This window comes from Pedobacter sp. GSP4 (assembly GCF_051857575.1).
GTDB lineage: Bacteria > Bacteroidota > Bacteroidia > Sphingobacteriales > Sphingobacteriaceae > Pedobacter.
In genome coordinates, this window is record NZ_JBPZIR010000007.1 from 1 (window position 1) to 57,671 (window position 57,671).

General features: G+C 40.5%; 36 protein-coding genes (1 of these 36 running past the window's edge). 19 read left to right on the forward strand and 17 right to left on the reverse strand.

Annotated elements, in window-relative coordinates:
- Window positions 1-256: 256 nt before the first annotated feature.
- On the reverse strand, window positions 257-706 hold the full coding sequence (locus ACS5PU_RS17455; protein WP_439460443.1) for a GNAT family N-acetyltransferase: 450 nt from the start codon (window positions 704-706) through the stop codon (window positions 257-259).
- 369 nt (window positions 707-1,075) lie between these two features.
- Here ACS5PU_RS17455 and ACS5PU_RS17460 point away from each other — a divergent pair, with 369 nt between their 5' ends.
- The 14 genes from ACS5PU_RS17460 (at window position 1,076) to ACS5PU_RS17525 (ending at window position 19,862) form a co-directional block, all read left to right on the forward strand.
- On the forward strand, window positions 1,076-1,681 hold the full coding sequence (locus ACS5PU_RS17460; protein ID WP_439460444.1) for a TetR/AcrR family transcriptional regulator: 606 nt from the start codon (window positions 1,076-1,078) through the stop codon (window positions 1,679-1,681).
- A gap of 71 nt (window positions 1,682-1,752) precedes the next feature.
- Window positions 1,753-2,955 carry an efflux RND transporter periplasmic adaptor subunit gene (locus ACS5PU_RS17465; protein ID WP_439460445.1) on the forward strand — a complete coding sequence of 401 codons (1,203 nt, stop codon included), beginning with the start codon at window positions 1,753-1,755 and terminating at the stop codon, window positions 2,953-2,955.
- Window positions 2,956-2,976: 21 nt separating this feature from the next.
- On the forward strand, window positions 2,977-6,171 hold the full coding sequence (locus ACS5PU_RS17470; RefSeq protein ID WP_439460446.1) for an efflux RND transporter permease subunit: 3,195 nt from the start codon (window positions 2,977-2,979) through the stop codon (window positions 6,169-6,171).
- Window positions 6,158-7,564, forward strand: coding sequence for a TolC family protein (locus tag ACS5PU_RS17475; protein WP_439460447.1), 1,407 nt, complete (start codon window positions 6,158-6,160; stop codon window positions 7,562-7,564). The genes ACS5PU_RS17470 and ACS5PU_RS17475 overlap by 14 nt, the downstream gene beginning before the upstream one ends.
- Window positions 7,565-9,476: 1,912 nt before the next feature.
- A complete protein-coding gene (locus ACS5PU_RS17480) occupies window positions 9,477-10,295 on the forward strand; it encodes a hypothetical protein (RefSeq protein WP_439460448.1) in 819 nt (272 codons plus the stop codon).
- Window positions 10,296-10,878: 583 nt separating this feature from the next.
- Window positions 10,879-11,409: a hypothetical protein gene (locus ACS5PU_RS17485; protein ID WP_439460449.1), complete on the forward strand. Its 531-nt coding sequence runs from the start codon at window positions 10,879-10,881 to the stop codon at window positions 11,407-11,409.
- Window positions 11,409-12,581, forward strand: coding sequence for a PD-(D/E)XK nuclease family protein (locus tag ACS5PU_RS17490; RefSeq protein WP_439460450.1), 1,173 nt, complete (start codon window positions 11,409-11,411; stop codon window positions 12,579-12,581). The genes ACS5PU_RS17485 and ACS5PU_RS17490 overlap by 1 nt, the downstream gene beginning before the upstream one ends.
- Window positions 12,582-12,658: 77 nt before the next feature.
- Window positions 12,659-12,982, forward strand: coding sequence for a nucleotide pyrophosphohydrolase (locus ACS5PU_RS17495; protein ID WP_439460451.1), 324 nt, complete (start codon window positions 12,659-12,661; stop codon window positions 12,980-12,982).
- Window positions 12,979-15,174, forward strand: coding sequence for a DNA/RNA helicase domain-containing protein (locus tag ACS5PU_RS17500; protein ID WP_439460452.1), 2,196 nt, complete (start codon window positions 12,979-12,981; stop codon window positions 15,172-15,174). The genes ACS5PU_RS17495 and ACS5PU_RS17500 overlap by 4 nt, the downstream gene beginning before the upstream one ends.
- A 79-nt stretch (window positions 15,175-15,253) precedes the next feature.
- Entirely contained in the window at window positions 15,254-15,463 is a 210-nt protein-coding gene (locus ACS5PU_RS17505; RefSeq protein WP_439460453.1) for a hypothetical protein, read from the forward strand.
- Window positions 15,464-15,669: 206 nt separating this feature from the next.
- A complete protein-coding gene (locus ACS5PU_RS17510; protein ID WP_439460454.1) occupies window positions 15,670-16,572 on the forward strand; it encodes a BRCT domain-containing protein in 903 nt (300 codons plus the stop codon).
- Window positions 16,573-16,598: 26 nt separating this feature from the next.
- On the forward strand, window positions 16,599-17,876 hold the full coding sequence (locus tag ACS5PU_RS17515) for an SIR2 family protein (RefSeq protein ID WP_439460455.1): 1,278 nt from the start codon (window positions 16,599-16,601) through the stop codon (window positions 17,874-17,876).
- Complete coding sequence (locus ACS5PU_RS17520; RefSeq protein WP_439460456.1) at window positions 17,863-19,644, forward strand: ATP-binding protein; 1,782 nt, start codon at window positions 17,863-17,865, stop codon at window positions 19,642-19,644. Before ACS5PU_RS17515 ends, ACS5PU_RS17520 begins: the two co-directional genes overlap by 14 nt.
- Window positions 19,641-19,862 (forward strand): KTSC domain-containing protein, encoded by a 222-nt coding sequence (locus ACS5PU_RS17525; RefSeq protein ID WP_439460457.1) that lies wholly within the window; start codon window positions 19,641-19,643, stop codon window positions 19,860-19,862. The genes ACS5PU_RS17520 and ACS5PU_RS17525 overlap by 4 nt, the downstream gene beginning before the upstream one ends.
- Window positions 19,863-20,018: 156 nt before the next feature.
- Here ACS5PU_RS17525 and nhaA read toward each other — a convergent pair whose 3' ends face one another.
- The 4 genes from nhaA to ACS5PU_RS17545 all read right to left on the reverse strand — a co-directional run bounded on the left by nhaA (window position 20,019) and on the right by ACS5PU_RS17545 (window position 33,690).
- Window positions 20,019-21,173 carry a Na+/H+ antiporter NhaA gene (nhaA, locus tag ACS5PU_RS17530; RefSeq protein WP_439460458.1) on the reverse strand — a complete coding sequence of 385 codons (1,155 nt, stop codon included), beginning with the start codon at window positions 21,171-21,173 and terminating at the stop codon, window positions 20,019-20,021.
- Between the two features lie 2,180 nt (window positions 21,174-23,353).
- A complete protein-coding gene (locus tag ACS5PU_RS17535) occupies window positions 23,354-24,274 on the reverse strand; it encodes a PorP/SprF family type IX secretion system membrane protein (protein WP_439460459.1) in 921 nt (306 codons plus the stop codon).
- A gap of 8 nt (window positions 24,275-24,282) precedes the next feature.
- A complete protein-coding gene (locus tag ACS5PU_RS17540; RefSeq protein WP_439460460.1) occupies window positions 24,283-30,564 on the reverse strand; it encodes a lamin tail domain-containing protein in 6,282 nt (2,093 codons plus the stop codon).
- Window positions 30,565-33,069: 2,505 nt separating this feature from the next.
- Window positions 33,070-33,690 carry an L-threonylcarbamoyladenylate synthase gene (locus ACS5PU_RS17545; RefSeq protein WP_439460461.1) on the reverse strand — a complete coding sequence of 207 codons (621 nt, stop codon included), beginning with the start codon at window positions 33,688-33,690 and terminating at the stop codon, window positions 33,070-33,072.
- Between the two features lie 83 nt (window positions 33,691-33,773).
- Here ACS5PU_RS17545 and ACS5PU_RS17550 point away from each other — a divergent pair, with 83 nt between their 5' ends.
- Window positions 33,774-35,435, forward strand: a complete 1,662-nt coding sequence (locus ACS5PU_RS17550; RefSeq protein ID WP_439460462.1) for an FMN-binding glutamate synthase family protein — start codon at window positions 33,774-33,776, stop codon at window positions 35,433-35,435.
- A gap of 214 nt (window positions 35,436-35,649) precedes the next feature.
- Here ACS5PU_RS17550 and asnS read toward each other — a convergent pair whose 3' ends face one another.
- From asnS to lpdA, 9 genes are all read right to left on the reverse strand, one after another.
- On the reverse strand, window positions 35,650-37,098 hold the full coding sequence (gene asnS / locus ACS5PU_RS17555; RefSeq protein WP_439460463.1) for an asparagine--tRNA ligase: 1,449 nt from the start codon (window positions 37,096-37,098) through the stop codon (window positions 35,650-35,652).
- A gap of 127 nt (window positions 37,099-37,225) precedes the next feature.
- Window positions 37,226-38,215, reverse strand: a complete 990-nt coding sequence (locus ACS5PU_RS17560; protein ID WP_439460464.1) for a transglutaminase family protein — start codon at window positions 38,213-38,215, stop codon at window positions 37,226-37,228.
- Window positions 38,216-38,266: 51 nt separating this feature from the next.
- Entirely contained in the window at window positions 38,267-39,202 is a 936-nt protein-coding gene (locus tag ACS5PU_RS17565; protein ID WP_439460465.1) for an alpha-E domain-containing protein, read from the reverse strand.
- Between the two features lie 9 nt (window positions 39,203-39,211).
- Window positions 39,212-40,660 (reverse strand): circularly permuted type 2 ATP-grasp protein, encoded by a 1,449-nt coding sequence (locus tag ACS5PU_RS17570; protein ID WP_439460466.1) that lies wholly within the window; start codon window positions 40,658-40,660, stop codon window positions 39,212-39,214.
- 732 nt (window positions 40,661-41,392) lie between these two features.
- A complete protein-coding gene (locus tag ACS5PU_RS17575; RefSeq protein ID WP_439460467.1) occupies window positions 41,393-41,920 on the reverse strand; it encodes a ferritin in 528 nt (175 codons plus the stop codon).
- A gap of 760 nt (window positions 41,921-42,680) precedes the next feature.
- On the reverse strand, window positions 42,681-43,040 hold the full coding sequence (locus tag ACS5PU_RS17580; RefSeq protein WP_439460468.1) for a hypothetical protein: 360 nt from the start codon (window positions 43,038-43,040) through the stop codon (window positions 42,681-42,683).
- 184 nt (window positions 43,041-43,224) lie between these two features.
- The gene (locus tag ACS5PU_RS17585; RefSeq protein WP_439460469.1) at window positions 43,225-43,797 is read right to left on the reverse strand and encodes a GNAT family N-acetyltransferase; all 573 of its coding nucleotides are present in this window, start codon (window positions 43,795-43,797) and stop codon (window positions 43,225-43,227) included.
- Complete coding sequence (locus ACS5PU_RS17590; protein ID WP_439460470.1) at window positions 43,798-44,637, reverse strand: MBL fold metallo-hydrolase; 840 nt, start codon at window positions 44,635-44,637, stop codon at window positions 43,798-43,800.
- A 112-nt stretch (window positions 44,638-44,749) separates the two neighbouring features.
- Window positions 44,750-46,138 (reverse strand): dihydrolipoyl dehydrogenase, encoded by a 1,389-nt coding sequence (lpdA, locus tag ACS5PU_RS17595; RefSeq protein ID WP_439460471.1) that lies wholly within the window; start codon window positions 46,136-46,138, stop codon window positions 44,750-44,752.
- A gap of 722 nt (window positions 46,139-46,860) precedes the next feature.
- On the opposite strand from lpdA, the gene ACS5PU_RS17600 reads away from it, so the two are divergent.
- Together ACS5PU_RS17600 and ACS5PU_RS17605 are read left to right on the forward strand one after the other, a co-directional pair.
- Window positions 46,861-50,019 (forward strand): TonB-dependent receptor, encoded by a 3,159-nt coding sequence (locus ACS5PU_RS17600; protein ID WP_439460472.1) that lies wholly within the window; start codon window positions 46,861-46,863, stop codon window positions 50,017-50,019.
- Between the two features lie 357 nt (window positions 50,020-50,376).
- Window positions 50,377-51,588, forward strand: a complete 1,212-nt coding sequence (locus ACS5PU_RS17605; protein ID WP_439460473.1) for a M57 family metalloprotease — start codon at window positions 50,377-50,379, stop codon at window positions 51,586-51,588.
- Window positions 51,589-51,677: 89 nt separating this feature from the next.
- Here ACS5PU_RS17605 and ACS5PU_RS17610 read toward each other — a convergent pair whose 3' ends face one another.
- A complete protein-coding gene (locus ACS5PU_RS17610) occupies window positions 51,678-52,331 on the reverse strand; it encodes an acetyltransferase (RefSeq protein ID WP_439460474.1) in 654 nt (217 codons plus the stop codon).
- A gap of 87 nt (window positions 52,332-52,418) precedes the next feature.
- Here ACS5PU_RS17610 and ACS5PU_RS17615 point away from each other — a divergent pair, with 87 nt between their 5' ends.
- Window positions 52,419-52,616, forward strand: coding sequence for a DUF3884 family protein (locus ACS5PU_RS17615; RefSeq protein WP_439460475.1), 198 nt, complete (start codon window positions 52,419-52,421; stop codon window positions 52,614-52,616).
- Between the two features lie 27 nt (window positions 52,617-52,643).
- Here ACS5PU_RS17615 and ACS5PU_RS17620 read toward each other — a convergent pair whose 3' ends face one another.
- Complete coding sequence (locus tag ACS5PU_RS17620; RefSeq protein WP_439460476.1) at window positions 52,644-53,825, reverse strand: AIR synthase related protein; 1,182 nt, start codon at window positions 53,823-53,825, stop codon at window positions 52,644-52,646.
- A gap of 876 nt (window positions 53,826-54,701) precedes the next feature.
- Entirely contained in the window at window positions 54,702-56,876 is a 2,175-nt protein-coding gene (locus ACS5PU_RS17625) for a glutamine synthetase III family protein (RefSeq protein ID WP_439460477.1), read from the reverse strand.
- Between the two features lie 203 nt (window positions 56,877-57,079).
- On the opposite strand from ACS5PU_RS17625, the gene ACS5PU_RS17630 reads away from it, so the two are divergent.
- A protein-coding gene (locus ACS5PU_RS17630; protein ID WP_439460478.1) for an energy transducer TonB crosses the window boundary here: on the forward strand, window positions 57,080-57,671 show its 5' portion. 260 nt of this gene lie beyond the right edge of the window; only the first 592 of its 852 coding nucleotides appear in the window; it begins with the start codon at window positions 57,080-57,082; its stop codon lies beyond the right edge, outside the window.

Here is a 57,671-nt window from a genome sequence, read left to right on the forward strand (position 1 = left end):
CATAAAAACCTTGACGACATTTTAATGTGCCGCTACCGCTTTAGGTAATCTGATTAATAATTTAAGCAAATTAAATATTTGTAATCCTTAAAATAAAAGACCAATACAAATCTAAAGGACGGTTATTTCAGGGATCGATCATCCTGAACGTGTTTTATTAGCAGTTCCTGCTGTTTTTATTTGTCTAATAGTTGCTTCGCGGTCAGCGCTTCCTTGTAATGGTAAATATTGTGCCTTAATGTCTTTGGGGTAATATTTAATTGGTAGTGGCCACCCAGTCCGCATAAGTCATTTCGAATTTTACTTCCCCTTTATTTACCATGCCTACATTTTTCCAGCCTTGTTTGGTGTAAAATGTTGCTGCGCGGGTATTGGGTGCGGTGCCCAGCCATACCAACTGGTGCGTTTGATCGAAATACCAATCCATCATTAAGCGGTGCAGTTCTTTGCCAATTCCTTTGCCTTCAAACTCAGGTCTGATAAATAAGGCCCAAATGTTATGCGCCTGTAAATCGACAATGGCAAAACCAACCAGTTCACCTTCCACTTCGCAAACCCAGTCTTTGCCACGGCGGGTAACAAATTCTTCGCAATCTTTGTCAGTAACGAGTGCTGGATCTGACAAAGTGTTCTCTTTTACGGTATGTCTGACAATCTGCATGGCAGGTACGTCGGCCGTTTTTGCGCTGCGGAATATCATTTGCATGTTTTTTATTCTGTATTTGATTAATAATATGCCTATAAAGATCTTTTGGAGCAATTTTTAGCTCAAGTCGTCACCCTGAATTTAGTTCAGGGTCTGCCCAGCAGGAAAGATGCTGAAACAAGTTCAGCATGACGATTGCATAAAACAAAAGACACCAAAAACGATGACAACATATAAATGTTAATTGAACTGAAGTTTTTAGAAATTTAATTTATGTTTTAAAAATGCCTTTTAAAATAGTTTAAACGCTGATTATCAACTGTAAAACTAATCAATAAAATGTTTATGACAAATGAATGATTGTGAATTATAGAATTGGTTCTACATTTGCTTAACGGTGTTAGATTATTTAACCCTACATTCCAGGTTATGGGAAGCAAAGAGAGAATACTACGATTGAAAGATGAAACCAGAACAAAAATTCTGGATGCTGCCTTGAACATTGTTCAAACAGAGGGTTGGCAGGCATTGAGTATGCGTAAAATTGCTGATCAGATTGAATATACCGCCCCGATTATTTACGAATACTTTTCGAATAAGGAAGGCATTTTAATGGAGCTCACCAAAAGAGGCTATCAACTGCTGGCAAAAGATATCAGGCTTGCCAGAGATAGCCAGGAAAGTGCTGCAGATAAAATGGAAGCCATGTGGGTGGCCTATTGGGACTTCGCCTTTAAACACCAGGAGTTTTACAAGTTAATGTACGGTGTGGGTACGGTTTGCTGCGAACTGCAGAAAAACATGGAAGAATCGGAGAAAGTAGGCGATATGCTGGCAGAAGTTATCGAATCACTTTACACCCAGAAACCGGTTAACGAGGATGAGATCTGTAAGAAGTATTATACCTATTGGTCAATCATCCACGGGTTAATTTCAATCAACATGGTTCAGCCGGGTGGCCGCACAACTGATGAACTTAACCATCAAATTTTAAAAGATGCTATAAAAGGTATTACCCTATCTATCAATAGTTAATTTTTTTTACCCTTCTATTTAACAGTGTTAAATAGTTTATACATATTAAATCCATAATAATTAAAATTCATATGAAATCTCTACATCCCCTGTTTCTAATGCTTAACACTGTTAAACAGTTTAATGCGGTTAAGTATGCCTTTGCAGTCGTCTTTGCCACTATGATATTGATCGGCTGTAAATCAGCTCCTGAACAATCGGCTGCTGCGGCACCGCCACCGGCCTTACCGGTAAGCGCAATCAACTCCAGTTCTGAAACTACCTTTATCGAATATCCTGCATCTATTCAGGGCGCTGTTGATATTGATGTACGCCCTCAGGTAAGTGGTTACCTACAAAGTGTACTGGTTAATGAAGGCGCTTATGTAACTGCCGGACAAACCTTGTTCAAAATTAACGAAAACCCTTTCCGCGAGGCGCTTAACAATGCCAAAGCAAGTTTACACGCTGCAGAAGCGGCTATTTTAAATGCCCAGTTGGAGGTAGATAAATTAACCCCGCTGGTACAGAATAAAGTCGTATCTGATTTTCAGTTGAAAACGGCTAAAACTGCTTATAAAATTGCACAGGCCAATGCCGAGCAAGCCCGAGCCAATGTAGCTTCGGCGCAGATTAACCTGGGTTATACCAATGTAAAGGCTACTGTAAGCGGTTATATTGGCCGCATCCCGAAAAAGCAGGGAAGTTTGGTTTCTCCAACTGATCAGACTGCTTTAACACAATTATCAGATATACACGAAGTACATGTATACTTCTCGTTAGGTGAAACTGATTTCAACAATTTCAATGTAAACTATCCTGGTAAAACCCCTGCTGACAGGATTAAACATTTACCGGCAGTTGAGCTTTTACTGGCTGATAATTCTACTTATCCGATTAAAGGGAAAATTGATATGATTGATGGCCAGTTTGATAAAAATACCGGTGCCATTACTTTGAGGGCAAGTTTCCCAAATGCCAGTGGTATTCTCCGCTCTGGTAATACGGGTAAAATCCGTTTGGGTTTACTGCATGATAACGCCATTCTGGTACCTCAATCGGCAACTGTAGAAATGCAGGATAAGGTATTTGTATTTACCGTAGGCGATAGCAGCAAGGTGAAAAAACAGGCCATTACGATTGTGGGTAAAGCCGGAGAAAATTATCTGGTAAACACCGGCGTAAAGGTTGGCGACCAGATTGTACTCAGCGGCATTGATAAATTACAGGAGGGAATGGTTATCCAGCCTCAAAAAGCAGCAGACAAAGTAGCTGTTGCCAAAACAAAAAATTAACAACAATAAACGCTAAAAATCATGTTTCAGAAATTTATAGACAGGCCTGTACTTTCGACTGTTATTTCCATCTTATTGGTAATAGTTGGTATACTGGGTTTAACAAAGTTGCCCTTAGAGCGCTTTCCAAATATCGCACCTCCGTCGGTATTGGTAACCGCCGTGTACCCTGGGGCCAATGCCGAAACGATTTTACGTTCGGTGACGCCTTCACTGGAAGAAGCGATTAACGGTGTGGAAAACATGACCTACATGACCTCCAGCGCCAGTAACGATGGTACCTTGGCCATTACGGTTTACTTTCAACAGGGTACCAACCCCGATCAGGCTGCTGTTAACGTGCAAAACCGGGTTTCGCAGGCTACCAGCCAATTGCCTGCAGAGGTTGTGCAATATGGTATAACTACTACCAAACAACAAAATAGTTTTATTGGTGCTATCGGTGTTTACTCGGAAGATCCCAAAAAATACGATGCTGTTTTTGTAAACAACTATGCGCAGATCAATATCATTCCTGAACTTAAACGTATCCCGGGTGTAGGTTCTGCCGCTGTATTTGGTGGTATTAAAGATTATTCAATGCGTATTTGGTTAAATCCAAGTCAATTGGCTACCTACAAAATTACACCCAACGAAGTGATCACAGCCATTCAGGACAAAAACCTGGAAGCGGCACCTGGTAGGTTTGGGGAAAGAAGTAATGAGGCTTTTGAATATATCGTTAAATATAAGGGTAAGCTTACCAAGCCTGAAGAATATCAAAATATAGCAATCCGTTCTAATTCGGATGGTTCTATATTGCGTTTAAAAGATGTGGCCCGTGTGGAGTTGGGTGCTTATAGTTATGGTAGTGTAAACCGTTTAAATGGACACGATGGTATTACGATTGGTGTAATCCAGTTATCGGGATCAAATGCCAACGAAATACAGATTGCCATTGATAAACTATTGGCGAAACTATCGAAAGATTTTCCATCGGGTATTAAATACAATCAGTTTTACCGTACCAAAACCGATCTTGATGAATCCATCAACCAGGTTGAACACACTTTGATAGAAGCCTTTTTACTGGTATTTATCGTTGTATTTATCTTCCTTCAGGATTTCAGGTCTACCTTGATTCCGGCCATTGCAGTTCCGGTGGCGATTATCGGTACTTTCTTTTTCATGCAGCTGTTCGGTTTCTCTGTAAACCTTTTAACGCTGTTTGCATTGGTACTGGCCATTGGTATTGTGGTAGATGATGCAATTGTGGTGGTGGAAGCGGTACACGCCAAAATGGAAGAAAACCCTTCGCTGAGTCCGAGGGCGGCAACTACCGAGGCGATGAATGAAATTACCGGGGCCATTATATCGATTACGCTGGTAATGGCGGCAGTATTTTTACCGGTTGGTTTTATGACTGGTTCAACAGGTATTTTCTACAAACAGTTCGCCTTAACCATGGCCATCGCCATTATTATATCGGCTGTTAACGCCTTAACTTTAAGCCCTGCATTAGCGGCCTTGTTTTTAAAGAACAAACATGCGGAAGGTGGTCATCATGCGCCTAAAAAAGGTTTTGTAGAAAAGTTTTATGCAGGTTTTAACGGTGGTTTCAATTATATGACCAACCGTTATGTTGGTGGCTTAAAAGTGCTAATCCGCCATAAATGGATCAGCATGGCCGGGCTTGCCTTAATCGTTCTTCTTACTGTTTTTCTGGTAGGCAGAACAAAAACAGGTTTTATCCCTACAGAGGATCAGGGTTTTGTGGCCATCGCTGTTGCCAGCCCATCGGGAACATCATTGGCCAATACGAATAAAATATTAAAACAGGCTGAAGCTGAGTTGAGGGCCATGCCATCGGCAAGATTCGTAATGTCGTTGGCCGGTTATAACTTTTTAACGGCATCCAACAGTCCTTCGGCTGGCCAGATTTTCTTATTGTTAAAACCTAATGAGGAAAGGGGAGCGGTAAAAAATATCGACGAAATACAGAACATTGTAAGGGCTAAAATGGCAGCCATATCTGCAGGTACCTTCTTTGTATTCAGTTTCCCTACCGTGCCAGGCTTTAGTAACGTGGAAGCCATGAACGTAATGTTACAGGATAAAACCAATGGCAGGCTGGATAAGTTTAGCGGTGTAGCAAACAACTTTATTGGGAAGCTAATGGCGAAACCGGCTATTGCTTATGCTTTTACTTCATACAAAGCAGATTATCCGCAATTACAGCTTGATGTTAACGATGAAAAGGCGGATCAGCTGGGGGTAAGTAAAAAAGATATCTTACAAACGATGCAGACTTATTTTGGTACTGCGCAGGCATCAGATTTTAACCGTTTTGGTAAATACTACCGTGTAGTGGTTCAGGCTGATATTGCCGACAGAACCGACCCTGCTAGTATTGACCGTGTGTTTGTTAAAAACAAGGCGGGAGAAAGTGTGCCCATCAATACCTTAGTTAAACTGACCCGTGTTTATGGTTCGGAAACGGCTTCGCGTTATAACCTGTTTAACTCTATCGAGGTGAATGCGATCCCTAAACCAGGCTACAGTTCTGGTGATGCGATTAAGGCGATAGAGGAAACGGCCAGAGAACAATTGCCAACGGGATATGCTTACGAATTCTCGGGTCAGACCCGCGAGGAAATTTCTTCGGGAGGACAATCAACGGTGATCTTCCTGCTTTGTTTGGTATTTGTTTACTTCTTGTTATCGGCACAGTACGAGAGTTATATCCTACCATTGGCGGTAATCTTATCTATCCCTACTGGTGTATTCGGTGTGTTTGTGGTATTGGGCTTAACTGGTATCGAAAACAACATTTACGTACAGGTAGCACTGATTATGCTTATCGGCTTGCTGGCCAAAAATGCCATCCTGATTGTGGAGTTTGCGGTGCAGCGACGAAAGGCAGGGCTGAGTTTGGTGAATGCAGCCATTGAAGCGGCACGTTTAAGGATCAGGCCGATCATTATGACCTCGCTTGCCTTTGTGTTCGGTTTATTCCCGATGAGTATTGCAACAGGTCCGTCGGCACAGGGTAACCACTCTATCAGTATTGGTGCGGCAGGGGGTATGGTATCTGGCGTAGTTTTAGGTTTGTTTATCATTCCGGTACTTTTCGTCATCTTCCAGGCTTTACAGGAAAAAATATCAAGAAAATCAAAAGAGGTTGTTCAACATCATGAACAACCTGTAAATAATCATGCAGTTTATGAAACGGTTTAATATAGTTACCATCCTGCTCCTTGCTTTAGTTTGGAGCGGATGTTCGGTTTCGAAAGATACGGCGCTGCCCAATATTGCGCCTGGTTTATTCAGAAATTCAGCACCACAAGATTCTTCGAGCATTGGCACTATGCCCTTAAAGAGTTTTATCAACGACCTCACTGTTCAACATTTAATTGATACGGCTTTGGTTAAAAATTACGATATGCAGATCGCCTTGAAGAATATCGATGCGGCTGAGGTATTGTTCAAACAATCGAAATTGGGTTATCTGCCCGAACTGAAGTTACAGGTTGCGGCGAGTTCGAGCCGCCCCAGTGATAACAGTTTGAACGGTTTGAGCCTTAACCAGTTTACGGGTTCTACGCACATTGAAGATTACAGCGCTAATTTGGGTGTGTTTTGGGAGGCCGATATCTGGGGGAAGATCCGCAGTCAGAAAGCTGGTGCTTTAGCCAGTTTTCTGCAAACTGAAGAGGCGCGCAAGGCTGTTCAAACCCGTTTGGTAGCCAATGTTGCACAGGGTTATTACAACCTGTTGATGCTTGATGCGCAATTGGAGATTGCCAAAAAAAACTTAAAACTTAACGATAGTACTTTAAGGATTATCAATTTACAGTTCGATGCTGGCCAGGTTACTTCGCTGGCCATACAGCAGGCCCAGGCGCAGCAATTAAATGCGGCGCAACTGATTCCGCGTTTGGAGCAAAATGTTACCCTGCAGGAAAATGCGTTGAGTGTACTGATCGGCACTTTGCCGAAAGCGATTAACCGTGAAAGCCGTTTGGATAAAATGACGATTCCGCAGGAGCTGAATGCGGGTTTCCCATCGGCGATGTTGAGTCGCAGGCCTGATATTAAAAGTGCCGAGCTGGCTTTAAATGTAGCGAATGCAAAGGTTGGTGTGGCTAAAGCGAGTTTATATCCATCGTTGGTGATTACGGCGAGCGGCGGGGTAAATTCGTTTAAGGCGAGCAATTGGTTTAATGTGCCTGCATCGTTATTCGGCCTGGTTTCGGGCGGGATTACGCAGCCTATTTTTCAAAGGGGGCAGTTAAAAACGAATCTGGAACTGGCTAAGATCGACCGCGAAAAAACGGTGATCCAGTTCCGCCAATCGGTATTGAATGCGGTGGGTGAGGTTTCTGATGAGTTAACGAAGGTAGAGAAGTTGAAATTGCAGTACAGCATTGCTGAAAAACGTGCGCAAACTCTACAACAGGCTTCTAAAAATGCGAGCTTACTGTTTAAAAGCGGTATGGCGAATTATTTGGAGGTGATTACTGCACAGGGCAATCTGCTACAGAGCGAACTGGAGTTAACGACCATTAAAACGGAACAGTTAAATGCTGTTGTGGGTTTGTACCGCTCTTTGGGTGGGGGATGGCAGTAGGTTTAGCACCTTCCGGGCTAAAATATTATTAATATGGTTTTTTACCACTAAGACACGAAGACACCAAGGATGTAATGTTCTTGGTGTTTTTTTTATGATTATTTGTCATCCTGGATCTTTTATACAAAATCGTCATTGCGAGAAGGCTTTTTCAGCCGACAGCCTGCCCCGATTTTCGGGGAAGCAATCTTTTTTCTTGGCTAGCTCATCGAAGGATCTTTTTGCAAAAGCTTCATTGAACCATTCCATTACACCACCCCGTCATTCCCGCGCAGGCGGGAACCTTAAAGCGTTGGTTATGTTTTGCCCAGCGCTCAGTCTTTCACAACTCACCGCCATTGGGGCTCTTACCTTTTTCTTGATAAAAAGGTAACCAAACCTGAGCGCAGCGAAAGCATGCTTACCTATAAAAACAGTAACTAAAAAAGCATAAATCAAGGCTTGGATCTGATGTCGGATAAATTCGTTAAAGCTTTTAAGGACGGCAGCGCAAGCCCTCCCGAATAATCTTCGGGACAGGCTGATGAAAAATCTGGGAGGACGCGCTGCCTTGTTTGTGGTAAATACAAAGTGATTCTAAAAGCTTTAACGTTTTCTCCTTCCATCATATCCTAGGCCGGTAGCAGGGCGCAGATAGCAGGGTGCAGAAACTGCTTTTCCATTATTTGTCATCCTGGTCCGATAGCTATCGGACGCAGCGAAGGATCTCTTTGCAAGCAGTAAATTGAACCATTCCATTACATCACCCCGTCATTCCCGCGCAGGCGGGAATCTTAATGCAATAGCTATTTTTCCCCTTGCTCAGTCTTTCCCAACTCACCGCCGTTGGGGCTCTTTCTTTTCTCTTGATAGAAAAGAAACAAAAGATCAAGGCTTGGATCTGATGTCGGATAAATTCGTTAAAGCTTTTAAGGACGGCATCGCAAGCCCCAGATGAAAAATCTGGGAGGACGCGCTGCCTTGTTTGTGGTAAATACAAAGTGATTCTAAAAGCTTTAACGTTTTCTCCTTCCATCATATCCTAGGCCGGTAGCAGGGTGCAGATAGCAGTGTGCAGAAACTGCTTTTCCATTATTTGTCATCCTGGTCCGATAGCTATCGGACGCAGAGAAGGATCTTTTTGCAAGAAATTCATTGAACCATTCCATTACACCAACCCGTCATTCCGAGCGGAGAGTAGCGTAGTCGAGAACCACGAAGTGCTCAGCGAAGCTAAATCTTTCTCGATATAGATCTCTCTCCCGAATATTCGGGACGTTTCAGGACAGTGGGGTAATGAAAGGAAGGGTAAAGATTTCCGTGCTTTTTCCGGCGAAAATCTCCTATGCCAGTAGCAGGGTGTAGACAAACCCAATCCGTCATGCTGAATTTATTTCAGCATCTATCATGCTAAACAGCAGTAGGTAGGATATTTGAAGATCTTTTTGCAAGGAATTCATTGAACCATTCCATTACACCAACCCGTCATTCCGAGCGGAGCCGAGGAATCTATTTTAAAAGTTTAGTATTGTAAAATCTTTAAAATCCTAAGTCTACGTGTCTTTCTTGCGTCTTCTTTTATCAGAGGAAAGATGCCGCTCAGTAGATAGCGGCTCTAGCTGTCGTGCAGGCTTGCTGCAGCTTAGTCCATTATTGCTTAACCTTTTATTTACCTTTCTTTAACCCGGCCAGCAAAAGCTTTAGAGAGACAAGGCTTGGGCAAATGCAATTAGCACTTCATTTTTATTGGTGTATCAGCAAAGCAGCCTGCTAATAAGTCTGAAGCTGTACCCAAGCAAACCTGGCTAAAAGGTAGCCTTAACGTGGCGTAAATGTGGAATAAAGGTGGGGTTGCAGGATATTTTTGGGATTCTTAATCGGATTGACTAAATTGAGGCATCATCCCTTTTGTTTAACCGAATATACTAAAATTATGGCTATCCAAAATGGAATTATTAAAATTAATGGACAACTGGGCGACCTCGTTTTTTACAAACGTGGAAATAAGGATGTTGTTCGGCAAAAAGCTGTTTACAAACAGCAGAGCGAAGCCAGTAAGAAAAGCAGTGCTGATTTTGGCTCGGCTACCCGCAATGCGGCTTACATCAGAAGGGCTTTTGCACCGCTGGTAATGCTTTATGCCTATGGCGATCTGGTGAACCGCCTGAACAAGCGTTTTATTGAAATCTTTAAATCTATTCCACCTGAACACGCAGGCCATAAAAAGCTGATCGATGGAAATCTGGCCTTGCTCGCGGGTTTTGAATTTAATGCCAGTAAGCCTTTAAAGCAGTTATGGACCTGCGAAACTGTTTTAAGTCTGGAACCGGATGGATTAGTAAAACTTATTTTGCCTAAAGGTGAACTTAAATCGCTATTGAAATCTTATCCTAAAGCCACCGAGGTCCGCTTGCAGGTAATGGGCTTTCATTTCGAACTGGGCGAAAATGGTAGCTACGAAATTATCGATGTAAATGATCTTGTTGTGCCTGTAAACCTACCTCACTTCCCAAAAACAACCTTAAGCCTCCACTTAAAACACCAGGGTGATAAGGCTTTGGTTGTGGCCATGGGTATTTCTTTTTTTGTGGGTGCGGATCGCTTTGCCGACCGGCGCTATTATGCCTGTAAAATTATTCATGCGCTGCATTTAAGGGATGGGGTGGTGGTTAATTTTGTGGGGCAACCCAAGGCTGAAAGGGTGGTAGTGGAGCAGGGGAATAGGTTAAGCTGGGAGGTGGAGGAAGGTTGAGGTAATATATTTATTTACACGCTTTAAGCTGTTTTTGATCTACCTACGGTTAACAGTATAATATTATGCATTGCTTTAAATAGGTTTGGTGTTGTTAAATTTTAAAACCCAATTTTATGGCCAATTACAGATTAAACCTGAACCAGCAAAACAATGGTGATTATGAGGTTCACAAGGATGATTGCCGGTATTATCCTAAACAAAATTACGATGACCTAGGAACATTTAGCTCTTGTGAGCCGGCAGTAGCTGAGGCGAAAAGGAAATATCCTTTTTTAAGTCGGATTAATGGTTGTTATTGGTGTTCATTACCATGCCATACCACCTAATTGGTTAATTGTTGTAATAGGTGCAGTAACTAAAAGGTTGCTGCGCTTAAATTATCTGAAAAAACAAATTGAAATTTAAATAATTATTACAACTTTTGGCACATCTCAATTTTAAATTAACGCAATAAATGATTTCTCAGATATTCCCTGATTCTTTCCGAGAATCTGCAACACCGCATTCTTTGCAGTCTATTTTTAAGTTGAATGATAAAAAATAGAAAATAATTCAGCTATCTAGTTCTCAATTAATCCCGATGAAAAATGAATTTATAGAAAATGAGCTTTGGTACTTAAGTATCTCTGGCGCTTTTCAACGTAACAATGTTTACGAAGAAAATATTGATGATAAAAACGGCAATAAAAAAGATGCATTTAAAAAGCAGCTTAGAGCGTGTATTGTTGATATCACACAGCGATACCATGTGTTTGTTTCGGATGTGGAGCATGTTGGCCATATATCGGCGCTTATTGCAAGCAATAAGGATGAAATACTTAATCGTGGCAAATTAACTTTTGGTACAGCACAAAAATTATTGAATCTGTACCTGAAATATATGTGGTGTACAGACCGGCTAGCGCATATACCTCCACATTGCCCTATTGATAGTATTATATTAAAAAATTCTAAACAGTATAAATATAAAAGTTGGACACAACTGGATTGCGAGGATGAGTATATGCGCTACATTACTGATTTAAGAGAACAGGCAAGTGGAAAGAATTTACATTTAGCGGAATGGGAGCTGGGTGTGTTTAACAGAAGAGCAGAAAAAAAGATTATTTAATGGATATAGACCCTCGCGAATTCCAAAATTTATTTGGACAAGTAAATTCGCTCATTTCAAAATATGAGAAAGTTAATGAGCTAACTGGCGAAAATTTTAATGTTTTTAAAATTCTAAAATTAGAATCCTCTGAAGTACGTATGCACTCGGCATTTATTGCAGAGTTGTTAAATCCAAAGGGCAGTCATGGACAAAAGGATACGTTTTTGAAGCTTTTTATAAAAGCATTCTGTTTTAAAGGGGCGGATATTGATACTATAAACTGCAATGTTGAAATAGAAAAGCATGCAGGTTTTATTAATGATGATAGAACTGAAGGCGGAAGGATTGATATTTTTATCAGCGACGGGCACAATAACCATATTATCATTGAAAATAAAATTTATGCCGGAGATCAACACAATCAATTGGTGCGGTATCATAAACATTCCGAACATGCAGATATTTTATACCTTACTTTAAATGGTGGCGAACCCAATAAAAATAGTTATGGAACATTGATAGATGGAGAACATTTTAAATGTATTTCATATAAAAATAATATCCTGGATTGGTTAGAAGAGTGCCGCAAGGAATGTGCAATACTTCCGATTATCCGCGAATCCATAACCCAATACATCAATTTAATAAAGTATTTAACCAATCAAACGCTTAATCATACCATGGAAGAGGAACTTTCAGAAATCATTAAAGATAATTTAGAAGCATCTATTGCTATAGCTGCTAACATTAATAAAGCCCTTGATAAGGTTTCTCTAGCATTTGGCAGGGAATTAGAACTGGAGTTCCAAGCTAAAAACTTGAATTGTTTTTACCGTGTAGATTTTAAGGAACGTTACACCGGTATATGGATTTCTAAACCGGAATGGAAATTCATGAATATTGGCTTTCAATTTCAGTCGTACGATAAAGATATGATTTTTGGTTTCTGTTGTAAAGAACACCCAAGGTACCACCCAATTCCAGACGAATTAAGAAAGCAGCTTAAAGCATTACCTTACAATAGTAAAAAGAATAATGATTGGTGGGCCTGGTTTAATGATGTGGAGCCAGCTTTTAAAAATTGGCACGAATACAATACCTGGAAAAAAGTAACTGATGGACGAATGAAAAAGATGATTGTGGAGAAGACGGAATTCTTGCTGAACTTAGCGGAAGGAATAGCGCTTTAATATTTAAAACATTTTAATTTTGGTGTTCACATTTCCCAAATCAACACTATATTCTTAAATTGGGCCTAATTAGCCATATGACCGAAGAGATAACAGCCGCATTATTAAAGTTTAGGGACGAACGCGATTGGGCCCAGTTTCATAATCCCAAAGATTTAGCCCTTGCCTTGAATATTGAAGCAGCTGAATTGCTTGAATTATTTTTATGGAAAAATGCGGAAGATGCCAATGTTGAGAAGATCAAAGAAGAACTTGCTGATGTTTTTTCTTATGCATTGTTATTGGCCGACAAATACAAGCTGGATGTTAAGCAGATTATCCTTGATAAGATTAAACTTAATGATACAAAATATCCGGTAGCTAAGGCAAAAGGTACTGCTAAAAAATATGATGAGCTATGAGCATGTCTTTCGAGCTCTCTATAGATGTTTCTGAGCCTTACGATTTCAATAAACAAAACTTAAGCAAGATTCAACAAAACCCATGGGTAAAGAATCAGTGGCCATTGGTTTATTTTATCCAGAATGAGGCAATTGCTGAGGCCTATGTTGGTGAGTCGACCAATGCTTACAGCCGTATTTCGAATCATCTGGCCAATCCTGTAAAATCATCTGTTTTTAATAAAATTTCGATTATCGGGAGCGATAAATTCAATAAATCGGCTACGCTCGATATTGAATCAAATCTGATCCAATATATTGCAGCAGAAGGTACTTATAAGTTACAGAACGGTAATTCGGGTTTAGTTAACCACAATTATTATCAGCAGGATTTGTATAAGGATCTGTTCAAAGAAATTTGGAAGAAACTGATTGATAAAAAAGTTGTAAGCAAATCGTTAAAGGAGATAGAAAATTCTGAGTTATTCAAATATTCTCCATACAAATCTTTAAATGAGGATCAATATCATTCGGTATTGGAGATTTTGGCGGGTTTAACCCAAAATAATAGCAATAGCATTTTTGTAAGGGGAAGTGCAGGTACTGGTAAAACTGTAGTGGCCACTTATCTCTTAAAATTATTGGCTACCAATATCCTCAATACGGATGTAGCAGAATTTAATGATGATGAACTTAGGGAAGTAAATTATATCCGGAATTTTCAGCTAAAATACCCCAATGCTAAAATCGGTTTGGTAGTGGCAATGACCTCCCTGCGGGAATCGCTACAGCAGGTTTTTAAACAGGTACCTGGTTTAAAATCTTCGATGGTGGTTAGCCCATCGGATACCTTTAAAAGTAAAGAGAAATACGATCTACTTATTGTAGATGAAGCACACCGTTTGCGCCAATATAAAAACATTAGTTGGATGGGAGCATTTCGAAAGAATAACCAAAAACTTGGTTTAGGTGATACTGGGAATGAACTCGACTGGATTATGGCTAACAGCAGAAATCAAATTTTCTTTTATGATGAAGCGCAGTCCGTAAAACCTTCTGATATAGCTGGCATGCATTTTACAACACTTTTAGAAGATGAACGCACAATTAAATTACAGCTTAATTCTCAGATGCGTGTTCAGGGTGGTGAAAATTATATCAAATTTATAGATGATCTGCTGAACCTAAACCGTAAAGATGATGGCGTGTATCACTCTTCAAATTATGAACTACGCTATTTCGATTCATTAGCAGATTTATATACTGAGCTAGGCAAAAAGGAACAACATTATGGTTTGTGCAGAATGGTGGCCGGCTATAGCTGGCCATGGCAATCGAAAAACGATAAAACAGCAATTGATATTGAAATCGACAACTTATCTTTTCAATGGAACCAAACTGATAAAGACTGGGTAAACTCGCCTAATGCTTTTAACGAAATTGGCTGCATACATACTACCCAAGGTTATGATCTTAACTATACTGGCGTTATTTTTGGTAAGGAAATAGATTATAACAAACAAACTGATCAAATTGAGATAGACCCTAAGCAATACTTTGATATTAACGGTAAAAAAGGAATAGCTCAACCAAAAGATTTAAAAGCATATATTATCAATATTTACAAAACGATTCTTTATCGCGGAATAAAAGGCTGTTTTATTTATGCCTGCAATCCGAATTTGGCAGCATATCTCAAGAAACACATTCCCCGGTATGATAAAAAGCCAGCTATAAGAATCCTACAATTTAACCAGGTAAAGCCATTTGTAAATGCAGTCCCTTTGATAGATATTACAGCTGCTGCGGGTAATTTTAGCGATTTGCAGATTCACAGTGACTTTGAATGGGTAGAATTGCCTTTTAATATCGCTATCAAAAAAGATTATTTTGTTTGTAAGGTTATTGGCGAATCAATGAATAAACGGATTCCAAATGGAGCCTATTGCTTATTTAGGCAAGATGTTGGTGGAAGCAGGAATGGCAAAATTGTTTTAGTACAAAGTACTGCCATACAAGATGCAGAGTTTGGTTCTGGTTATACTGTAAAAGAATACCACAGCGAAAAGCTTTCGACTGATGAGGGCTGGCAACATAGTAGAATAAGTTTAAAACCGTTATCTGATGAATTGGATTACCAAATAATTGAATTGGTAGAAGATGAGTTAACAGATTTTAAAGTTGTTGGGGTTTTTGAACAGATACTGGCTTAAAAGGCTAATTAAAAAACAATCTTCTATTCGTTACGGAAATCCGTAAAGTTTAGCTCTTATCGCGCACTATCTTAGTGCTATGAAAAGATTTTATTATATCCTGTTTTTAAGTATTGGTATGCTGGCCTGTAGCAAACAAAATGAAGTAGGTACAGATACAGAAACTTATACCCCATGCGGTACGTATAAAAGCGGTCAGAAATTATATCAGGGCTCAAAGGGAGGTTGCTTTTATTATAATAGTAAAGGTAATAAGGAATATGTAGAGCGGAGTGCGTGTAAGTGTTAAGCTTTTTAATTTTTTTGCAGCAAAATTTTATTTATTTGTTAATCTCAAGGTCTTCATTTATATTGCGATATCTAAATAATTCTAGCTCCATTCTATTCGTTTTTTTCTCTCAAATCAATTTATTATAACCGTATTGTAACACTTAATCGCACAACTCAAATTGTTGTTTGCATTGAGCTGTTGTATTTATTCTTGAATGTAATTATATGAAACAACCAGACCAACTGATTTTAGATATCTACACATCTAAAGCGCAAGCAGATAAAGCAATTAGTTCATTAAAAGGAATTTTGCTTGGGATAAACTTAGATGGGGAAGTAAACCAACAGGAAATTAGCGAGCTACAAAAATGGGCAAATGCACATGATGTTTTAATAGGTAGAAATCCTTTTAATGAATTCATGAATATTATAGCGGAGGCTGCTAGCCAACAAATCCCATCCAAAGAAACTATAGAAGACTTGTATTGGCTATGTCAAAAGTATGAGAACGACAGCGTCTATTATAATCCTATAACTTCTGACCTACAAACATTACAAGGACTTTGCCATGGAATTCTGGCTGATGGAGTAATCAAAGATCAGGAAATTATTGATCTCGGCAAGTGGTTGGAAGGAAATGAACATTTAAACACATATTATCCCTACGATGAGATAAGGAGTTTAATATTATCTGTTCTTTCAGATAATAAAATTGATGAAGAAGAACGATTGGTTTTAAAAGCTTATTTCAAAGAGTTTGTAAAACTCCAAGATGAAGACATAAATGAACAGATTCGAAAAGAAACAGAGCATATTAACATCTCTGGTTTATGTACTAGTGAGCCTAATGTTACTTTTGAGGGCAAAACCTTCTGCATTACTGGAATATTACAGAGAATAAGTAGAGAAGGATTGAAGAAAAAAATCTTAAGTCTTGGAGGCATACCCACTGACAGTATTACGCTAAAAACAGATTATTTAATAGTTGGCGATAATGGAAATCCTGCATGGGCTTTTTCTTGCTACGGACGTAAAGTTGAAAAGGCGATAAATATGAGAAAGGATGGGCATGTAATTATGTTAATCCATGAATTTGATTTTGCTGATATTATGGATGATTTGAATTAGTGAAGGATAAATAACAAATAAATATAATGAACCAATCAAAACACGATCCATCTGAATACATAAGGGGAATACAGCAAATTCTGATTTCTGATAAAAAGAAAATTGGTTTTTTATTTGGTGCTGGGAGTTCTTTAGCTTCTAAAAATGATAAATCTCTTACAGTTCCTGCAATAGGAAAAATGACATCTGAAATTGTGGATGAAGTAGGGAAAGTAAATCCTAAATTTAAAACAGCTTTAAATGAAGTAAAAGAAGAACTTGAACCAGATAATTTCAATATTGAGACACTTTTATCAAAGCTTGAATTAAAGCTTGATGTAATTGGTAAATCAACATTAAATTCATTAACAAAAGAAGAATTTATAACTCTCATTTCGTTAATAAAGAAATGTGTCCGCGAAAAAGTTAGCGTTCATTCAGACAAAGGTCAAATCGTAAAAAAAGATATAGTTTCAGAGTTGGTTCAAACTGATTTTGCTAATTGGATAGGACAAGCTGAAAGAAAATTTCCGATTGAAATATTTACTACGAATTATGACTTTCTATTTGAACTTGGATTAGAACACAAAGAAGTACCTTATTATGACGGCTTTTGTGGAAGTCTAAGGGCATTTTTCAATCCAGAATCTGTAGAAGATTTTAGATTTTTGCCATTACAAACAAAATTGTGGAAAATGCATGGTTCCTTGGGATGGCACTTTGATAAGGACACAGAAAAAATATTACGAGTTAGTCCCGATGATGAAGATATCTTAATATACCCTTCTACTTTAAAGTACAAAGATTCTAAGAAGCAACCTTATGAAAGTTTATTAGATAGGTTGTCTAATTTTTTAAAACAGGACGATGCAATATTAATAACTTGTGGCTACTCTTGGGGAGACGAGCATATTAATTCACGTTTAATTTCTGCATTAAAAACAAACACTACCTCCCATGTGATAGGGCTATTTTTTGATAAATTCGACAGGATTAATGAAGATTCAAAGATCTCAAAGATAGGATTAGATAATCCAAAAATATCTATATATGCTTCACGTAATGCCGTAATAGGATGCAGTTTCGGAGATTGGAAATTGAAGTCTGAGCCTTCAAAAGAAGATTCAGTGAATATAGATTTATACTTTGATGAGGATGCCGCTATTGATCCGAAAGATGAGAAAAAAACAGAAGCCAAAGGAGAGGAGATATGGACGGGAATGGGAGAATTTATACTTCCAGATTTTAGTAAGCTTGTAAAGTTTCTGAATGCTATGGTAAGCGATAACGAGATTAAAAAATTAGGAGCAAATGTCAAAAAGTAAAATAACTGAAATCGGTGAAATAGATAGTATCAGCGGAAATAGTATTTCTGTGAAGCTTTTTGATAATATCAAATCCAACATGCCGATTATTGATGGAGTGGTTTACCGAGTTGGACAAATCGGTTCCTTTGTTAGGATTCCATTGGGATATGCTAATCTATACGGTATCGTTACACAAATCGGCTCTGCTGCAATTCCTGAAAGCCTAAGAGAGGCTGTTGCAAAAGATTATGAACATTTAAAAAATACCAGATGGATAAATATTGTTTTAGCGGGGGAACAGGTTGGGAAACGATTTGAACGGGGTGTAACTCAATATCCTACAACAGGTGATAAAGTTCATCTTGTAACGATAAATGATTTGGATGTAATTTATGGAGGATATGAAGATGCTAATTCGATTACTGTAGGAAATATTAGCGTATCAGAAAGCTTAGATGCTAAGATTGACTTGAATAAACTAATATCCAGACATTGTGCTATTGTCGGCTCAACTGGTAGTGGTAAATCAAATTCTGTTTCCGTATTACTCCAATCTATCGCTGCGAGAGAGTTTCCAAGTTCGAGAATTTTGGTGATCGATCCTCACGGGGAATATAATGATGCACTTTCAAAATATTCTAAAGTAATAGAAGTTAACTCCTTACAAGATGAAAATAAATTACACATACCTTTTTGGGCATTATCTTTTAACGAGCTAATTAATATATTTTCTGGAACTCTTACTGATCCAAACAGAGAATATATAAGGGAAAAAGTTGTTGAAGCAAAAATTAAAAGTGCTGAAGAAAATAAAATAGAGGTTGCTAAAGAATCTATTACGGCTGACTCACCAATTCCATTTAGCATAAAAAGATTGTGGTTTGAGTTGGATGATGTTGAAAGAAAGACATTTCGAGCGGACAGAATAACAGTTACAGATAAGATTATAGAAGGTGATATAGAAAAACTTAAATCCAATGAATATCCAATAGCTGGTTTAGGAAATAGTGCTCCGTTCTTAAACCAAAAGGCAAAAGGTTTACTGAGTTTTTTGGATAGTATGCGCAACAAACTAAACGATATTAGCTATAGCTTTTTATTTTCTCCGGGGAAATTGACACCAGATCAAAATGGAATAATAGAAGAAGATCTAGATACAATGCTCTTGAATTGGCTAGGAAACAAGCTACCAATAACAATTTTAGATTTATCTGGCATTCCAAGTGAAATAATGTCTTCTATTTCAGGAACGCTTTTAAAAATTATTTATGATGGATTGTTTTGGGGAGTTAATACTAAAGTGGGAGGAAAGAACCAACCCTTGCTAATTGTTTTAGAAGAGGCTCATAGTTATTTAAAATCTGGAGAACATTCAATTTCATCAAGAACAGTGCAAATGATAGCAAAAGAAGGTCGGAAATATGGCGTAGGATTATTGCTTGTTACTCAAAGACCTTCAGAATTGGATGAAACGGTATTAAGTCAATGTGGAACTATGATTGCTCTTAGGATGAATAACTCTAGAGATAGAAGTCATATACGTTCAGCGGTTCAGGATGAATTGCAAAGTATGGTTGATTTGTTGCCAAGCTTGAGAACTGGCGAGGCTTTAATATCTGGCGAAGCAGTAAAAATACCTTCTCGGGTTAAATTCTTTAAAATTGCGAATGCACCTAAAAGTTCAGACCCCAAAGCTTCTGAAAAATGGTTGGAAACCATTGATAATACAGAAAATGAATATAAAAAACTATTAAAATCTTGGCGTAATAAAAATTATAAAATATGAGCTCAACAGAAATGACCCCAGTCACTTCATCTAACATTGATAGTATTGGTTATGATGAACCAAATCAAATTGTCTATGTTAGATTTTTAAACGGAAGCCTTTACATCTATAAGGGCGTTCCTCAACATGAATTCCAAAATCTATTGGAGGCACCTTCTCATGGCTCTTACCTAAATAGGAATTTTAAAAATGTGTTTCCTTATGAAAGGATTGAATAAATCTATTTTTAATTGTGTAAAAAGTAAAAGCCCAATCACCTCTGATCGGGCTTTTACTTTTATAGCTACTTTTCTATTTATTTTTCAATATCTCTACTTTCTCTCTTAGCTAAACCAATTCAATAACTGTTTTTTTGCGCCCTTCGGTTAAACATTCTACTGAGTTTTCACCGCCTTCAAAAACACAAACCCAGCTATACCCGATAAAACCGAAGCGGTTAAAATCGCAAACTTGGCTTCTGCAACATGCGTAGCCTCGCTAAAAGAAAGCAGGGCAATAAAAATAGACATGGTAAAACCGATCCCAGCCAGCATTCCTAAACCTAAAATGTGTTTCCAGCCCGCGCCAGAAGGTAAGTTGGCCCATTTCAGTTTCACGGCCAACCAGCTGAAGAGGCTAACGCCAATGGTTTTCCCGGCAAATAAGCCCAGTACAATGCCTAAGCCTAAGGGTGAAACCAAGCCTGCCAGCATGCTTTTTTGAAAGGTGATATTGGTATTGGCCAGAGCAAAAACCGGCATGATGATGTAATTTACAGGGGTGGTAAGCACGTGCTCGAGTTTCTCTAAAGGAGATTCGACAGCGGTTTCGTTGGTTGGGATGGTAAAAGCCAGCAATACGCCTGCAATGGTAGCATGTATGCCCGAATGGTGGATGAAATACCAGAGGAATAGTCCGGGGATGAGGTAAAATACGAGTTTCTTTACGCCGAAGTAGTTCATTAAGGTCAATAACACCAATATACCACCGGCCATGGCGAGGTATTGGAAATGAATTTGGTTGGTGTAAAAAACAGCAATGACGAGAATTGCACCGAGATCGTCGACGATGGCGAGTGCGGCCAAAAAGATTTTTAAGCTCGCGGGTACGTTTTTGCCCAGCATGGCGATGATGGCGAGGGCAAAGGCAATGTCGGTAGCCATGGGGATTCCCCAGCCTGCGGCAGCGGTTCCGTTGTGGTTAAAGAGGGTGTAAAGGCATGCGGGTACGAGCATGCCGCCCAAGGCCGCAATTACGGGCAGAGCGGCGCTTTTGAGTGAAGATAATTCGCCTTCTACTAATTCGCGTTTAATTTCTAGGCCTACCAAGAGGAAGAAAACGGCCATGAGGGCATCGTTTATCCAGGCCAGTATGCTGTAGTTTATAGCGCCGAAGCCCAATTGGGTATTTAACAGGTTAATGAAAGTGTCTTTTGCAGAGCTATTGGCGATGATGAGGGAGATGGCGACGCAAATGAGTAATAGGAATCCGCCTATCTGTTCTGAACGGAAAAATCTTTTGAAAGGTTCTAGGTTGATCAGTTTTGGCATGGGGTAAAAGTAGGGAATTTTATGAGGTTATCTGTTATTATTTGTCATGCTGGTCCGATAGCTATCTGAGGTAGTCGAAGGATCTCTTTTAGAAAGTTATTAAGTCATATTGGTACGGCTCATTGCCGCCGGGGCTAGTCCTTTTTCCTTGATGAAAAAGGGACCAAAAAATCAAGGCTTGGATCTGATGTCGGATAAATTGGTTAAAGCTTTTAGGGCGGCAGCGCAAGCCCTCCCGAATAATCTTTGGGACAGGCTGATGAAAAATCGGGGAGGACGCGCGGCCTTGTTTGTGGTAAATACGAGTGGTTCTAAAAGCTTTAACGTCCTGAGCGTAGTCGAAGGATCTCCTTCCATCATATAGTAGGCCGGTAGCAGGGTGCAGATAGCAAGCTGTAGAGGAGGGTACGCTTTATTTTATTACTGTCGTCATGCTGAATTTATTTCAGCATCTATCATGCTAAACAGCAGTAGCGAAGGATCTTTTTTTAAGGAATTAATTGAACCATTCTACTACACTAATCCGTCATTCCCGCGTAGGGGGGGACTTTAAAGCGTTAGTATGTTTTTTCCAGCGCTCTTAGCTTGCCTCGGTTAGCCACCGAAGGGCTCTTTCTTTTCTCTTGATAGAAAAGAAACAAAAGATCAAGGCTTGGATCTTTTCTTGTAAAAACCTACGAAAACCTTAATTGCGGCAGTTCCTAGGCGCTCCCTCTGCTCGTTTCCTTCCGCATGCGCTTGATCCTGCCTTGGACAGTAAGGGCATGAAAGTCAGTGCAAAGGTTGTCGTGCTTTTTCCGGCGAAAATCTCCTATGCCGGTAGCAGGGTGCAGATAGCATTGAGCTGAAAGCTGCTTGCATAAACTCCTGCCATAACTTGTCATCCTGAGCGCCGCGAAGGATCTTATTGAAAGGGTTAATTAAACTACTCCATTACACTAACCCGTCATTCCCGCGTAGGCGGGAATCTTAAAGCGTTGTTATGCTTTGCCCAACGCTCAAGCTTGCCTCGGCTACCGATGAAAAATCGGTACAGGTCTACCGCCGCCGAAGGGGCTCTTACTTTTTTTCAGATGTGTTTATGTTTTTACAGGTCTTCAAGCTTGCTTCGCAGGTTGGCTTGGCCCAAAAGTAACAAACTTGAGCGCAGCGAAAGCATGCCTACCTATAAAACAACTACAGAGAAGGCATAACTAAAAGGCTTGGATCTGATGTCGGATAAATTCGTTAAGGCTTTTAAGGACGGCAGCGCAAGCCCTCCCGAATAATCTTTGGGACAGGCTGATGAAAAATCGGGGAGAGCGCGCTGCCTTGTTTGTGGTAAATACGAGTGATTCTAAAAGCTTTAACGTCCTGAGCGTCGTCGAAGGATCTCCTTCCATCATATGGTAGGCCGGTAGCAGGGTGCAGATAGTATGGAGCCGATAGCAGTGTGCAGAAACTAACCTACCGTTATCTGTCATCCTGAGCGAAGTCGAAGGATCTTTTATACAAAATCGTCATTGCGAGGACCTGTTCCGATTCATCGGAAAGGCTTTTTCAGCCGACAGCCTGCCCCGATTTTCGGGGAAGCAATCTTTCTAGGAATGATCGATTAGCATAAAAGATTGCTTCGTCGTTCCTCCTCGCAATGACGATTAATGGAATAAAAACCTACGGAAATCTTTATAGCGGCAGTTTCTAGGCGCTTCCTTTCGCGCATTCCTGCGCACGCACTTGATCCTGCCTTGGACAGTGGGGAATGAAAGGTAGGGTGAAGATTTCCGTGCTTTTTCCGGCGAAAATCTGCTAGGCCGGTAGCAGGGTGCAAATAGCATAGCGTAGAGAGGGGGTACGCTTTGTTTTATTACTGTCGTCATGCTGAATTTATTTCAGCATCTATCATGCTATATCGGATCGAGATGGCGTCTGGATTTTTATGCGCATTGTAGATAAATTGGTAGGCTACAGTCGAGATGGCGATCGTTGTAATAGATTTTTCTAACCCACATTGCAAGCAGCATTAATCTCTATAATAATCCCTTCTCTTTTAGGGGAAAGGTGCCGATAGGCGGATTGGGGTTAAAGTGGAGGTCAGCTCTATAAAATACCAAAGCCACAGATTTTGCAGTCTGTGGCTTTGGGTTTGTTTTTCCGTTTGTTAGATGCTGAAACAAGTTCAGCATGACGTAAAAAGGTAATTATGGTTTCTTGCCAATATTTACACGGATGTTTACTTCAAAATCGCCGTCGGTATAACCACTGATGGCCGAAGTTGCGGTGTTGTAATAGGCCATGAAATACAGGGTCGATTTATAGTTCATGCCGAAGCCGAAGGTGGCATTCTGGGTATTGTGGTACATCGCCATTAGGTATAATTTATCGTTGGCAAAATTGGCATTTACACCGGCATCCCATAGGTTATCGTAGTTTTTAATGCCCCTAAAAACGCCTTTTGGCTCCAGGCTGATCCCGTTGATGCCGGATCCTAAAGCGAATTTATAACTCACAGCCGAATAAAACGTGGGCTTATCGGCAAAGTTTAGGTCGTCTTTCCTGAAAACGGAACGCATGTTCGGGATGGCCCCTTCAACGGTTAAGCCTTTTGAGGTGTATGATAGACCAAAATCTCCATCCAGGTAATAACCCCTGTCGTTAAAGCGGGCAATAGAGGGGTCGTTGATGTCGCTGTTCCTTACGCTGCCTAGATCGAGCTTATCCTGGCTTGCGCCAAAAGAGATCCCGAAGTTTAATTTTTGATCTTCGCTGTTCAGCGGCAGGTGGTAGGCAAAGGTACCAACAGCTTTGGTGCGCTGTATACCGCCCGATTTTTCGTTGTAGATATTTACACCCCAGCCTACTTTGTTTACCTGCTGATCGAGCGTTACGCTCTGGGTAATTGGCGCGCCCGGAATGTTGGACCATTGCTTGCGGAAACTTCCGTTGATGTTAAAACCCTGATCGATACCGGCCATGGAAGGGTTAACCAGGTAACGGTTCTGGAAGTACTGCGCGTTAAGCGGAAGGATCTGCGCCTTTGCGGACCTGAAAAATAAGGTGCCTATTGCAAATAGAAACGTTACGCGACCCATTTGCTTTATGTTTTTTGTAATTGCTTTCATGTCTGTAATTAGTCTCTAATAATGTTGATAAAACCTTTAAATGTGCCAATGCCATTTCCTAAATCGATGATGTAGTAATAGGTTCCTTCGCTGAGCGGACTTCCGTTGATGGTACCGTCCCAATCGTTGGCATAGGTTTGTTTGGTATAGAGCACGCGCCCGGCCTTATCGAATATTTTTAAGGTGTTGTTGGGATAATAATCGATGTTCTTAATGATGAATTTATCATTGTAACCATCACCGTTAGGGGTAACCACGGTACTGGCCTCCAACTTATAATCTTCGGCTACGGTAACAGCAATGGTTTGATCGCTGGTACAACCGTTGGCATTGGTAACGGTTACTTTATAGTTGCCGCTCTGTTTTGGCCTGATGGTTACTGCAGCTGCATTTTGCCCATTGATGATTTCGGCACCCGACCAGCTGTACTGCGTACCGCCGGTAGCGGTTAGGATAATGGCATCGCCTTTTGAAATTGAAAGGCCTTTATTGCTGCTGATGGAAATTACGGGTAAGGCATTTACGGTTACCGTAGCTGTACCACTCTGCAACTGATTGGCATAAGCATCGGCTACACTTACCAAAGTATAGGTGAAGGTACCGGTAGCGCCTGTAGGTGCGCTGATGGTTGCCGTAGTGGAGTTGGTGGTCAGCGTACGGTTGCTGCCTCCGTTTAGGGTATAGGTAAAGGTATATGGCGCTGTTCCGACCGAACCGGTGAAAGTAATGGTTGGCTGCGCCGCCAAATTACATACTGATGTAGTGCCAGAAATGGTTGCCACTGGCAGTGGACGGATCAGCACGGTTGCCGAACCAGTCTGGGCCTGGCTGCAGTTTACATCCGCTACGCTTACGAGGTTGTAAACAAAAGTACCCACTGTTGTGGTCGGTACTGCAACGGTGGCCGTGTTCCCTGTAGCGGTAACGGTTCGGTTGGTGCCACCATTAATGTTGTAGGTGAAGGTATAAGGCGCAGTTCCGTTGGCACCGGTAAAGGTGATGTTTGGTGCAGCAGCCAGGTTTGGAACGGCTGTTGAACCTGAAATGCTTGCCGTAGCCAATGTTCTAACGGTTATGGTAGCGGTACCGGTTTGTGGCTGACCGCAGTTTGCATCTTTCACATTTACCAGGTTGTAGGCAAAGGTACCCGCTACGTTAGCCGGAGCGCTTACCGTTACCGATGCGCTTGCTGCGGTTGTGCTTAGGGTTTGGTTGGCACCGCCGTTAATGTTATAGGTAAAGGTATAAGGCGCGGTACCATTTGCACCGGTAAAGGTAATGGTTTGGGCTGCGCCGTTTAAGCATACTGCCGATGTACCTGTAATGGTTGCGGTAGCAGTTGCGGTAACGGTTAATTTGAAGGTTTTGGTGATTTTGTTTACTCCGCCAAAATCTGTCCCGCCGTTATCGGTTACGGTAAGGCTGATGTTGGCCACACCGCTTACATTGTTTTTTAAGTGGTAGGTAATGGTTCCTTTATCGGCTCCGTTTGCGGCAACGGTTAACACATCGAACAGCGCCGCATTATCAGCGCTAATGGAAAGAGTTGTGGTTTGCGCAGTTTCGGGGCCGGCAGAAATTCCGGTAAGGGCAATAGACTGGTTTGCTGATGTATAACAAACAGCCTGATCTGCAACTGCATCAACTGTTGGTGCACCATTTCCGAACAGGTACCTGGTTTTGATCGGATAGTGATCTGTTGTGGTTGAACTGTAATTGGTTACCAGGTTTTTAACGGCATCCAGAACCTCGGCCGAAGCAGGGATATAGTTGAGGTTAAGGCTTTTGGTAATGATCACATTATCGATTACGGTGTTAAAACCTGCGGTTGACTGTTTCCCGGCCAGACTTAAAGGAAGGGTAACGGGGAAATACTTTTCTGTATCCTGTGTGAAATCGGAGTAGGATGTTCCGGTGCCTGCAGGCATTGGAGCGATGGTTTTATCGGCATCGAGCACATCGTTAAAATCGCCCAGGATTATCACTTTCTTTCCTGCCAGGTTATTGTCGAGCCAGGTTTTGAGCTGTTTGTTGCCCTGTTTCCTACGGTTGTAAGAGTCGATCTGATCGGCTGTGGTACCAGTGTTGGCCTTGGCGTGGATTTCGACAAAATAAACGGTATCGAGCTTGTTGTTAATTTTTACCTGCGCCTGCATCATGTAAGGGAAACGGCCTGATGACCAGTTTTTGTAAGCCGTTCCATCTGCACTTGTGGCAGGAACAGCCGGATTATAGGTATCCCGTAAAATCCCCAGGGTAGAAATCGGCTTGATTAGATCGGTACGGTACATAAAAGCCAGTTTCTGAGCCAGCGGATAGTCGGCATCGGCTTTGTCATCGGCGTAAGAACCGAATTCGCTGAACACTACATTGTATCCGGCAGGTAAAACGGTATTTCTGAAAAGGGTGGTATCTACAACTTCTGCAAAGCCATAAATATCGGCATTGATGTTGTTTACCACTGTTTTAACATTGGCTGCCTGTAATACATCGTTTGATGGATCTTGTGCAGGGCTACCAAACCATTCGATGTTCCAGTTTACTACTTCGAGGGTATTGGCAATATCGAACGTGTTACCGGTAAGGGCTACGGTTTTGTTGGCCGAGCCTGAAGTAGAAATGCTTACGTTGCCGGCATAACTGGTGTTAACCGCCGTTGGCGAAAATTTAGCGTAAACGGTTGGCGAGGTATTGTTGATATCGGCTTTGGCATAGGTTAAAGAACTGCTGAAGGTGCCGGTGCTTGTTTTTGAAAGTGTAAAATTAGCAGGAGCGGTAAGGGTTACGTCGCCTGTTAAGTTACCTGCCGAGAAGCCAAATGTACTTGCTGCGGATGTGGTATTGGCAGCCTGGAAACCAAAGCTGATGCTTGATGGTGAGGTGGTGATATCGACTGCTGGTGGCGTGTTCGAATTGGTTACCGCAAAATCATCAACCGTCCAACGGCTGGCCGATGAGGTGGTAGAATTATACACGATGGCTACATAAACGGGTGTTGCTTTGTATGCGGATAAATCTATATTATCGGATTTAGTCCATTTATCGGTACCCGTTTCAGGGAACTTGCCGTCTAAGCTGGTCCATGTGGCCAATGCAGGATTGCCCGAACCGCTATAATTGGTCGAGATTTTTAACTGCAACTTATCTCCGGCAAAGGCAGACCTTGTCCAGAATGATAAAATGGCATAGTTAAATGAAGAGATATTCAACGCCGGCGAAATTAACCAGTCTTCGTTGAGGATATTGCCGCTCGAATAACCGTTGATCTGAAGGGCGTTGCCCGCACTGCCTGCGCCTGTTGCATCGTTTGCATCGTGGCCAAAGGTAGTGGTACATCCCCAGGTCTGCGGGCCTGTTACGCTGTACTGGTAAAATCCATCGGATAGGGCTGCACTGCCCACTGTGGTACAGTTTTCAAAATTGAAAGCCGTTTGGTTGGGATCGACTGCAGGGCCGGTTAATGCAAGTGAAACCGAAGTTGCACCTGCACTTGCATGCAGCACAGCACCTGTTGAATTGCCTACCACTGTAGGACTGAATTTTACATACACGGTTTGGTTGCTGGCCAGTTCGGCTGTGGTGTAGCTTATTGCAGTAGAAAAAGTAACATTATCTTTTGAAATGCTATAAGGCGCTGCGGTGCTCAGGGTAGTGGTGTTGGTCAGGTTTCCACCGGTTAATACATAGCTTTTTGAAGCAGATGCGGTATTCACGGCCTGGTTACTGAAAGCCAGTGTTTTTGGTGCGGTACTTAGGTATGGGCCGGTTGTAGAGGCTGGCTCGGTTACCGAAGTGTTCTGCGGATTGGGTACCCTGGTAATAAAATCTGCGGCATTGTCATCGCTATCGTAGCCGTTGCCTGCAAACTCTTCAGTACCGCCAATGCCCATTGTTGTGGCATCGGAAGTGGCACTCGCTTTTCTTTCAATAGATGAGGTATTGGTGGTGGCCGGTGCTGGTGCAGTGCCTTCGAAACCATTGGCGGTACCAAAGCCTACTTTATCGATAATGTTGGCGCTTACGGGATTGGCTCCGGTTTGCAGTACGGTAGAATTGCTCAACAGTACTTTGCCAGTGGTGCCCGATAAATTCAGGGTACCGATCTTATCCGGGGTTGGCAGATCTACCGTGCCTCCGGTACCTGCAGCCTGTTGGATGAGGTAAAAACCTTTGGGTGCAATGGAACCTGATAAATTGGTTGCGGCCCAGCTTCCTGTACCTGTGGCACTGGCATACTGTACGCTCCATCCGGTTAAGTCAACCGCCGTTAAGGTAGGGTTGTAAAGTTCGATGAAATCATTTTTATAGGTAGCGCCACTGTTGCCGCCACCGCCATAAACTTCAGAAATAACCACATGGTTAGCGCCTACTGGTTCTTTTACCACCGTGTTCTGCGGGTTTGGTGCGGTAACCACAAAATCGGTACTGTTGTTATCGGTATCGTAACCGTTACCGTTAAATTCTTCGGCACCGCCAACAGCCAGCGTAGCTGCGGTTGAAGTGGCACTGGCTTTACGCTCGATGGAAGTAGTGTTGGAGATTAGCGGGGTAGGCGCAGTTTCGAAACCTGTAGCGGTTGGACCGAATCCTACCTTATCTACCACAACTGCCGTTGATGGGTTAGCACCTGTTAGCAGTACGTTTGAACTGCTCAAGATTACTTTTCCGGTTGTGCCTGAAAGGGCTAACGTCCCGGTAGCATCGGGAGTGGGCAGGTTAACGGTTCCGCCAGCGCCAATAGCCTCCTGAACGAGGTAGAAGCTTTTGGCCGGTATGCTGCCTGTTAAATCGGTTTTGGCCCAGGTTCCTGTTCCGGTGGCGTTTAGGTACTGTACGCTCCAGCCGGTCAGGTCGACAGGGGTATTGCCCGGGTTATAAAGTTCGATAAAGTCATTTTTATAAGTTGCCCCGCTGTTACCGCCACCTCCATAAATTTCGGAGATGACAATGTGGGTTGGCGGCGGTGGAGGCGTGGTGCCAACACCTGTTAAGGCAATGCTCTGTGTGGTTGCGCCTGTACTCGAAATGGTGATGCTGCCCGATGCTGCTGTAGCGGTTGTTGGGCTAAAGCGTGCCGAAACCGTTTTACTGCTGGCCAGCTCTGCGGCGGTATACACCAGGGAAGTGCTGTAGGTAAGGTTATCTTTCGAAATGTAAAATGGTGCCGCAGTAGTGATATTCACTACATCGGTTAATCCTGTAGCACTCAGGTTAAAAGTTTGTGCGGTGGTATTGGTACCTGTATTCTGAGAGCCGAAATCGAAACTGGTCTGATCTACAGTAAGGGAAGTAGCCTGTCCCACACCTGTTAAGGATATGGTTGGTGGACTAGTGGCACCGCCGCCTGCTGTAGTAATGCTGCCCGCCAATGTGCCTGCAGCTGTGGGAGTGAAGCGTACGTAAACGGTATTGCTGCCCGTAGCCAGTTCGGCATTGGTGTAGGTAAGCGAATTGCTAAAACCTGCGCCACTTGTTTTTGACAGGGCATATGGGGCAGCGGTAGTTAGGGTAACATTGCTGCCGTTGAGATTGGAAGAGCTTAGTACATAGGTTTGCTCTGCCGAGGTTGTATTGGTGAGCTGTGTGCCGAAATCCAATGTGGTTTTGCTGTTTGATAAGGCTGGTATAAGTGCCGTAGTAGCGGTAATGCTCAGGTCATCTATCGAAACTTTTGGCCTAGAGCCTGTGGTGCCCCCGGTGCCATTGTGGTAATAAAACCTGATGGTTGCACTGGCTGCATTATTCAGTGCTGCTGGCAGGATAATATTGATGTTGCCAGAGCTGGTTACGTTATTGGTGAAATTGAGTACCTGGGCAGCGGTGAGTTCGGTAAAGGTTGCACCATCGGTAGAGGTGTATACCCTTAGCGAGCCGTTGCGGTTACCGGTTGAGTTGGCAACCTGCTCCCATTTAAAACTGAGGCTGCCTGCATTTACACCGGTAAAGTTGACCAGAAAATCGATGGCTGCAGATGAGCTATTATCGGTTGCTCCAGTGCTTAACAGCAGGATATTCTGTGTTCCTTTTTGAACGCCACCACTTGTTCCGCTCGCAAATGTAGCGGTTGAAGTGCTGATCCTTATACCGTCGGGTATGGTGCCCGAAGCATTAACAGGTACTGCTTTAAAAGCTGCAGCCCCAGCGCCGCTGGCGAAACCATTGGTCCAATTGGCAATATCTGAAAAATTTTCGGTGTAAGTGTTGCCTGGCTGGCTGGCCATTGGCACAGGCGTTTGTGCGCGGACTATTTGGCAAGCTAGCAAAAATGTAACGAGTAAAAGTCTTTTCATATAATATTGTTAGTTTACAGCAAATGTATATGCAAAAGCCTTATTATCAGATTAATTTAATGTTAATTCGGCCGATTGTGGAAAAATAAATATAACGCGGAATAATTTTTTGGCTGTATGGGCGTTGGGTTGGTTTTTTGTAGGGTTTTGTAAGGGTAGTGAATGAGCCCGTCATTCCCGCGTAGGTGGGAACCTTAAAGCGTTGGTTATGCTTTGCCCAGCGCTCTTAGCTTGTTTCGGCTACCGATGAAAAATCGGTACAGGTCCACCGCCGCCGAAGGGCTCTTACTTTTTTCAGGTGTGTTTATGTTTTTAAAGGTCTTCAAGCTTGCTTCGCAGGTTGGCTTGGCCCAAAAGTAACAAAAACCCAAGGCTTGCATCGTTTCTTGTAAAAACCTACGGAAATCTTTATAGCGGCAGTTTCTAGGCGCTTTCTTTCGCACATTCCTGCGCACGCACTTGATCCTGCCTTGAACAGTGGGGAAATGAAAGGAAGGGTAAAGATTTCCGTGCTTTTTCCGGCGAAAATCTGCTAGGCCGGTAGCAGGGTGCAGATAGCAAGGCGCTGAAAGAGTGTACGCGTTATTTTATCGCTGTCGTCATGCTGAATTTATTTCAGCATCTCTTAATTATTTTTTCCGCTCACCGCCGCGGGGGCTCTTTCTTTTCTCTTGATAGAAAAGAAACAAAAGATCAAGGCTTGCATCTTTTCTTGTAAAAACCTACGGAAATCTTTATAGCGGCAGTTTCTAGGCGCTTCCTTTCGCTCATTCCTGCGCACGCACTTGATCCTGCCTTGAACAGTGGGGGAATGAAAGGAAGGGTAAAGATTTCCGTGCTTTTTCCGGCGAAAATCTGCTAGGCCGGTAGCAGGGTGCAGATAGCATGGAGCCGATAGCAGGATGCAAATAGTACAATGCCAATTGTAAAGTGAAAAGGCTTTCTTTCCATCGTTTGTCATCCTGAGCGCAGCGAAGGATCTATTTAAAGAGATTAATTGAACCATTCCATCACACCACCCCGTCATTCCCGCGTAGGTGGGAACCTTCAAGCGTTGGTTATGCTTTGCCCAACGCTCAGGCTTGCCTCGGCTACCGATGAAAAATCGGTACGGGTCCACCGCCGCCGAAGGGACTCTTACTTTTCTCTTGATAGAAAAGAAACAAACTTGAGCGCAGCGAAAGCATGCCTACCTATAAAACAACTACAGAGAAGGCATAACTAAAAGGCTTGGATCCGTTTTTTATGTGATTATGTTATTTTTAGAGGTATAAAAGATTGCTGCGCAATTCTTGTAAAAACCTACGAAAACCTTAATTGCGGCAGTTCCTAGGCGCTCCCTCTGCTCGTTTCCTTCCGCATGCGCTTGATCCTGCCTTGGACAGTGGGGGATGAAAGGGAGGGTAAAGATTTCCGTGCTTTTTCCGGCGAAAATCTGCTAGGCCGGTAGCAGGGTGCAGATAGCAAGGCGCTGAAAGAGTGTACGCGTTATTTTATCGCTGTCGTCATGCTGAATTTATTTCAGCATCTCTTAATTATTTTTTCCGCTCACCGCCGCGGGGGCTCTTTCTTTTCTCTTGATAGAAAAGAAAGAAACTTGAGCGCAGCGAAAGCATGCCTACCTATAAAACAACTACAGAGAAGGCATAACTAAAAGGCTTGGATCTGTTTTTTACGTGATTATGTTATTTGTAGAGGTATAAAAGATTGCTGCGCAATTCTTGTAAAAACCTACGGAAATCTTTATAGCGGCAGTTTCTAGGCGCTTTCTTTCGCACATTCCTGCGCACGCACTTGATCCTGCCTTGGACAGTGGGGGATGAAAGGGAGGGTAAAGATTTCCGTGCTTTTTCTGGCGAAAATCTGCTAGGCCGGTAGCAGGGTGCAGATAGCAAGGCGCTGAAAGAGTGTACGCGTTATTTTATCGCTGTCGTCATGCTGAATTTATTTCAGCATCTCTTAATTATTTTTTCCGCTCACCGCCGCGGGGGCTCTTTCTTTTCTCTTGATAGAAAAGAAACAAAAGATCAAGGCTTGCATCTTTTCTTGTAAAAACCTACGGAAATCTTTATAGCGGCAGTTTCTAGGCGCTTCCTTTCGCGCATTCCTGCGCACGCGCTTGATCCTGCCTTGGACAGTGGGGGATGAAAGGGAGGGTAAAGATTTCCGTGCTTTTTCCGGCGAAAATCTCCTATGCCGGATAGCAGGGAGCAGACAAACCCAATCCGTCATGCTGAATTTATTTCAGCATCTCTCCATTGCACACCCGGAGGGGCTCTTACTTTTTTCTTGATAAAAAGGTAACCAAACCTGAGCGCAGCGAAAGCATGCTTGCCTATAAAAACAGTAACTCAAAAGGCATAAATCAAGGCCTGGAGCGGGGCGGGCTGTCTTTTCCTCTTCGCAATGACGATTAGTGAAATGCAGTGGACAAAACTAAGCGCATTGGCATTGTGAACAACTACGAGGAGAGATTTCTTTCTTCAGGAGGCGCTGGAGAGGGGCTTACAAAAACTCGGTAATATCTCCTTTTCCTTCACGGATAATCTCAAACTCACCGGTGGTACAATCTACAACCGTAGAGGCTTCATTATCGCCGTAACCACCATCAATTACCAGATCAACCAGGTCTTGGTATTTCTCGTGTATCAATTCGGGATCGGTAGAATATTCAATTACATCATCATCGTCTTTTATGGAAGTAGAGAGGATGGGGTTACCCAGCTCTTTTACAATACAGCGGGCAATGTTGTTATCGGGCACACGTATACCAACGGTTTTTTTGTTGGAGCTAAGTAGCTTGGGTACGTTGTTGTTGGCGTTAAAAATAAAGGTGAAAGGTCCTGGAAGGGCCTTTTTTAATACCCTAAAAGTCGTATTGTCAATCGGTTTAATATAATCGGATATGTGTTTTAAATCGTGACAGATGAACGAGAAATTAGCTTTTTCTGGTTTGATTCCACGGATACGGCATATTTTTTCGATCGCCTTTGGATTGGTAATATCGCAGCCCAAACCGTAAATGGTATCTGTTGGGTAGATGATTAGTCCACCTTTTTTTAGCACTTCTACCACCTGCTCAATGGCTTTTTCGTTGGGGTTTTCTGGATATATCTTAATAAGCATAGCGTAAAAATAACAATTTAATGGTGTCAGTTGTTTAATAATCCTAATCTTTGTAAGAACAAAACATCCGCTAATCTAATTTTATGAGAAAAGCTTTCGTCGCAATTGCCGCATTTTTAATTGCCCTAACCATTATGCTGGGCCTTTATCATCCGTTTTTATGGTGGACATTCATTTTTACAGGTCCATTTGTTATTCTCGGTATTTACGATTTATACCAACCCAAGCATAGTATTGTGCGAAACTACCCTGTATTTGGTAGGTTGAGGTATTTTATGGAAGAGTTGAGGCCAAAGGTTTACCAGTATTTTGTAGAGAGCGATACCAATGGTACGCCATATAACCGTTTAAACCGCTCCTTGATTTATCAGCGCGCCAAAACCGATAATGATACTATTCCTTTTGGTACGCAGTTGAATGTTTACGAAAATGGTTACGAGTGGTTAAGCCACAGTATTGCGGCCATTTCGCATCACGAACTGAATTTAGATCCAAGGGTTTTGGTTGGCGGACCGGATTGTAAAAAGCCTTATTCGGCCAGTATTTATAATATTTCGGCCATGAGTTTTGGTTCGCTGAGTCAAAATGCCATTTTGGCCTTAAATGGTGGCGCTAAGCTGGGCAATTTTGCGCATAATACGGGAGAGGGTGGGATAAGTGATTACCACCGTCAGCCTGGTGGCGATTTAATCTGGCAGATTGGTACCGGTTATTTTGGTTGCCGCAATGCAGATGGAACGTTTAATTATGATGCGTATGCGGAACGTGCAAAAACGGATCAGGTAAAAATGATCGAAATTAAACTTTCGCAAGGGGCTAAACCGGGGCATGGGGGGATGTTGCCCGCTAAAAAGGTAACTCCCGAAGTCGCCAGGATCCGTTTGGTGCCTGAGGGTAAGGATGTATTGTCGCCGCCGGCACATTCTGCTTTTAACACGCCTATCGGACTATTGGAGTTTGTGAAAAAACTGCGCGATTTATCTGATGGTAAACCGGTTGGTTTTAAGTTATGTATTGGCCGTAAAAGCGAATTTTATGCCATTTGTAAGGCAATGATCGAAACTAAAATCTACCCTGATTTTATTACGGTAGATGGCGGTGAAGGCGGAACTGGTGCTGCACCTCAAGAGTTTTCGAATTCGGTAGGTATGCCGTTGCGCGAGGGGGTGGCTTTTGTTTATGATGTGCTTAATGGCTTTGATTTAAAGAAACACATTAAAATTATTGCTTCGGGCAAAGTGGCCACAGGTTTCGATCTGGTTAAAAATATTGCCCTTGGCGCGGATATGTGTAATGCTGCCCGCGGTATGATGTTCGCCCTTGGCTGTATTCAGGCCTTAGAGTGCAATAGCAATACCTGTCCAACGGGTGTGGCCACACAAGATCCGAGTTTAATGAAAGGACTCGTAGTGGAGGATAAAAAGGTTCGGGTTAAAAATTTCCATAACCTAACGGTAGCCAGTGCTGTAGAGTTATTGGGCGCAGCAGGTTTAAGGGAAACGCATCAGTTAAGCCGCGCTTACATTAACAGAAGGGTTAGTCCTAGTGTAATGCAGAGCTATTTGGAAAGTTTTCCATATATCCCTGCTGGTAGTTTGCTCCAAACGCCGTATCCAACGCGTTATGAGCTAGGCATGGCTTTAAGTACTTCGCAAAGTTTTGCACCAACCGATTACAAAGTTTCGGCAGTAGATTATGCACATGCAAATCCTTATGGCGATACGATGCATGATGATGGAAGGTAATGTGTTGAGCACCAAACGTTCCTACGGAACGAAAAAACGCCAATTTTGCAATTGGCTACCCAGCAATCGTCCCGCTGGGACGGCATGTGAACATAAAAAAAAGGAGTCAAGTTTTTAAAACTTGACTCCTTTGGTTTAACGGTTTGTTTTTTCCTTAAACCTTAAACCTTAAACCTTAAACCTTAAACCATACACCAAACAACAGATGCCTTCCTTAAAACTCTGCGTTTTTCGGGAATCTTGGGAAAGCAATTACATCGCGGATGTTGGTCATTCCGGTAACGAACAGTACCAAGCGCTCGAAACCTAAGCCAAATCCAGCGTGTGGGGCTGAACCGAAACGGCGGGTATCTAAGTACCACCAAAGTTCATCTTGCGGAATGTTTAAATCTTCCATACGTTTGGTTAAGCGGTCTAAACGTTCTTCACGCTGCGAACCACCGATCATTTCTCCAATGCCTGGGAATAAAATATCCATGGCAGCAACAGTTTGTCTGCCTTCGGCGTCTGGTTCGTTCTGGCGCATATAGAATGATTTAATATCAGCAGGATAATCGGTTAAGATTACCGGTTTTTTAAAGTGTTTTTCTACCAGGTAGCGTTCGTGTTCGCTCTGTAAGTCGGCTCCCCATTCATCAATCAGGTATTTAAACTGTTTCTTCTGGTTCGGTTTAGAAGATTTTAAAATCCTGATGGCTTCTGTATAGGTTAAGCGCTCAAAATCGTTGGCCAAGCAGAAATCCAGTTTTTCTAACAAGGTAAACTCGCTTCGTTCGTTTTGCGGTTTTTGTTTGTCTTCTTCAGCCAAACGGGTATTTAAAAATTCTAATTCATCCTTGCAGTTATCTAAAGCATATTTAATTACATACTTCATCATATCTTCTGCAAGCTGCATGTTATCTTCTAAATCAGCGAAAGCTACTTCGGGTTCAATCATCCAAAACTCAGCCAGGTGGCGTGTCGTATTCGAGTTTTCAGCTCTAAAAGTAGGGCCAAACGTGTAAATCTGTCCGAAAGCCATTGCTGCCAATTCGCCTTCCAATTGTCCTGATACGGTTAGGTTGGTTGCACGGGCAAAGAAATCCTGTGAAAAATCTACTTTACCGTCTTCAGTACGTGGGGTGTTATCGAAATCTAACGTAGTAACCTTAAACATTTCGCCGGCACCTTCTGCATCACTTGCGGTAATAACAGGGGTATGCATGTACACAAAACCACGCTCGTTGTAAAATTGGTGAATGGCAAAAGCCAATGCATGGCGAACCTTAAAAACAGCGTTAAAGGTATTGGTACGGAAACGCAGGTGTGCAATTTCGCGTAAAAACTCTAAGCTGTGTTTTTTTGGCTGTAAAGGGAATTTTTCGGGATCGCTATCACCCAAAATTTCTACCGTTGTGGCTTTAATCTCAACCGATTGACCTTTACCTAGCGATTCGATCAATTTACCGGTTGCAGAAATTGCTGCGCCTGTAGTGATTCTTTTCAACAGCTCATCGGGTAAATTATTAAAATCGATCACAACTTGGATATTGCTCATGCAAGACCCATCATTTAAGGCGATAAACTGATTATTACGGAAAGTTCTAACCCATCCCATAACCGTTACTTCTGTGTCAAATGCTGTCGACTTTAATAAATCTTTAATTTGCTGTCTCTTAATCATATTATTATTTGTAAAAGGCGCAAATTTAGAAAAAAAAACTTGCATCAGTTAACAGTTAAGCGTTTTCAGTTGACAGTTTTTTGCACGAGTTCAGTGCAGACGGTTATTGCAAACTGAAAACTGCCTACTACTGCTGTTGTTGCTGCTGCTGAATGGCTTCCATATACTGTTGATAGCTGTTTTTTGTCCGGGCACTGGTTATGGTGCCCGAAGGCTTGGTATAGTTTACTTCCTTTGGCTGAAAATAAGTTTCATTATCGTTAAAGTCTTCATCATTGTAACCTACAGAAACATTTACTTCCATAATGTGTTCAAAACCGCCTTTGTAAACGCCTTTTACGGGCGAGCAGTCGGTAAAGTTTCTTCCAACAGCCAAACGGACATGGTTTTCGTTTACAATACAATTGTTGGTGGGATCTAAACCCAGCCAGCCGTACTCGGGCAGGTAAGCTTCTGCCCAGGCGTGGGTTGCCCCTTCTCCGCGCATACCATCTCTGTTCGGACAAATATATCCACTTACGTACCTCGCTGGAATTCCTGTTAAGCGCAGCATGGCAGTAAGTACGTGTGCAAAATCCTGACAAACGCCTGCTCTAAGCTTCAAAATTTCGTTAATGGTGGTATCCACTGCAGTTACGCCTTTAATGTATTCGAAATTATTGAAAACATCTGCACAATATTTTATCGCGGTTTGGTAGGGCGTATCGTCAGTTTTTTTTATGTTCAAGGCTGTTTCTTTGAGCTGGGCAATTCCATCAAAGCTTTCCTGCCGTAAATAATCGATAAAGGGTACCTCATATTTAAGGGTATTTAGGCTGTTCCATTGCTCACTGCTAAACATATCATCCTGTGGGAGTGGTTTTGAGAAAGTTTCTACAGTTACTTTAGAGAAAATTTTTAATTGGGTATGGGGTTCGTTTTGGGTAAAGGTTCCGACTTCGTTGCCATAATAATCGATAAAGATTTCAATTTCTGGACTTCCGGAAATATTGAGGTCGTGTTTGACCACTTTTTGAAAATCGTCTTTAATCGGGAATAAAATGATCTGGTTCGCACTGTCCCGAACAGGCGATTCGTATTTATAATTGGTGATGTGTTTGATTTTGAAAATTGGCATATTGATTTTTGTTAATGTTTGTTACCACAGATAAAAGGATAATCGCAGATCTTATGAGTTGGCAAAATAATACTCGTTCAGCAGGTTCCCTATACCAAAAAGTTCTGACCTGATCTCGGTAAGGTAGTGGTGAAGCTGTTCTTCGTTCATGGTATTTACGGAGCTATAGGTAATCATGCTTTTTAACCGACCTATTTTAAATGATAAATTGTTGTAATGCTCGATGTTGCTTTCGCTTTTTAACCGGTTGAAATATCTTTCGATATTGTTCATGGCGTACAAGGCCGACCTCGGAAAGTCGTTGTTGAGCATCACCAGCTCGATGATATTTTTGGCATCGAAACCTTGTCGGTAGGTTTTTAGGTACAGTTCGTAGCCACCTAACGATAATAATAAGTGTTTCCAATACGCAATATCTGTTAACAGATCGGGGTTGCTGCTGATGGAACTGAATTTGATATCTAAAATGTCGATGGATTGTATGCTTCTTTCGAGGTGTTTGCCAATTTTCATGAAACTTCTGCTTTCGCCCCGCTCCATTACGCTATCTGCCGTGCCGTGGTATAACATTACCTGTTTAATCAATACATCGAGGGCAGTAACGGGATCATCTTTCTGAACATACCAGAGCAACTTTTCGTCTTTTACGGCATGGTAATATTCGTTTAGGCATTGCCACAGATCTTTGGGGATATGCTCCTGAACGCTTCTGGCATTCTCGCGGGCAAGTGTAACGATGTTTAAGATCGAATTGGGATTCTCGCGGTTGAGCAATAAATATTCAATCACTGCCCGGCTATCGTGCTGGATATTCAGCAATTCATTTTCATCATCTGACGAAAAAATCCGGATTACGGGCTTCCAGGTAAATTCCTGTATGGTATCTTGTGAGGAAGCATAATTTATTTTTAACATGCGCAGCATCCCATCACTGCGCTCAACATACCTGCTTAACCAATATAAGCTTGATGCAACTCTACTTAACATATTTGTATTTTAAGAAGTTAAAACCCATGTATCTTTACTGCCACCGCCCTGCGAACTGTTTACCACCAGTGAGCCTTCTTTCAAGGCTACCCTGGTTAGGCCGCCCGGAACAATTGAAATGCCATCGGGGCCGTTTAAGGCAAAAGGACGCAGATCGATACGGCGCGGGGCCAGTTTTCCATTGATAAAACAAGGGGCCGATGATAAACTAATGGTAGGCTGGGCAATAAAATTGCGCGGATCTTTCAGGATTTCCATTTTATATTCTTCGGTTTCCTGTTCGCTCGCGGCGTGTCCCATCAGCATGCCATAGCCACCGCTTCCATTGGTTTTTTTAATTACCATAGTGTTAATGTTGGCAAAAACATAATCGAGCTCGTCTTTATTGCTCAGTTGGTAAGTGGGTACGTTTTTAAGTATGGGCTCTTCGTTAAGGTAATACCTGATCATATCGGGCACATAGGTGTAAACAGCCTTATCATCGGCAACACCATTACCCACGGCATTAATAATGGCCACATTGCCTTTGCGGTAAGCGCCCATTAGTCCGGCCACACCTAAAACACTATTGGGGTTAAACACCAGTGGATCTAGATAGTCATCGTCTACCCGGCGGTAAATTACATCTACCTGTTGCAGTCCAGTGGTGGTTTTCATAAATACCTTTTGGTTTTTAACCACCAGATCTCTCCCTTCAACCAGTTCTACACCCATTAAACGGGCTAACGTAGTGTGCTCGTAATAGGCAGAGTTGTACATGCCTGGGCTGAGCAGTACAATTGTTGGGTTGGAAACGGCCCTGGGCGAAAGTGCCATCAAATTTTTATAGAGTATAGCGGGGTACTCGGTTACGCTTCTTACGGAACATTGCGGAATAAGATCTGGAAACAGCCTTTTGGTAATTTCCCTGTTCTCGAGCATGTAGCTGACGCCAGATGGCGTTCGGAGGTTATCTTCCAGTACATAAAAAGTACCGTCGTGATCTCTGATCAGATCTATCCCTGCAATATGGATGTATATATCGTGCAGAACATTTACATTATGCATCTCTCTCAAAAAATGCGGACAGGAATAAATCACATTTATGGGTACAATTTGATCTTTTAAAATAAATTGATTGCTGTAAACGTCTTTTAAGAAAAGATTTAATGCTTTTAGCCGTTGTTTTATTCCTTTTTCGATAAATGACCATTCTGAAGAGGTAATAATTCTGGGGATTATATCAAAAGGGAAGATTTTTTCGATTCCTTCGCCACTATCGTATACTGTAAAGGTAATTCCCTGGCTCATGAAGAGTTTTTTAGCCAGTTCTTCCTTTTTGTTCAGGTTTTCGAGCGATTCTTTTGAAAAATTATTAATGAAATTGGTGTAGTGATCACGGTATTGATCGCCATTTAGAAACATTTCATCGTAAGTTTTGGGATGATTAAAGTAATTTTTTATAAAATCTTCTATCATTTTGCTTAAATATTTCTTTAAAATATGATTTTATGAGTAAAATTCAATTGTTTTTGCATTAAAATTTGAAAAATATATGTTTTTAATCAATTTAATTATGTTTTTTGATCTGTGTTTTAGCTATTTATGTGTTTTTTAATAAAATATTTTAATTTTTTTATAAAAATACTTGTAGTTATGGATAAAATTTGTACTTTTGTAATGCTCGTTAATTATTATTATATATTTGGTTTAAAAAAAGCGCTGGTAACGGCGCTTTTTTTATAAAACATTTAAGACTTATTCATAATCAACATAAACCAAACAACCTAAACTAAGAAAGCTCCAGTTTTAACTGGAGCTTTTCTTTTATTGGAGCAGTTTTGAACTGTGTATTGTTTCGTTGTTTTCAGATCTTTGTTTTTTGGCAGAGTTACTGAAATAAGTAATTGGCTGTTGAGTTTTCCCGCAGATTTAAAAGGATAGGGGCCGCAGGTTAAGCAGATTTAGCGAATGAAAGTTGCGATGTAGCGATAAAATCGCTAATCTCGCCCATGCCCGTTGCAAATGGCGGCGATATTTAATCTTTTTAAATCTGCGGTTCTTTTCTGCGGCATCTGCGGGAAAGGAAATGGATTATGATTTAACCTTTCGAAGGATAGTTACCCAACAGAAATACACTTCGCAATTGAATTTTTGCAAAAAAAAAGCTATCCCAATTGGAATAGCTTTCTGATATATGTTTTGTTGTTTTTATTCTTCTGAGTAGGAGATTTTATTTACATGTTTATCAATTTCCCATCTTCCGGTTCCTTCTTCGCCGATTACTTCGAATAATTCTAGTGCTCTACGTGCTTTGTATTCTTCTTCACGTTGCTCTTTCAAGAACCAGTTTAAGAATTCCATGGTCACAAAATCCTGCTCTTTATGGCATTTGGCCGCCAGGTTTTTGAAACTTTGGGTAATTGCAATTTCTGCTTCCAAAGCATCTTCGAAAACTTCTCTGAAACCAGCGAAATCGGTTTTGATACCTGTAACTTCTGGTGAGATCGCGTTTCCGCCCATATCCAAAACGTATTTGAATAATTTTAATTGGTGTACTCTTTCTTCTTCAGATTGCTTTAAGAAATAATCTGCCGAAAAATCGAAGCCATTTTGGTCGCACCAAGATGACATTGCTAAATATAGTGATGAAGAGTGAGCTTCTTTTTTGATTTGTTGATTTAATAATGTTTCGATATCCTGAGATATTAAACATTTGATACGCATTAGATCTTTCATATTACTGTGCTTTAATAACAATACAAATGTAAGCTGAATTTGTTCGCTGTTCTAATTTATTTGCAATATGAAATTAGTCTAAATTGCTGATAATTAGTTATTTGTAATGAGTTTAAATAAGAGGGGTGGGATGATGGAAGAGGTAAGATGGATGACGGAAAATGGAGGGATAACGCAAGACGGATAGTGGTTGAAGATCAGAAAGATAGTGGCCGGTTTTTACCTCGCGGTCGTCATCCTGAGTTTATCTCAGGATCTTTCTGGCGTGATAGATACTGAAACAAGTTCAGTATGACGAGGCGGATGGAATTGAGTGGAAAATGGATTTATTTAAATGGAGGAGGTTAGACAAGGGAATAATGCCAAATGAATAGTGCTTGAGAATCAAAAAATATTGATCTGTTTACCTCGCGGTCGTCATCCTGAGTTTATCTCAGGATCTTTCTGGCGTGATAGATACTGAAACAAGTTCAGTATGACGCGGCGGATGGAATTGAGTGGAAAATGGATTTATTTAAATGAACGAGGTTAGACAAAGGAATAATGCCAAATGAATAGTGCTTGAGAATCAAAAAATATTGATCTGTTTACCTCTCGGTCGTCATCCTGAGTTTAGCTCAGGATCTTTCTGGCGTGATAGATACTGAAACAAGTTCAGTATGACGTGTCAGATAGAATTGAAAGATAAATGCATTTAGCTTGTTTAAACACTTGAATCATTAACATTTACCGGTAAACTAATGGCTAATGAACCAGTGAACTAATAAACCAATCTATAAAGGCAATCGCTGATAAGGTGGTTAAGTTTGAACATGGTGAATGCACCTTGAAGTAAATCTTTCAGGGCAACGATTTCTAAAGCGCTCAACAAATAGATGTGTTCGCAACCATTAAAGGTAACCAGTTCGAAATCTGCTTTGTGTGTATTTAAAAGGAGGTCTTCAATATCGATGTTCTCTACAACCTTTTTTAGTTTTTGAAGAGACAGGCAGTTATAGCGCGCAAACTTGCCGCCGAAATCTACATAAAAGCAGTTTAACTTATCTGATTGATAAATTGAACCCTGGGTATTTGAGAATACGTTAACCAGTTCGTTAATATCTACGCACGCTTTTTCCATCGGTTACAAAAATTGGCATTATTTAGATTAAATACAAATAAAAACGAAAATAAATTTTGGGGAGTGCTAAGCGGATTGCGTTTGGCGCGGGGAAGGAAGGAGTGATCGTCATTCCGAGCATAGCGTAACGAAGTTAGGGAATCTATTAAGCGTTTCCTTGTTGGTAGGTTTTAGAAAAACTAAACTAGTGATCTGCTTTAAGTTGAAACACCATGTGTTGGTATAATCCGCCCATAAATTGCTTCTCGTTGTGGGTTACAAAACCCATTTTTTCGTAAAGCTTTAATGCTCCATCATTATTTTGTTCTACCAATAATCCGATTTTATGGTGGCCCAGCTGTTTGCCCCAGTTAATGCCTGCCTTGATCAGTTCTTTTCCGATTCCTTTTCCCTGGGCCCTGGGGTTTACACTGATACTATCTAGATAGAATTCGCCACTTTCTGTTTCTGTACCCTGATTATTATTGTTATCTACATGGTAATGTTGCGCTAAATAGGCTATAAATGGTTTACGCAATTCGGCTAGTTTAGCGCCGTCGTAAGCATTTAACGAACCCAGTACTTCTCCTTCGGTTTCAAAAACCAGGGTGTTTTTATAGCTATATTGGTTTCCTGGATGCTCAAAAAAGTAAGTAAAGATTGTGACGATCTGTTCTTTATCTTCAACTTGGGTGAGTTTGTAAGCCAGTTTGTCCATTGCCTGGAGTATCAAGGGCACCACTTCTTCTGCATCTTTAGGCGTGGCCGGTCTAATCATTTAAATATCGCTTAAGTTAAAAGTTTCGAGCACCCTGATACCTTTTTCGGTTCTTTGTAAGGTGCAGCATTCGTTAACGGGATCGTGCTCTAGGTACAATATATAGTTGTTATCTACTGCCTCTTCTAAAAATGCCTGTTTTTCTGTCAACGTTTTTAATGGAAACATATCGTAAGCCATTACATAGGGTAGGGGAAGATGCCCAACAGAAGGTAGAAGATCGGCCATATATACAATGGTTTTTTCTTTGTACTTGATTTTTGGTAACATCATGGCATCGGTATGGCCGTATGCAAAACCTATCTTAATGTTTTTCTGCCACTCGATATTTTCCTGTTCTTCGACAAACTTAAGCTGACCGCTTTCTTGAATAGGCAAAATGTTCTCTTTTAAGAAAGAAGCCTTTTCCCTTGCATTGGGTTCTACTGCCCATTGCCAATGCTTTTCATTGCTCCAATAATTTGCATTTTCAAACGTGGGTACCAGTTTTTCTCCTTTTCTTACTACCGCACCGCCAACATGGTCGAAATGTAAATGGGTAAGAAAAACATCGGTGATATCTGCCAGTTCGAAACCTAAAGCAGCCAACGATTTTTTCATGGTATCGTTGCCATGTAGGTAATAATGGCTAAAGAATTTTTCGTCCTGTTTATCGCCAATGCCAGTGTCGACCAAAATTAGTTGCTTGCCGTCTTCGATTAAAAGGCAGCGTAAAGCCCAGGTGCAAAGGTTATTGGTATCGGCCGGGTTGGTTTTTTGCCAGATGGATTTTGGTACAACGCCAAACATGGCGCCACCATCTAGTTTAAATAATCCTGTGTTTATGGTATGCAGCTTCATGCTTTTTGGTTAATTGTTTAATTGTTTAAATCGGTTAATTGTGGCTATAAACTAAAATTGGCTAATTGCTATTAACAATTAACCAATTCTACAGTTTATACAATTAACCTTTTTATAAGTGTATCACTTCTCCGTATGCATCAGCGGCAGCTTCCATAATGGCTTCGCTCATGGTTGGGTGAGGGTGAACAGATTTAATCATTTCGTGACCAGTAGTTTCTAATTTACGTGCAACTACGATTTCGGCGATCATTTCGGTAACGTTGGCACCGATCATGTGTGCGCCTAATAATTCGCCGTATTTAGCATCGAAAATTAATTTTACGAAACCATCTTTAGCACCGGCAGCACTTGCTTTACCTGAGGCTGAGAAAGGGAACTTACCAATTTTCAGTTCGTAACCGGCTGCTTTCGCTGCTTTTTCGGTATAACCTACTGATGCAATTTCTGGTGTGCAATAAGTACATCCCGGAATGTTGTTGTAATCTAAAGGTTCAACATGCTGACCGGCGATTTTTTCTACACAGATAATACCTTCTGCAGAGGCTACGTGTGCTAATGCCTGTCCGCCAACTACATCGCCAATGGCATAATATCCTTTAACTGAAGTGTTGTAAAACTCGTCGGTAACGATTTTGCCTTTTTCGGTTTTGATACCTACTTCTTCTAAGCCAATGTTTTCGATGTTTGCAACGATACCGGCAGCTGACAGTACGATATCGGCCTCGATGGTTTGCATACCTGATGCTGTTTTAACAGAAACTTTACAGCCTGCACCGGTGGTATCAACCGCTTCAACGGAAGCTGAAGTCATTACATCGATGCCCACTTTTTTCAAGCTGCGCAACAATTGTTTAGAAACATCTTCATCTTCTACGGGTACCACATTCTCCATAAATTCAACAATGGTAACTTTTGTGCCCATAGTGGCATAGAAATAGGCAAATTCTACTCCGATAGCTCCAGAGCCCACAACTACCATGCTTTTTGGCAGTTCGGGAAGAACCATGGCCTGGCGGTAACCTATAATTTTTTTGCCATCTTGTTTAAGGTTAGGCAATTCTCTTGAGCGGGCGCCTGTAGCAATGATGATATTTTTTGCGGTAAGTTCTTTTTGAGAACCATCGGCACCTTTAACTTCTAATTTGTTTCCTGGTTTTACTTTACCAGTTCCCATGATTACGTCAATTTTATTTTTTTTCATTAAAAATTGTACGCCTTTACTCATGCCATCGGCTACGCCACGGCTACGTTTTACTACAGCAGCAAAATCGGCTGTTGCACCTGCGGTGGTAATTCCGTAATCGGCAGCATGGTTAATATATTCGAAAACCTGAGCACTTTTTAAAAGTGCTTTAGTAGGGATACAGCCCCAGTTTAAACAAATACCACCTAATGATTCGCGCTCAACAATTGCAACTTTTAGTCCCAATTGTGAAGCTCTGATCGCAGCTACGTAACCACCTGGGCCGCTGCCTAAAACAATAACGTCGTAATTCATCTGTTTCTTTTAGTTTATTTTTTATCTGTCAGATGGAGCTTTCCATAATTAAATTACCGCTTAACTGGTGTTTGATGCGCTTAATTATGAACGGTTCATATCTAATTTAAGAGATTCGTTTTTTAAAATGTTCTGTGCTATCTGTAATCTTTGGGTAAAGGAGTCTCTGCGGGGCAGATTAATCTCGTGTTGGTAGCTGCCTACTTCCACATTACAAAGGGTTAAAAGACCATCGTCTGTTAACAATCGCTCAAAACTAAAAAAAAAATGTTAATTGGCTACGTGAATGTTGAGATAGCAGTTAAAATTTACATTGCCTGCATATTGTAGTTTTAAAATTAACTGCGGGTTTTAAAAGGTTTCGTATTTGTAAAAAGGCAAATGAGATACTTGGCTATGCTAATGCTTTTGTCTTATTTTTAACTTAATGTTATTGTGAATAGTTAAATTTTGAAAAATATCATTTTTGTGCGCTCTTTTCTGCTTAAATAATAATCATTAATGTGTTTTATTATTAAAAATTTAGTTCTCTAGTCAAACGATTGATAAACTGAAAGATGCAATTCTTCTAGCATTTGTTAAATGTTGAAAAATTATGACCGACTTAACCATAATTTAACATTAGATGTTAAAATGTGTTAAATTTTATTAGGTACATTTGCGCCAATAAAATCCTTATTACGATTATTATTCAACAACAAAAAACATTTAAAAAACAAAGTATGAAGAAATCTTTACTTTTAAGATTAGTACTGATTATTGTTGCATTTGTAGGAATTACTTTTGGTGCTACTGCACAGGTAACTACATCAACAATGACAGGAACAGTTAAGGATGCCAAAGGCGCCTTGCCTGGTGCAAGTGTAAAAGCAACACACACACCAACTGGTACCGTTTATTCTGTATCAACAAACAATGATGGCCGTTTTATTATAACTAACATGCGTGTTGGTGGTCCATACACAGTTGAAGTTAGTTATATTGGATTTAATCAGGAAAAAATTACTGATTTAACTTTAAAACTGGGTGATCCTTATGTTTTAAATATTGTTCTTTCTGATGATAGCAAACAATTAAATGAAGTAGTTATTACTGGTAAAAATGATCCTGTGTTCAATAGTAAAAAAACTGGTGCTTCAACAAACATCAGTAAGGAACAAATTCAGAATTTACCATCATTATCTCGTTCATTAACTGATTTTACCCGTTTAACGCCTCAGGCTAACGGTAATTCATTTGCTGGAGCAAATAATAGATTCAACAATATTAGTATTGACGGTGCTGTTAATAACGATGTTTTTGGTTTAGCTAGTAATGGAGCACCAGGTGGCCAGGCTGGAACTCAGCCGATTTCTTTAGATGCAATTCAAGAATTACAGGTTGTATTAGCACCATTTGATGTAACATTAGGAAACTTTGCAGGTGGTGGTATTAACGCTGTAACACGCTCTGGTACTAACAAGGTTGAAGGTTCGGCTTACTTCTTTGGAAGAAACCAAAATACAATTGGTAAAAGTGTAGATGGTCTTAATACTAAGGCAGCCGAATTTTACAATACCCAATTTGGTTTCCGTTTAGGAGCTCCGCTTGTTAAAGATAAATTATTCCTTTTTGTAAATGGTGAAATGGGAAGAATCCAACAGCCAACAACTTTAAACGTTGGTGATCCTGGTTCTGTACTTTCTGCAGCTGATGCGCAGACAATAACAAACACCTTACAATCTAGATATGGCTACGATGCTGGAGCAACAGGTGCAATTGATTCGAAAACTCAGAATAACAAGTTTTTTGCTCGTTTAGACTGGAATATCAATGCTAAAAACCAGTTAACACTTCGTCACAATTACATCAAAGCATTTGATGATAATATTAGTAGAAGTAGCACTCAGTTCCGTTTTGGAAACAATGCTTATAGATTTAATAACAATCAGAACGTATCTGTATTAGAATTACGTAGCGCTATTTCTCCAACTGTATCAAATAATTTAATTGTTGGTTATCAGAGGATTAGAGATTTTAGATCTACTTCAGGAACATTATTCCCTCAAATTCAAATTAACAATATGAGTGGTATTTCTGGTAACTCTGTGTTGGTAGGTTCAGAAAGAAGCTCTACAGCTAACGAGTTAGATCAGGATATTGTTGAATTTACTGACAATTTGAAAATCTTTGCTAACAAACATACATTTACAATTGGTACACATAACGAGTTTTTTAAATTTAGAAACCTGTTTATGAACAATTTTGCTGGAAGTTATACTTATAGCAACTTAAATGATTTTGTTACAAATGCAAAACCAAACGTAGCAGCAGCTACTTATTCGGTAGTTCCAGGTGATGCAACTCCGGCTGCTAAATTTAATGCCGCACAATTAGGCTTTTATTTCCAAGATGAGATTGATGCATTTACAGGATTTAAATTAATTGCTGGTTTACGCGTTGATGTACCATTATTCTTTGATGATCCTGCTGCTAATCCATTAATCGCTTCTACTTTCCTTAACCAAAGAACAGATCAAACTCCAAGTGGTCAGATTTTAGTATCACCTCGTATGAGTTTTAACTGGGATTTAACTGGTGATAGAGCCCTACAATTAAGAGGTGGTGCTGGTTTATTAACTAGCCGTGCTCCTTTCGTTTGGTTATCTAACCAGTTTACAAATAGTGGAATGTTATACGGAGCAGTAAATGCTACAAATGGTACTGGTACTTTTATAGCCGATCCGGCTAATCAAAAAGCTGCTGGTGGTTCTGTACCAACATATGAAGTAAACTTGGCAAACAATAATTTTAAATTACCACAGGTTTTCAGAACAAATATTGCTGCTGACTTCAAATTACCAGGAGGAATTACTGGTACGTTAGAAGCACTTTATAGTAAAACTGTGAACAATGTATTGTATAAAAACATTAACATGAAGTCTGCAATTGGTACAATCCCTGCTAATATCACAGGTGGTGCAGATCGTCGTCCATTGTTTAACTACCCTCTAGCAGCTGGAAAAGTAAACACTACTTTCACTAACGTTTATTATTTAGATAATACAGACAAAGGAAGTAGCTATAACTTAACCGCTCAATTACAAAAATCATTCAACTTTGGTTTATTCTTATCAGGTTCTTATACCTATGGAAAATCTAAAGATGTAAATTCAGGCGCTAGTAGTACTGCTTCTTCTAACTTTGGATTTGTTCAAATTGTTAATGATCCAAACAATCCTGATTTAGCTTATTCTAATTTTGATGTTAGACACAGAGTGACTGGAGCTTTGAATTACAGTGTGAAATATGGTAAAAACAAAGAATTCGGAACTACTTTCTCTTTATTCTATGTAGGTAAATCTGGATCACCATTCACTTATTTATATTTTGGTGACCTTAACCAAGATGGAAATAACCAAAATGACTTATTATATGTTCCTAGAACACAAAGTGAAATTAACTTAACAACTTTAACTGTTGGTACGCAAACTTTCACTCCTGCTCAACAGTGGACTGCATTAGACGCTTTTATCAATAGTGATCCTTACTTAAGTACCAAAAGAGGTCAATATACAGAGCGTAATGGTGCTAGAATGCCTTGGGAACACCAATTCGATGTTCGTTTAATGCAAGATTTAGGTATTGTTGGTGGTAAAGGAACTAAAAATAGTTTACAATTATCTCTTGACATTATCAACGTAGGTAATTTGATCAATAAAGATTGGGGTAAATTGTATTCATTATCTAATAATGCATCTACTTTAATCAATTATAACTACAATGCTACTACTGGTGGTGGTTACACTTTCCGTGCACCAACTAATGGTACAGCTTATCAAGTAGCTCCATTTGCTTCAAGATGGCAAGCACAAGTTGGAGTTCGTTACAACTTTAACTAGTACTTAATAAGATATAACAGACAAAGCCCGCGATCATTGATCGTGGGCTTTGTTGTTTGTGTCTGTTTTTATTTCTGATTGCGTATGTTTTATATGCTGTTCGTGTAATAAATTGGATGGTTCATGTAAAAAAGACCAGCTAATGGCTTTTGCTTTATACTTTTGAGAAACTAAATCACCATACTAAAAATGCGCGCGCTCTCTCGGAAAACAAACTTCTTCCTTTATTAGAATCTTTACACTAAATTATAATCTCTCTTCAAACAGATTCTGATCAATCCATCCCTTAAATTCTTGCACGCTTATATAGCTGGTGTTTTAATGTTATACTAAATATTACACATTAAACATCTTAACATGAAAAAAATATATTATGCTTTCTTATTAGCTGTTACAATTTTTGGTTGCAAAAAAAGTAATGAACCTCTAGAAAATAAAGTTAAAATACCAATTGAAATTATTCAGAAGCTAAAAGCAGCTGGTTTTGATACAAGTGAAGGATTACATGAACACGGTGATGGTTATATAGTAGAAGGTGATATTTTCTTAACCAAGAGTGATATCGATAGATTGAGCGAAAATCCTAAGTCAAAAATTTCCCTTAGCCTGAACCTTAAAGATAGATTATTTCAATCAAAAGATCCTATTGGTCATTACGTATCTAACTTATTAACGGCTAATAATGGAATTAGGAATATCAGTATTTATATAAATCCCTCCTTCCAACAGTACATTAAAGATGGACTTGATTTGGCGATATCAAGGTATAATGCATTAGAATTCGGCTTAACATTTTCACGAAGTACGAGCTCTTCCACAGCTGACATCGTAATATCAACAGTATTTATAGATCCTAATAATAAACCAAACAATGTAACAGCTTACCTTATGTCATCAGGCTTTCCTACAAATGGAAATCCGTATAACCAAATTTTGGTCAATACTTATTATTACAATTCCTCTTCTTTTTATGCTGACATAGCTTCTACTTTAGCCCATGAGATTGGCCATGCTATTGGATTTAGGCATACAGATTATATGGACAGAGCATTTAGTTGTGGGATAGTCGCGGATGGAAATAATGAAGGTGGAAATGCAAATCATATTAGGGGAACATCGCCTAATCCGGTAAGTGGGTCTTGGATGTTAGCATGTGCAAATGGAGTGGATAGACCATTTACCGATGAAGATATATTAGCTTTAAACGGGACATATCCTAAGTTAAGAAACGTATATGTAAAGCAAGTTGGTACATTAATAAGTGATGATAGTTATCTTATTGGATGTTGCGATGATCGTACCCTTTTAAGTCATAATTTTACATTGGAATTTTATCAGGATCAAAATTTAACAATACCTTACACAACAACTAATAACTTCGTAGTTAAAGTGTTCGAATATTCTGGTAGTTCGCAGTTAACAAGGGTGTTCTTAGTTCCTAATGGAGCAACCTCCTATGATTTAGGTACTTTTATAACAGATGTTACGTATTCTTATGGGACTGAAGTACAAAATAATACGAGCGGTTATTCTCTTGCTCCTTTCGGTGGTTACTATTTAGCACCTTAGAATTTTTGTGAGTTTGTAAACCGCGGACAAAAAGAGGTAAGATCAATTTTGAGCTTGCCTCTTTTTATGGAATTATTGAAGTGTTTCTTTCAATTTGAAGCATTTAATTGCTGATATACTTCCTTTTTAACCTTAGCCGGTACCCCAGCCACCATTACATTTTCGGGTACATTTTTAGTTACGCAGGCTCCCGCCGCAATATATGCGCCTTTGCCAATGGTTATATTGGGTATGATGGTTGCCCCTGCGCCAATAAAAACCCCTTCGTTAATGTGGACGTTGCCGGCAATGGTTACGCCCGGTGAGATGGTAACATAATTTTCTATCCTGCAATCGTGACTGATGTTGCACAGCGTATTGATGATGCAATGGTTGCCTACATAAACATTGGCATTAATTACACAGCCCGGGGCAATGCAGTTGCCATAACCAAGTTTTAGGGTTGGACTAAGGTAATTGTGCGGATGAACGATATTGATAAAATTATATCCGCTAAGTTCTAATAGCTCAATAATTAATTTTCGTTGATAGTTGCCTATCGCCCCAATGAGTTTGATATCTGATGAAGCCGGATATCTTGTTAAAAAATCCTGCACTGGAATAACCGGTTTTGTGATGTTTGGATGCGTATCATGGCCCTCAAGGTTTACTACGTAGCCTGCTAAATTATGCCCATTGCTGTTAAGGTATTCGCTCACTTCTGTAGCATGTTTACCTGCACCTAGAACATATACTTCGATCATATTTTTATTCCAATTAGGGGTAATCTGTTAAAATTGAATTTACATGTATAATCGCAAATGTTGATGATGTGCCGATAAAACCTCTAGTTGTATCGACAAAGATCTGTTTATAGACTGCTGTTTGAAAAAAAGGTTTATTTGGAAGAAAAAATAATGAGGCTGTATCATAAAAGCGCACAATCATCCTGGGCTTGTCGAAAGAACTTGTTTGAACAAAATGCCTTTAAAAAGCGTTTCGACAAGCTCAACGTGACAAATCAAGACGAAATTCGACTTATGGTATAGCCTCTTTATCCAGTAATTTATTCGGTATTAGTTATAAACGAAAGTGCCTTTTTCACTTTCGATGGTCACCTGTTTTTGTTCGCCTTTTTCTACGCGGCCAATGATCTTGGCATCGATGTTAAAGCTTTTTGAAATTTCGATTATGCTGGCTGCAATTTCCTGCGGAACGTATAGCTCCATTCTGTGCCCCATGTTAAATACTTTATACATCTCTTTCCAATCGGTGCCCGATTGTTCTTGGATGAGCTTAAATAGGGGAGGAACCGGAAATAAATCATTTTTGATCACATGGATATCCTCGTTGATGAAATGCAATACCTTAGTTTGCGCTCCACCACTGCAATGTACTATTCCGTTGATCTGGTTGCGGTAGTTTGCTAATATCTTTTTAATTACCGGAGCATAGGTACGTGTTGGCGATAAAACCAATTTACCAACGGTAGTTGTACCGAAACCTTCAATTTCAATTTCTTCATCCAATTGCTTTTGACCGGAGAAAACCAGATCGAAAGGAACTGCTGGATCGAAACTTTCTGGATAGCTGTTGGCAACTGATTTTTCAAAAACATCGTGTCGGGCAGAAGTTAATCCGTTTGATCCCATACCACCGTTATATTCTGTTTCGTATGTAGCCTGTCCGTATGAGGCTAAAGCCACAATAACGTCGCCAGGTTTAATGTTATCGTTGCTGATGATATCTTCGCGCTTTAAGCGGCAGGTTACGGTAGAGTCGACAATAATCGTTCTTACTAAATCGCCTACATCAGCGGTTTCGCCACCTGTAGAGTAAATTGAAATGCCCTGCTCACGCAAATCGGCCAGGATTTCTTCTGTGCCATTAATTACGGCAGCAATTACTTCGCCAGGGATGAGGTTTTTATTTCTTCCAATGGTTGATGACAACAAAATATTATCGGTAGCACCTACGCAGATCAAATCATCAATATTCATGATGATGGCGTCTTGGGCAATGCCCTTCCATACCGAAATATCGCCGGTCTGTTTCCAGTAAACATAAGCTAAGGATGATTTGGTACCTGCGCCATCAGCATGCATGATATTGCAATATTCCTCATCACCTCCTAAAATATCGGGAATGATCTTGCAGAATGCTTTAGGGAAAATTCCTTTGTCTATGTTTTTGATGGCATTGTGCACATCTTCTTTGGAGGCAGAAACGCCACGCTGATTGTACCTGTTATCACTCATGTTGGCGCAAAGATAACTTTTTAAGGTGGAAGGTAAAAGGGGAGAAGGTAAAAGGTTGATAGAAAATCCGAAGTCCCAAGTCTGGAGTCGATTGTGCAAAATAAATAATCAGAAGAGGTTTGGAAGTGAATGGTCGTTTTCCATGGTGGTTTGCAGCCCCGCTTTTCCTACTGCCGTTTTAAAGTTGTCGGTTAGAAAAACAATTAATGGATAAAACGGCATCCGTACAATCGGGCTTAGGACACTTAGTTTGGTTCGTTATACGGGGCTTTTTCTTTGCACCGTCTTTTGTTAAATAAACCTGATTGATCGAATGCTGCGAAAGATAGATTAAAATTTAACGGAAACTAGATCAATAGTGAGCGTTATAAGATTGCTTCGCCGATGAAAAATCGGCTCGCAATGACGGGTTTTGTGGAATGAATAAATAACCAGTTTGCAGTTTTCAATTGGCAGTTTGCAGTATTAATGAACCAATGACCAGTGAACGATTGAATCATTTAGTTTGGCGTGAGGCGTTTGGCGTGTGGCGCTTAGCATCAATTAACCAGTTTAAACAATTAACCGATTAACCATTGCGCAGTTTTAAGTACTAATGAACCAATGACTAATGAACCAATAACCAGTTTGCAGTTTTCAATTGGCAGTTTGCAGTATTAATGAACCAATGACCAGTGAACGAATGAATCATTTAGTTTGACGTGAGGCGTTTTGCGTGTGGCGCTTAGCACCAATTAACCAGTTTAAACAATTAACCGATTAACCATTACGCAGTTTGCAGTACTAATGAACCACTGACCACTGAACGATTGAACCAAAAGAAAAGGGCGTAAAGTTTAAAACCTTACGCCCTGTGTTTAAACCTTAGGGTTTAAATTATTTCATGAATAACAATTCTCTGAATTTTGGTAAAGGCCAAACGCTATCGTCAACAATCTGCTCTAATTTATCAGCGTGGTAACGGATGATTTCGAAGTAAGATTTAACTTTCTCATCGTAAGCAATCGCTTTTTCGCGGGTATCTTCGATTTTGTTGGTTACTTTACGCTCTTCTAACATTGCATCGATATTGGTTTTCACAATTTCTAAATGCTCAGAAAGTTTTTTAACGATATCAATAGAAACTCTGCTGTCTACACCGATTGCTTTTAAACCCTGTACGTTTTCGATCAAAGAGTTTTGGTAAGCAATTGCAGCAGGGATAATTGCAGTGTTTGCCACTTCGCCCATTACACGTGCCTCGATCTGTAGTTTTTTGTAGAAGTTTTCTAACATGATTTCATGACGGGCATGAATTTCACGCGCGCTATAAATACCTGTTGTAGCAAATAACTCAGCAGATTTTTCAGTTAAATAAGCATCTAAAGCTTTAGGAGTGGTTTTGATGTTTGATAAACCGCGTGCTGCAGCTTCATCTTCCCACTCTTGGCTATAACCATTTCCTTCGAAACGGATATTTTTAGATTCTTTGATGTATTTTTTGATCACTGTTAATAAAGCGATGTCTTTTTTGTCGCCTTTTTTGATCAATTTATCAACTTCTGCTTTAAATTTAACCAATTGCTCAGCCATGATCGCGTTTAAGATCGTCATTGGAGCAGAAGAGTTTGCTGATGATCCAACAGCTCTTAACTCAAATTTGTTACCTGTAAATGCGAAAGGAGAAGTACGGTTACGGTCGGTGTTATCCAACAAAATCTGAGGGATTTTAGGGATACCTAACCAAAGTGCATTGTCTTCTTTGATTTTTTTGCTGATACGTGAGTGCTCAATCTCATCCAATACATCGTTCAATTGTGAACCTAAGAAGATAGAGATAATTGCAGGTGGCGCTTCGTTAGCACCTAAACGGTGATCGTTGCTTACCGAAGCAATACTTGCACGTAATAAATCAGCATGCTCGCTAACTGCTTTGATTGTGTTTACAAAGAAAGCAAGGAACATTAAGTTGTTTTTAGGCGTTTTACCAGGTGCCAATAAGTTTTTACCGGTATCTGTAATTAACGACCAGTTGTTGTGTTTACCTGATCCGTTGATGCCTGCATATGGTTTTTCGTGCAATAAAACACGGAAGTGGTGACGACGGGCAACTTTTTCCATCAAATCCATCAATAACTGATTGTGATCGATAGCTAAGTTGATTTCTTCATAAATCGGTGCGCACTCGAACTGTGAAGGTGCAACCTCATTGTGACGGGTTTTTAAAGGAATACCTAATTTTAAAGCTTCGTTTTCGAAATCAACCATGTACGTAAATACACGCTCAGGGATAGAACCGAAATAGTGATCTTCTAATTGTTGGCCTTTAGCAGACATGTGTCCGAATAAAGCACGGCCGGTTAACAATAAATCCGGACGGGCATTGAACAATGACTCATCAACCAAGAAATATTCTTGTTCGATACCTAAAGATGCATTTACTTTGGTAATGCTTTTATCGAAATATTGGCAAACATCAACAGCAGCTTTATCAAGTGCAGCTAACGCTTTTAATAAAGGTGCTTTATAATCCAAGGCTTCTCCTGTATATGATACGAAAACTGTAGGGATACAAAGGGTTTTACCTGCTTTACTTTCCATAATGAAAGCTGGAGATGAAGGATCCCATGCAGTATAACCGCGTGCTTCGAAAGTATTACGGATACCGCCGTTAGGGAAACTAGATGCATCTGGCTCTTGTTGAACTAATGCGCTACCAGCAAATTTCTCGATAGCACCATCGCCACTTGGCTCAAAAAACGAATCGTGTTTTTCGGCAGTTGTACCTGTTAATGGTTGGAACCAGTGCGTGTAATGCGTTGCACCAGCACTCATTGCCCAAGCTTTCATGGCTGTAGCAATTTGGTTAGCATCGTCAGAATTAATTAATTCACCTTGGTTGATAGATGAAATTAATTTTTCATACACGTCCTTAGATAAGAAATCTCTCATTTTTTTCTTATCAAATACATTAGCGCCGTAAAAATCAGAGATTTTTGCTGAAGGTGATTTAACTTCTGGTGAAATTCTGTTTTGAGCCTCTTTTAATGCGATGGTTCTTAAGCTTTTCATTAATTTGTTATGTTTTTTGTCAAAAATAGTATATTTTATTAATTTTTGTAAAACAATCGTAAGAAATATGTGAATTTTATTGAAAATGAAAAAAAAAAATGTTTTTCGGATGAAAAATTTCGGTTTTTGTAAAGAAAATAGATTTTTTGAATGTTTTATGGAATTGAAGATTTTGCTGCATCATCCTATAAAAATTAAAAGCTATGTTCAACTCTTCAATTAACGTATACAAAACCGAGTGGCTCGATCTTGTATTTGCAGACCGCAACAAAAACTATGGTGCTTACGCTTTAAGGGCAAAGTCTTCGTCGATTATGACGCGTGCACTTTTCGTATCTGCCAGCTTATTTGTACTCTTGTGTTTCTCTCCTTTAATTTATGCGAAGCTTTTTCCAAACGAGGTCATTAGCGATGGTGGCTTTAAGGTAATAGAAATAACTCCACCAGATCCAATTCACCAAATGAAAAAGGACGAGCCTAAACCAAAGGAAAAGCCTGAACCTGCAAAAGCCGATCCGGTTAAAGTTAAAACAATAGCAGTTCCCTCACAGGTAGTAGTCGTTGATAAAACAGAACTTCCGCCTCCTCCAACAATTGATGAAATAAAAAATGCTGTGATTAGTTCTAAAACACAAGATGGTGTAGTGAGCCCAAATGCAGTGGTAAATAATAGTAAAGGCGATGGAGATGGTACGGGTACCGCCAAAGACGGTGCAGGAACCGGTGAAGATAAGGAAATCTATATAGCCGAAGGGGTTGATGAATACCCTGAGTTTAACGGTGGTGCCAAAGCTT

Bases quoted from the DNA above. Each gene is read 5' to 3' on its own strand.
- ACS5PU_RS17525 (WP_439460457.1), top strand. From the start codon at position 19,641: ATGAGCTCAACAGAAATGACCCCAGTCACTTCATCTAACATTGATAGT.
- ACS5PU_RS17485 (WP_439460449.1), top strand. From the start codon at position 10,879: ATGAAAAATGAATTTATAGAAAATGAGCTTTGGTACTTAAGTATCTCT.
- ACS5PU_RS17575 (WP_439460467.1), bottom strand. From the start codon at position 41,920: ATGAAAGATCTAATGCGTATCAAATGTTTAATATCTCAGGATATCGAA.
- ACS5PU_RS17520 (WP_439460456.1), top strand. From the start codon at position 17,863: ATGTCAAAAAGTAAAATAACTGAAATCGGTGAAATAGATAGTATCAGC.
- ACS5PU_RS17600 (WP_439460472.1), top strand. From the start codon at position 46,861: ATGAAGAAATCTTTACTTTTAAGATTAGTACTGATTATTGTTGCATTT.
- ACS5PU_RS17550 (WP_439460462.1), top strand. From the start codon at position 33,774: ATGAGAAAAGCTTTCGTCGCAATTGCCGCATTTTTAATTGCCCTAACC.
- ACS5PU_RS17570 (WP_439460466.1), bottom strand. From the start codon at position 40,660: ATGATAGAAGATTTTATAAAAAATTACTTTAATCATCCCAAAACTTAC.
- ACS5PU_RS17460 (WP_439460444.1), top strand. From the start codon at position 1,076: ATGGGAAGCAAAGAGAGAATACTACGATTGAAAGATGAAACCAGAACA.
- ACS5PU_RS17565 (WP_439460465.1), bottom strand. From the start codon at position 39,202: ATGTTAAGTAGAGTTGCATCAAGCTTATATTGGTTAAGCAGGTATGTT.
- ACS5PU_RS17620 (WP_439460476.1), bottom strand. From the start codon at position 53,825: ATGAGTGATAACAGGTACAATCAGCGTGGCGTTTCTGCCTCCAAAGAA.
- ACS5PU_RS17510 (WP_439460454.1), top strand. From the start codon at position 15,670: ATGAAACAACCAGACCAACTGATTTTAGATATCTACACATCTAAAGCG.
- ACS5PU_RS17625 (WP_439460477.1), bottom strand. From the start codon at position 56,876: ATGAAAAGCTTAAGAACCATCGCATTAAAAGAGGCTCAAAACAGAATT.
- ACS5PU_RS17585 (WP_439460469.1), bottom strand. From the start codon at position 43,797: ATGATTAGACCGGCCACGCCTAAAGATGCAGAAGAAGTGGTGCCCTTG.
- ACS5PU_RS17475 (WP_439460447.1), top strand. From the start codon at position 6,158: ATGAAACGGTTTAATATAGTTACCATCCTGCTCCTTGCTTTAGTTTGG.
- ACS5PU_RS17465 (WP_439460445.1), top strand. From the start codon at position 1,753: ATGAAATCTCTACATCCCCTGTTTCTAATGCTTAACACTGTTAAACAG.
- ACS5PU_RS17515 (WP_439460455.1), top strand. From the start codon at position 16,599: ATGAACCAATCAAAACACGATCCATCTGAATACATAAGGGGAATACAG.
- ACS5PU_RS17505 (WP_439460453.1), top strand. From the start codon at position 15,254: ATGAAAAGATTTTATTATATCCTGTTTTTAAGTATTGGTATGCTGGCC.
- ACS5PU_RS17590 (WP_439460470.1), bottom strand. From the start codon at position 44,637: ATGAAGCTGCATACCATAAACACAGGATTATTTAAACTAGATGGTGGC.
- ACS5PU_RS17470 (WP_439460446.1), top strand. From the start codon at position 2,977: ATGTTTCAGAAATTTATAGACAGGCCTGTACTTTCGACTGTTATTTCC.
- ACS5PU_RS17495 (WP_439460451.1), top strand. From the start codon at position 12,659: ATGACCGAAGAGATAACAGCCGCATTATTAAAGTTTAGGGACGAACGC.
- ACS5PU_RS17605 (WP_439460473.1), top strand. From the start codon at position 50,377: ATGAAAAAAATATATTATGCTTTCTTATTAGCTGTTACAATTTTTGGT.
- ACS5PU_RS17480 (WP_439460448.1), top strand. From the start codon at position 9,477: ATGGCTATCCAAAATGGAATTATTAAAATTAATGGACAACTGGGCGAC.
- ACS5PU_RS17610 (WP_439460474.1), bottom strand. From the start codon at position 52,331: ATGATCGAAGTATATGTTCTAGGTGCAGGTAAACATGCTACAGAAGTG.
- nhaA (WP_439460458.1), bottom strand. From the start codon at position 21,173: ATGCCAAAACTGATCAACCTAGAACCTTTCAAAAGATTTTTCCGTTCA.
- ACS5PU_RS17535 (WP_439460459.1), bottom strand. From the start codon at position 24,274: ATGAAAGCAATTACAAAAAACATAAAGCAAATGGGTCGCGTAACGTTT.
- lpdA (WP_439460471.1), bottom strand. From the start codon at position 46,138: ATGAATTACGACGTTATTGTTTTAGGCAGCGGCCCAGGTGGTTACGTA.
- ACS5PU_RS17545 (WP_439460461.1), bottom strand. From the start codon at position 33,690: ATGCTTATTAAGATATATCCAGAAAACCCCAACGAAAAAGCCATTGAG.
- ACS5PU_RS17560 (WP_439460464.1), bottom strand. From the start codon at position 38,215: ATGCCAATTTTCAAAATCAAACACATCACCAATTATAAATACGAATCG.
- ACS5PU_RS17580 (WP_439460468.1), bottom strand. From the start codon at position 43,040: ATGGAAAAAGCGTGCGTAGATATTAACGAACTGGTTAACGTATTCTCA.
- asnS (WP_439460463.1), bottom strand. From the start codon at position 37,098: ATGATTAAGAGACAGCAAATTAAAGATTTATTAAAGTCGACAGCATTT.
- ACS5PU_RS17500 (WP_439460452.1), top strand. From the start codon at position 12,979: ATGAGCATGTCTTTCGAGCTCTCTATAGATGTTTCTGAGCCTTACGAT.
- ACS5PU_RS17490 (WP_439460450.1), top strand. From the start codon at position 11,409: ATGGATATAGACCCTCGCGAATTCCAAAATTTATTTGGACAAGTAAAT.
- ACS5PU_RS17455 (WP_439460443.1), bottom strand. From the start codon at position 706: ATGCAAATGATATTCCGCAGCGCAAAAACGGCCGACGTACCTGCCATG.
- ACS5PU_RS17540 (WP_439460460.1), bottom strand. From the start codon at position 30,564: ATGAAAAGACTTTTACTCGTTACATTTTTGCTAGCTTGCCAAATAGTC.